The sequence below is a fragment of the Nanhaiella sioensis genome (genome assembly GCF_046557775.1).
Taxonomy (GTDB): domain Bacteria; phylum Bacillota; class Bacilli; order Bacillales; family SM2101; genus Nanhaiella; species Nanhaiella sioensis.
Genome location: NZ_JBKAEG010000001.1, coordinates 865,074 through 922,744, shown reverse-complemented (window position 1 = coordinate 922,744; position 57,671 = coordinate 865,074). Strand labels below are relative to the sequence as shown.

Sequence of the window (57,671 nt, the reverse complement as noted above, 5' to 3'; positions counted from 1 at the left end):
GAGGAGCTTCTGCTGTTATAGCGATTATGCAGTTAGACTTATATTTATCAGTATATATTATTAATTATGTTCCTTCTCAAAAGCTATTTGTTTGGAATAACTTGTCTGTAGCACTGGACAGTAAAGAGATTTTTGCGTGGATGTTAGTGTTAAATGGTGTCCTGTTCGTGTTTTTTGTTTTACCTATAACAAAATTGTTAAAAAGCTGGACTGATAGGAACGTTTTTATTCTTTCAGCAATTTTAGCTGGGGGTGGCTTGTTTTTAGTTGGATTTTCTACAAATATTTGGATGCTATTTTTACTAACAATCATTTTTACTTTCGGAGAAATTGTGAGAGCCCCAGTAATAAATAATTTTGTTAGTGACTATGCTCCAGAGCATGCTAGAGGAAAATATATGGGCGCATCTAGATTACAGTTTACAATCGGTAGATTTTTAGCTCCATTAACTGTATTCCTAGCTGAATGGGTTTCACCTATGGGGATCTTTAGCATAATTCTATTTTTTGCATTTATGAGTGTAATTCTATATATCAAACTATATAAAAGCTATGAGCGTTATATAACAAGAGTGGGAAGAAATACTTAAGAATTTGATCTGATAAAACAGATTACGAGTAAAATTATCAGATTTTTAAAAAAATACCTTGCAATTCCTCTATTCTGTTATATAATACTATTAGTTAAATAAAACTGTATTATAACAATATAGGTGGAAGGGTGTGTAGCTACGGATGACGATACAGACGTCAGGTATTCAAGTTCACGGTACGAGAAATGAACAGTATGATGAAATTTTGACACCTGAAGCATTAATGTTTATTGAAAAGTTAGAGAAACAGTTTGGCGAGAGAAGAAAAGAACTGCTAATAAAAAGAGGTGAACGGCAGCAGAAAATCGATGCTGGGGAAATGCCAGACTTCTTGGAAGAAACATCTGGTGTTCGACAAGGTGATTGGACTATTGCTCCTATACCTAAAGACCTTCAGGATCGAAGAGTCGAGATAACAGGCCCTGTAGAAAGAAAGATGGTTATTAATGCATTAAATTCTGGTGCAAAAGTGTTCATGGCTGATTTTGAGGATGCTAATTCTCCAACTTGGCAAAATTGTATAGAAGGACAAATAAATCTAAGAGATGCAGTGAACAAAACCATTACATTCGAAAATCCAAATGGTAAAAAATATAGGTTGAATGAAGAAATTGCTACGTTGCTCGTCCGTCCCCGTGGTTGGCATTTAGAAGAAAGACATGTCACAGTCGGCGGCAAGAGTATGTCCGCTAGTTTAATAGACTTTGGATTGTATTTTTTCCATAATGCTAAAACACTTTTAGAACGAAATAGCGGACCATATTTATATTTGCCCAAGCTCGAAAGTCATTTAGAAGCGAGATTGTGGAATGATGTATTCGTGTTTGCTCAAGATGAACTAAATATTCCGCAAGGGACAATTAAAGCTACTGTATTAATCGAAACAATATTAGCAGCTTTTGAAATGGATGAAATATTATACGAGTTACGCGATCATTCTGCAGGGTTAAATTGTGGGCGTTGGGACTATATTTTTAGTTATATTAAAAAATTAAGAAATTATGAACATGTGATTTTGCCTGACCGATCTCTCGTTACGATGACAGTTCCTTTTATGAGAGCTTATTCACTGCTTGCGATTAAGACATGTCATAGACGTAGTGCACCTGCAATTGGTGGTATGGCTGCACAAATTCCTGTGAAAAACGATCCAAAAGCAAATGAAGAAGCCTTTAAAAAGGTTCAAGCTGACAAGGAGAGGGAAGTGCTAGACGGTCATGATGGGACCTGGGTTGCACATCCAGCACTAGTTCCTGTTGCAATGGAAATCTTTAATAATGAAATGCCTGAACCGAATCAAATATATAGAAAACGGGAGGATGTTTGCGTCACAGCTACAGAGCTACTCGCAGTACCAGATGGAAAAATTACTGAGAGTGGCGTACGGACTAATATAAATGTAGGAATTCAATATATTGAGTCATGGTTGTCTGGTAGAGGTGCTGCTCCAATTCATAATTTAATGGAAGATGCAGCAACTGCTGAAATATCTCGTGCACAACTTTGGCAATGGATACGTCACCCTCAAGGAATTCTCGAGGATGGAAGAAAAATCACCTCTGAGCTTGTTCAACAGTTGAAAGAAGAAGAGCTTGTAAAAATTAAACAAGAGGTTGGAGAAGAGACATTCTCAAAAGGTAGATATCATGAAGCAAACAAGCTTTTTGAACAATTAATTTCAAATGATGAATTTACTGAGTTTTTAACTTTACCTGGTTATAAAACCTTGTAAGTAGAATGTGGAATAACGGTATGCTGTAAAAGGTTTTGGTATGTCATTTCGTCTTATATAGAAGAAAAATCACTGTTTAAACCTAATTATTAAAGGAAGACACAACAAATCACCATCAAATGGCTTCATATAAAAGAAGATGAGCTTGTAATGTCATTGCTAAAAGGAAAGCTAAAGTACTTAAAATACAAGGAGGAATATGATTATGACTAATAAAAGAATTCAAAAATTAGAAGAAAGCTGGAGTATGGATAAGCGTTGGAATGGGGTTGAAAGACCTTATAGTGCAGAAGGAGTAATTAAGCTTCGAGGTTCGATTGATATTGAATATACATTAGCAAAAAAAGGCTCAGAAAAGTTATGGGATTTAATTCATACAGAGGATTACGTTAATGCACTAGGTGCGTTAACAGGTAATCAAGCTGTTCAACAAGTGAAAGCAGGATTAAAAGCAATTTATTTAAGTGGTTGGCAAGTAGCTGCTGATGCAAATTTAGCAGGACAAATGTATCCTGATCAAAGCTTATATCCAGCCAATAGTGTACCTTCTGTTGTGAAACGAATTAATCAGGCATTGCAACGTGCAGATCAAATTCATCATTTAGAAGAAAATGACCAGATTGATTGGTTTGCGCCAATTGTTGCTGATGCTGAAGCTGGTTTTGGTGGTCAATTAAATGTCTTCGAACTAATGAAAGGAATGATTGAAGCTGGAGCTTCAGGAGTACATTTTGAAGATCAGCTGTCATCTGAAAAGAAATGTGGTCATTTAGGGGGGAAAGTTCTACTTCCAACACAAACTGCTGTACGTAACTTAATCTCTGCTCGTTTAGCCGCTGACGTAATGGGTGTGCCAACACTGTTAATCGCAAGAACAGATGCCGATGCAGCTGATATGATTACTAGTGATATTGATGATTACGATAAAGCGTTTTTAACTGGTGAAAGAACACCTGAAGGCTTCTTCCGTACGAAGCCTGGCATTGAGCAAGCGATTGCTAGAGGTTTAGCATATGCTCCGTATGCAGATTTAATTTGGTGTGAAACATCAACACCTGATCTTGAGCAAGCAAAACAGTTTGCAGATGCAATTCATGAAAAATATCCAAATAAGCTTCTTGCATACAACTGTTCACCTTCGTTTAACTGGAAAGCAAAACTAGATGATGAAACGATTGCAAAATTCCAAAAAGAGTTAGGGAAGATGGGTTATAAGTTCCAATTCGTAACACTTGCAGGCTTCCATGCGTTAAATCATAGTATGTTCGAGTTAGCTCGTGGATACAAAGAACGAGGAATGGCTGCATATTCCGAATTGCAGCAAGCGGAATTTGGAAATGAAAAACATGGTTACACTGCTACAAAGCATCAAAGAGAAGTAGGTACAGGTTATTTTGATGAAGTGTCTCAAGTTGTATCAGGAGGTAAATCATCAACAACAGCTCTAAAAGGTTCAACAGAGGAAGAACAATTTGTTACCAATGCATAACTAACTAGCGTGTCAAGGATTAAATTAAATGGGGGAAATGAAATAAAGAATAAACACTGGCTCACAAAAGGCCAGTGTTTTTCGTTAGCTTTAACTTTGTTGTTATATAAACAAAAAGTCTTATGTGATTATCATCATATTATAGAAGAAAAGATGCCACCAAATTAGCTTTATGCGTGTTTATTAGTAGGAAAAACAAGCTACATAGTAAAAACATATACGGTTGTCACTGTCATAAAGCTCATCCGTCTTTGTTGTTCAGAGCTATGTTTGAATTAGAAAATATTTTAGGCATAAATTAACATGTATGTTAAATGAATTATATGTTTTGCAATGCTTCTATAATATCCGTCTGTCCAGACAAAATTTCGAATGTTTTCCCATAGGTATTCTGAATGTTTAAACATTCTACCAGTACTTTTGCCACGTCTTCTCTAGATATATCACCTGAATAGTCAGCTAGTTTTTTGGATATGCTAATATGTCCTGTTCCTTCATCGTAAGAAAGCCTACCTGGTCGGACAATCGTATATACGAGTGAGCTATTGCTCAAATATTCATCAGCTATCCCTTTTGATTTTAAATATACTTTCATTGAATCAGTAGGGCCAAGGTCGGGTAGATCAGCCCCTACAGAACTTAACATGATAAAACGGTTAACTCCACGCCTTTCCGCTGTTTTTATTAAGTTAATTGCACCTTGTTCATCAACGAGTTTTGTTTTATCTGCTCCAGTTTTTGAGCCTGACCCAGCTGCGAAAATGATGGCATCACAGCCTTCGATAGCATGGCTCATCTCTTTTTCTAAATCAGCTAAAACTGTTGAGCTTGCCCCAAGACTAATAAGGTCTTCACGTTGTGAGTCATCACGAATCATTGCAACAGCGTCATGTTCACCACTCTGACCGAGTAGTTGTAATATTATTCGTCCTGTACCACCATTAGCACCTACAACAAGTACTTTCATTTCATACCTTCTCTCTTAATATTATTAGCTTTAAAAGGCTGTTCTGTTTAGTAGAACAGCTTGATGAGCTTCTAATCACCTGTGATCATTATGAAATAATAGGCTCTTTACATAAGCTTCGTGGTTATTGTTAAAAAATTGATCAGCAAGATGAGGCAAAGCCAGTCTTTTAGCTTTTATAAGGCTCTATTTGTAAACATTGTTGCTATTGTTGAATTTTTACTATAAAAAGCGGTTTTACACTGTCAGTCATCATTGTATAAAAGAAAAGATGCCACGTAAGCTAATTAGAATGAGTTTATTTCTAAGTATGACAAACTATAATCAATGTGAAAACAAGCTTGTCCCTATTAATCAACCTTCTCATCATTAAACATATTTCTCATCATTTCTAAACTTTCCTTCGTGTCATCTAAATATGTAACAAGCTCTTTACTACTCTTTTTTTGAATGTCGACGGATGATGCTATTTGCTGGAAGGTTGCTGACGTTTGTTCAAATGTTGAAGCAAAATCAGCCGTAGATGATTTGATGATAATTGATGTATCGTTTACATTATCCGCAAGTTTTTCAAATTGAATCATTTGGTTGTTTAATTCATTTACTACTTTGTTTAAGGATCGAAAGCTATTTTCTGTCTCCTTCGTTATGTCAACATTTTTACTAAGCTGTTCTGAGCTCTCATTTAGTCTTAGGTTAGCTTCACTTGTCTTTCCATTTACTTCTTGTAAATTATTTGTAATCTCCTCCGTTGACTGTTCAGTTAAATGTGCTAATTGTCGGATTTCATCGGCGACGATTGCAAACCCTTTGCCATAATCTCCTGCTCTTGCAGCTTCAATGGATGCATTTAACGCTAGTAGGTTTGTCTTTGTTGTTATTTCTTTAATTCCTTCAGTCAAAATATTTGTTTCGTTAATCTTTTCGTTCAATTCACGAAATGTAACAGCTAAATCCTTCATGACTACGTCTAATTCTACCGTGTTTTCTAATAAATTGCCCATTTTTCGTTCACCATTAACTGCAAGATCTGATGAAGCACTTGATTTTTCTTTTAATTTAGCTGCATTTGTAGAGATCTGTTCAATATTAGTTGTCGTTTGTTCAATTTGTTCAGCAATTGTTGTAATTGCTTCAGATTGTGTAAAACTACTTGATGATAGTTGTTGTATAGCTGCAGCTACTTCCATATTATTTGTCATTGTTGAGGAGGCATGATTATATTGATTAACCATTTTTTGGTTTATTTTTTCAGCCTCTTTTTCAATCTCGAGTTTTTGAGTCATTTCTTTTTGTGCTGCTTGCTGTATTTGTTGTAAACTATCTTTTACTTGGGAGATATGGTTACGATTTATTTTTTGAACTGTAAATATAATACAAGTTATTAATATGAGTAAAATGGAGATATTTATAATTTCATAAATATTAATATTTAAGTAGTCATCAAGAATAAACATCGTTGGCATCATACCTAACGATAATACAAAACCAAGGAAAAGGGTTCTTCTCCGCCCATGTATCATAGATATCATTAACACATAAAACGGATATGCTAAAGATACAAAAAAAACTTTTTGCGTAATAATAAAATAGAACATAGCAGCTATAACGATTGTGACAACAGGTATATAAAAATGTGCTCCATTCATTCTATTAAGTTGTGTCACAATGCCATAACTAATCAATAGAATACCTCCAACTAACATCGTTACCGTTATGTACAAGGGCTGTTCCATTGAAATATTTGAGACTGTACCTAAGATAATTGAAATGATGACAACTATTAACATTAATTTGTTTTTTTGTTTTAAATCCTTTTGATAAAAATTATGAAGAGAATCCATGAACATACCAACTCCTACACCAAATTTTTGATAGATAGGATAATTATATCAATTTTTCATTATCACTTAACACTTTTCTAAAAATTATATATTTTACAAATAATTATTTCACAATGTATGTAGTAAATTAACCCGTATTTTTAACTAGATTTCGTGGCATCTATTCTCATATAAAATTGGGTCAATTACTTGTTGCATCCTCAATTAGTTTCAATTGCAAAGAGCGTTATATAAACAATGATGTTTCGTATTACCGCATCTGGTTTCTCTCATTTAGTAAACAACAGTTATAAAGTATACGACATGAAACCTAATTAAGTAATAGATATAAGTTAGTTCTATTTATAGAAAAAGTTTGAATTTTTATGATTCAGTTGATACAATAAAAACATCTTGAAAAATGATAAGGAGGTGTAGAGATGTTACATTCTGTTATTAATCGCAATGGTTTTTTAGCATATATTTATATTTGCCGTGCGATTTTTCATGGTGTTGTTTTCAACGGGATACGTATGCCCATTTTTAGAAAACACATCATATTGAACAGAATGTAAGGTCTCTTAACCCTAATAGTGTGTGTTCAGAAGGATGCCAAAGCAGTTGGAGAATGTAGCCTCGAAAAATCTGGCTAATTTTCTAACATATCTGAACACCATCTAATATAAATTTCTCACAGAAATCTGATCGGCTACTATGGGGAGAGTCATGCTCTCCTTTTTTGTGTTTAAATTCTTATGCCAATTTGTGTACGATTGATGATTTCTTGTTAAGTAAATTTATGTTTCATAAAGTCATGGGTAGTTGAATCTTACCTATGGCTTTTTTTGTGTTTTTATATGGCTCTTTTCCTAAACTTTGTTGGTATTGTTCTTAATTAGAAGATAAAGATGTTGGTTTACACAAAAGTCATCGTTTAATAGAAGAAAGATGCCCCGAACGTTAGTAATAATTGTGATTAGATTTTATTACACAAGTAACAATTAATGTGAAAACAGCCCTTTAAATAATAAAGGCCCATTAGCTAGTCTAAAAATTTGTTAAGGAGTGGTTATAAATGATCGTATGTGCAGCAAATGAAATTAGTAAAATGTATGGAGGAAATCAGATATTCGAAAATATTTCCTTTGAAATAAAAACTGGAGAGCGAATTGGAATTGTAGGGCAAAATGGAAGTGGAAAAACAACTATTTTTAAATTGTTGTCAGGTATAGAACAGCCTGATAGTGGAGAAATTCATTTGCAGAAAGGTTGTAAAGTTGGGTACCTTGCACAAATTCCAAGTTTTGAAGCTAGTACAACCGTATTAGATGTTCTCCAACATGCTTTTTCACATGTGAAAAAGCTGGAACAAAAAATGAAAAAATTAGAAAGAGCTATGGCAAATGAGCAAGACCAACAGTCACTTGAGTTGTTATTAGAAGAGTATGGGACAGTCCAACAACAATTTACTAACTTGGGTGGCTATGAAATTGAAGCTGAGATCATGAAGGTAGCTAATGGTTTAGGAATTGAAGCAATGCTTGAACAAAGGTTTAATGAACTTAGTGGTGGTGAAAAGACAAAAGTTGGACTTGGGTTAGTTATTCTACAACAGCCAAGTCTGTTATTACTTGATGAACCGACCAATCATTTAGACATAGACGCTGTGGAATGGCTTGAACAGTATTTAACTCAATATGAAGGCACAGTTTTCGTGATATCTCATGATCGATACTTTTTAGATCAAATTGTTACAAAGATTTATGATTTGGAAGCTGGCGAACTGTCCACGTACCACTGTAATTACTCTGCATTTGTTAAAGAAAAGGAAGAAAGATTACTTGCTGAATTTGCAGCGTATGAGGAGCAACAGAAGAAAATTAAAAAGATGAGAGAAACGATTAAACGGTTGAAAGAATGGGCAAACCGTGCGAATCCACCAAATGAAGGATTGCATAAAAGAGCAAAAAATATGGAGCGTGCAATTGAGAGGATGGAAAAACTAAAACGTCCGATTCTTGAAAGAAAGAAAATGGCACTTTCTTTTAATATGGAGGATAGAAGTGGAAAGGACGTTATCGTCATTGATCAAATATGTAAAAAGTTTGAAGGGAAAAAACTTTTTAGCGATGCCTCAATGTATGTTAGATTTCGAGATAGGGTGGCAATTGTAGGACATAATGGAAGCGGTAAAACAACATTATTAAAAATGATATTAGGTAATGAACACGTAGACGAAGGGGCTGTTAAAGTAGGAAATCAAGTTAAAATAGGTTATCTATCCCAGCAGCTTAAGTATGACAACAAAGAAGAATCGATCCTTCAGCACTTTTGTAATGAAGTACCGATATCACAAGCTGATGCTCGGCACATTCTAGCTAGATTTATGTTTTATGGCCAGGATGTTTTTAAAAAAGTCTCAAGCCTTAGTGGTGGTGAACGAATGCGATTGCGTTTAGCACAACTTATGCAGCAACAACTTAATGTACTCATTTTAGATGAACCAACAAACCACCTTGATATTGACTCTCGTGAGGTACTTGAAGATGCCATTGAAGATTTTGATGGGACGCTGATTTGTGTATCACACGACCGTTATTTGTTAAATAAATGCTTTAAGGTCACTTATTGGATTGAAGACTATGGACTAACAAGATATGAAGGAAGTTACGATGAAGCAAAAGGAAAAAGAAAAGAACTTAGTCTAACTCCAGCTAAAGCCAAAAGTGAGAATCATTATGTCAAAAAAACAATGATATCCGTTAATAAACAAGAAACTGTAACAGTACAGCATATAGAAATAAAAGTTGAAGCATTAGAAGATGAAATTAATAAGATTGAGCAACTAATGGAACAAGAATTTGAACTAACTAATTTATTAGAATTGCAGCAGAAGAGAGAATTATTAAGTACTGAAAGAGACGACCTGTATGAAACTTTAGATGAGATGCTATAAACTACAGCAAAAAAAGCTACGTACTCAGCATTTAAGTACGTAGCTTTTGATCAAGTAAATCGTTATGAGGAAAGCTTTAGTAAGTTGTTATATTCCTGTGAAAGATTCATAAATAACTCATTGTTCCTGCAATCTAAAGCAGCATCAATTTTTTGTAAAAGTAATTCTTTTTTTCTATCATAAATAGCAGAGTCTATTACCATTTGAATGTATACATCAATCATAGTAGCATCGTGTAGCAATTTTTGATCTTTGCCGTGGGATTTCATGATTTCAGTATACGACTTTTTTTCTCTCATTAAAAATCCCTCCTACGTCTTTTTTATATTATATGGATAATTAAGTGAAAAATCAACCAAAAATTTAAAATATTCGGAAAATAGATAAAATTACATGATTGTGAATAAAATTACAATAATGGAACATGTTATTTGTATAGAACTTAGAATGGAGGAATGTATAGTGGATAAACACAACAAAGTGAAGTCGACGATGGAAGATGAGACGGAATTACCTTTGGGAACGACACTTAATCCCTCAGTTATGGTTACAGCAAATTTTGATTCAAATAACCCATTTAAATCAGAAATTCAGTATTCTGGTGATTCAACAAATGAGCATGTTATACAGCAAGAAGCTAATGAATATATTGCTCAAAAAGAAATAGGACAATCAAAAAATAATTCGTAAAATAATATAAGTGATTTTCTATGCCAGAAATCACTTATATTATGAATATTTTGTGAATTCAAATAAATGCACAAATTTGTGTGCTATTATATAAAGGAAATATTTAGGTTTACATTAATAGTTAGGAGTTGATGAAATGAATGATGGATCACATGGTGTCTTGCAAGGTTATGAGGTAAACAGGCACACAATGTCTATCTTGCCACATATTTATGAAGGAAGGCCAGTTTCAAAAGTTATAGAAGAAACTGAGGAGTTTATTGTATTAATGAAGCCGCTTCAAATTGTTGAAAGAAGTTGTTTTTATTACGGTACAAGCTTCAGAGGAAGGCGTGAGGGTACCTATAAGATTATTGGAATATCTTATAAAGCTCCCATCGCTATTGAGCCATCTAACATGATTTACCTCTTCCCTACACTCTCACCAAAAAAATCGTTATGTGCTTGGATTTCACACCCTCACGTTCAGGATCATAAGCCAGTCGCTGGAAATAAAACTGATGTAATCTTTGTAAATAAAACAAACATTGAATTGCCTATTTCTCATAGATCATTTAAAAATCAATTACATCGTACTGCCCAGTTGCAAACAAAATTAACAGACCGCATTGATAACAATAATCGGAAAATGGCATTTTTGTTAACTCCAGAGAAAAAGAATGGGAGAAAATCTAGTCATAGTTACATAATGGAAGATAAAAGTAAGCATGACTAAATGAAAGACTCTTTTTATAAACTTTGTTGCAATTATTGGTGAAAAGATGCTACGAACACTAATTCAATACGTGTTTATTTTTTAGTAGGAACAACAATACTCGTAAACACCGAAATTAAAAGGAGTAACGACTATAATCTCGAATCATATATACAACGGTAATACAAAGTTGTATATATGATTTTTATTTCCACTTGATTTGCTGAGCAACATACGATATCAGTAGTAACACATTTAATTACACCCAATTAAGTGCGTGTTTACAAAGGATAAATATTTCTGAGCTATGTCACAATTATATGTCAATTTGAGGTGACCTTGCTTGTCATAAGCTAATCGACAGTGGATAACGACTTGCAATCATACTATGTCATTTATTGAAATTGATAATGTTCCTACTTACGTATCAATAGGCTTGGCCGAATTAATTTTATTATCTTGCAAGTATACGATCATTAGGTCCTGTACTTTATTTCTTATACGTGGATTAAAGTAATTGTGTCGTTCCTCATACCCTTTATAAATAAATAGAAAATCTGTGAAAGCTTCATCTCGGTTTACTTCACATACTTTTAAATCATTTTTGTACATTTCTTTCTTTATGCGTCGTAAATCTATTTGTATTTGTTTCATTGATTGCTCAATAATAGTTACGTATGGCTTTTTTAGTTTGAAATTACTTTGTTGAATGGTTGCTAAGTCTTTGTTTAAAACAATTAATAACATAGGCAAATAAATTGCCAACTCCATCATTGCTCGTTCTTCATTTGGAATTCTCGTCATACTATTTCTCCTTTCAGAAAGCTTGTTCAAGTATGTATATAACGAGTGAAGAGTTAATGCTTCCTCGTGGTTTCCTTAAGAAATTGCGTAAACTTTCCTGTTAAATAAGCATAATCAACGAAGTTTTAGCACATGGATATAAATAAGAAGAAAAGTGATTATGAAAAATTATAATGAATGTGAAAATGTTTATTACAGGAGAAAAGAACGTATGTTTGGTTTATATCTTATTATAAATTATGAAAAAAAACAAGTATCTAAAATTGTGAAAAGGGTATAATTCACAATAGTTGTAGAAATGACATTTGTTTGATATTATATTTCCCAAAATTAACATTATACGTGTACAATATATGAAATAGTGGGTAAAAAATATGTATCTGACGATGAGGAGTAATAGACATGGACCTAGACACGTTAAGAGAACTTATAACGTTAGAAAATATATTATCTGTATTAGAAGAATATCGCTCATTAGGACCACTACCTGGAATTTTTCTGCCCTTAATTGAAGCATTTTTACCGTTTTTTCCTTTATTTGTTTTTGTGATGGCAAATGCGGCTGCGTTTGGACTTTGGCTCGGTTTTATCTTTTCTTGGATTGGTGCATGTGCGGGTTCAATAGCGGTGTTTTTTCTAGTCCGAAAATTTGGTCAACAGCGCTTCTTTTCTTTTGTTAGCCGTCATCCTAAAGTGAAAAGCTTAATGAATTGGGTTGATAGACACGGGTTCGGTCCATTGTTTTTACTCCTATGCTTTCCATTTACCCCATCGGCAGCTGTTAACATTGTTGCTGGCTTGTCAAACGTACGTGTACCTCAATTTATTCTTGCCGTATTGTGTGGGAAAATGGTGATGATCTTTACAATGAGTTGGGTTGGGTATGATATTGCGGCCTTAGTTCATCAGCCTGTACGATCAATTATCGTTATAATTATTATTTTCATATTATGGGTCGTAGGGAAAAGGCTAGAAGCAAGGTTTAATATTAAACAAACAGCAAATTGATTATTGTTCCACGAAACTGATACTGATAAAATAAAATTAAAAAAAGTTATGAAGGAGTTAATAGACAATGCCTCAACAAGAAAACAATATTAAAAAAGAAGGAATTGAATGGCTTAAGTCTATAGGTATTGGAATTATTATTTTTGCATTTTTTAGAACATTCTTCTTTACGAATTATGTAGTAGAAGGTGAATCGATGATGCCTACCCTTCAGGATGGTAATATGTTAATGGTAAATAAAATAGGCTATCGTTTAGGAGATCTAGACCATTTTGATGTCGTTGTCTTTCATTCAGATGGTGAAGATGATTATGTGAAACGTGTGATCGGTTTACCAGGTGATAAAATTGAATACAAGCAAGACGTTTTATATATTAATGATAAACCTGTTCAAGAGCCATACCTCCTTCCATTTAAAGAAAGACTCGTTGAAGGTAAACTGACAGGAGATTTTACACTACAAGAAATTACCGGTGAAGCTAGTGTTCCAGAAGATTCAGTATTTGTTATAGGGGATAACCGTCGCAAAAGTTGGGATGGGAGGCATTTTGGGTTCATTAAACGAGATCAAATTGTTGGAAAGGTCAATTTACGTTACTGGCCAATGGATGAATTTGATATAACATTTTAGCCTACTATCTTTTCGTAAACTTTGTTTGCATTAGTTCCTAAACTAGAGGGTAAAGATGTCGTTATACTCAACAGTCATCGTTTTATTGAAGAAAAGATGCCACGAACCTTTTGCAAATCTTGTTGCTAAATATACTAGATAATGATTGTCCCTGTTTTTTATTGACATGAAGATATATTTCTCTAAGGAAGAACAAAATGACAGTATATTGAAATACATTAAAAGTAAATACATACTACATAAATGTGAACGTTGATAAGGATTTGGACTTATTGACGTTTTTTGTTATGTTTTTTTTGTAACGCTCTGTTAACCATTTGTTGTTGAAATTACAAGACCCTTTGCCTGTGAAGGTGATTACAGATTAGCATGTTTTATATGAATTGTGTTTATGTGTACAAATAGAGGTCTTTTCGTAAACTTCATTGCTATTGTCACTGAAAATGACAGCAACAATTCTTCAGTTAACATCATCGTTAATTAGGAAAAGATGAAACGAACGCTTAGTTTATATTTACTACCATAGTACGGCAAGCAAAATTAATCTGAAAAACAGTCAAAAAAAGAAAACTATTTTGGAGTTATTGTGCTCTAATATTATAGAGAGGTTTATGGGGAGGAGACACTTTGGATTTTGAACAACTAGTAAAACGTGCACAAAAGTATGATGATGAGGCATTTTATGAATTAATTACTTTGCATAAAATAAGCTTGTATAAAATAGCATACTCGTATTTTAAAAATGAACACGATGCAACAGAAGCAGTGCAAGAAGTGACCTTTCGAGCCTATAAGGAGATCAGAAAGGTGAGGCAACCACAATTTTTTACTACTTGGATTACTCGCATTATGATTAATTATTGTTCGAGAGAGTATAGTCGAAAGAAAAAGACTTCTTTGCAGGAAGTAGATAAAGGTGTAGAAGATAGTGAGTCATCAACGTTAACGAAAATTGACCTTGAACAGCATATTGCATTATTAGACCCACAACTACAAACAATTGTTAAGTTAAAATACTATCATGACTTAACGATCGATCAAATAGCTGACATTCTTCAATGTCCTGAAGGAACTGTGAAAACAAGGCTGTATAAATCTCTAAAACTATTAAAAGTTAGCTTAGCAAAGGAGTGGTTATGATGAATAAAGACTTTGACAAAGAAGAAGCTGCTCTTTACGACATAAAAGATAAATATGATCATTTATCGATCCCAGAAGACCTGGATCAATCAATAAGGAATGGGATGAATAAAGCAACAAAGAGTCGAAGAATAAATCGTAGAATGAGGCTGACTTTCATTAGTGCTTGTATCTTAATTTTATCCTTCGTTACAACAGTGCGGGTATCACCTGCCTTTGCTAATTACATGAGTACGATTCCTGGCTTAGCAAAAATAGTTGAACTCATTCAATTTGACCAAAGCTTGCAAGTAGCGGTAGAAAATGAATTTATTCAACATATTGGTGCTAGTGAAGAACAAAATGGTGTTACGTTCACAATCGATGCTGTTATTGTTGATGAGAGCAAGATGGTGATGTTTTATACACTGGAAAATGTAAAAGACTATCATTATTTGCACCCTTTACCAGATTTATTAACGAGTGAGGGTAAAGAGTATCTTGCAAGTTCTGGCTCTAATAATCTGAAAAATAAACAGAACGAAAATTCGATAAGCGGACGATTTGATTTTTATTTCCATGAAGCTGTACCTACAGAAGGTCTTATACTCCAACTAATTGTTGAAGCGGGGGGTGATTTATCTAATATGAGTGAACTTCCACATGAATATAGTATTCCTTTTCAAGTAAATACAGCGCTTTTCGAAAATATGAAGGAACTATACGAAATAAATAAAACAGAAGGGCAGAAAATAACATTTAAGACACTCGAGGTATATCCAACTCAATTAAAACTACAAGTGACATATGATAAAAACAATACGATGAAAATCTTCGAACTTGAAGATTTACGAATTGTTGATGAAAATGGTGATGAGGTTACTTCAATTTCGCATGGAGTAATAGGCTCGAACATTACCGAATATGGGGAGAGTTTTCATCTGGAAAGTAATTATTTCAAGAAACCGAAGGAGCTATACATCCAATTTACAGCTATAAGAGCGTTGGATAAAAACTTATTAGACCTTCAGGTGGATGTAGAAAACAGAAAAATCGTAAAAGCACCTGATGACCGTATCTATATGGAACCCACCTACAAAAATGAGATGGAACAGCTAGCTATTTCGTTTGATAAAGATGACCTCTATAGTGGTGAATTACGCGTCGATTGGGAATTTATTGATGGAGATGGAAAAAAATATAAGCCTTTATCGAACGGCTACCGTATGGGTGAAACTAAAGAAAGCTTGGTGATCGAAATCCCTAATGAAAACTATAATAACCCGTTAGTGTTTACAATTAGTGATTATCCAACTAGAAAATATACAAAAGATATCCGTATAAAGGTAAAATAATGAACTTGGCTTCCTCATTAAAGTAATATGTGTTTCAGCGAACTTTTGCCCTAGTTTATGTTTGATCAATACTTTTTACTATCTATCGTTATCAATTACAGTTATACTGATGTACTAATAGAGTATATATCACAGCAGTCATATATTATGGGGGAATTAAGATGGAGCCAAAAATATATATTATTCATGAAAACGATGAATGGACAGAACCTTTACACAAAGAACTCGATAAATTAGGACTATCTTATGAAGATTGGTTTCTTAATGAAGGATCACTTAACCTTAACGAGGAACCACCGATTGGGATTTTCTATAACCGAATGAGTGCATCTTCTCATACGAGAGGACACCGTTTTGCTCCTGAATATACAGCAGCTGTATTGTCTTGGTTAGAAAAGCATGGACGAAAAGTGTTTAATACAAGTCGGGCACTTCAGCTTGAAGTAAGTAAAGTTGCCCAATATACCGCGTTGCAAGCATTTGACATCATCACTCCACATACGATTGCTGCAGTAGGCAGGGAACATATTTTACAAGCTGGAAGTACGTTTGCAAAGCCATTTATTACAAAGCACAATCGTGCTGGCAAAGGGTTAGGGGTTCAGCTCTTTGACAATGTTGCCGCACTACAGCAATATGTGAACAGCGATGAGTTTGATGAATCGATCGATGGGATCACACTTTTGCAGGAATACATACAGGCACCAGAACCGTATATTACTCGTTGTGAATTCGTTGGAGGGAAATTTCTTTATGCTGTTCGGGTTGATACGTCTGAAGGCTTTGAGCTATGCCCAGCAGACGCGTGCCAAATAGGAGATGCCTTCTGCCCTACAACAGCCGATCCTACACCAAAGTTTAAAATTCAAGAAAATTTTAACGATCCGATCATTCAAAAATATGAACAATTTCTCGCTAACAATGACATTCATTTTGCAGGAATCGAATTTATTAACGATGCCAAAGGAAATATATACACTTACGATATAAATACTAATACAAACTATAATGCTGATGCAGAAGCAGTCGCAAATGTTTCAGGGATGGGTGCGATTGCTAAGTATCTCGGCAACGAGCTAGCTATGTTATAGAACATCTAAACCTTTTATCTAAATTGTGATTAAGAATCTTCCAATTCGGGAGGGTTCTTTTTTTGTTCCTTGTGATAAGTTTTTAGTGTATCCCTCAACGTAGAAAAGGTACTATGCTGTATACAAAATTATTTCTTAGCAAATAAAACAACATCCTATGTAGAAAGCTTTTTAACTGGCTCGTATAGGTGGTAGTATGTTTAAGATTTTCGATAACTGTTTTATAATGAAAGGAAGGATTAGCTACGGTATACAAGATAGATATTTATTATTTATTTGATAGATCCTTTTCGTAAATATTGATTTTTATTAAAGGCTCTTTTCGTAAAGTTTGCTTCTATTATTACTAGAGATGGACAGTATGATATGTTTTATTGAGGGCTAATAGATTTTACAAGTAGAAAAGAGATGCCTGAATTTTAGTGTGAAAAGCAACAACCAATTCTGGAATAGCCATTTGAGAATATAACACTGAGGAAAGGAGCTCACCGTCATGTTTGAAAAGGCGACCCATGTATTAAAACAATATTTTGGTTATAAAGCGTTTCGGCAAGGGCAAGATGGGATCATAGAAAATGTATTAAACGGGAATGATACGCTTGCTATTATGCCTACAGGTGGAGGAAAATCAATTTGTTATCAAGTGCCAGCGATGATGTTCGATGGTGTGACAATTGTTATTTCACCATTAATCTCCTTAATGAAGGATCAAGTTGATGCTTTAATTAATATTGGAATACCAGCAACATATATAAATAGTACGTTAACAAGACAAGAATTAAATGACAGAATAGCGAAAGCACAAGAAGGGGCTTACAAACTCATTTATATAGCGCCTGAGAGATTAGAGTCACCTGATTTCCAACAATTATTACAAAGGTTACATATTTCACTAGTAGCAATTGATGAAGCGCACTGTATTTCACAATGGGGGCATGATTTTCGCCCAAGCTATCGGCATATTTCTACGTTTCTTCAAGCTTTAGATAAGCTACCAGTGGTCATCGCATTAACAGCGACAGCAACGACAGAAGTAAAAGATGATATATGTAATTTACTACATATTGATTATTCAAATACTTTTGTTACAGGGTTTGCTAGAGAAAATCTTTCTTTTACAGTCGTCAAAGGTGAAAACAAACGTGATTACATAACGAAATATATTAACGCAAATAAAGCTTCTTCAGGAATTATTTATGCTGGTACGAGAAAAGAGGTTGATCAGCTTTATGCCTATTTTGAACGTAGTGGTGTTTCAATAGGAAAGTATCATGCTGGGATGTCAGAGCAAGAACGAAAGGACACGCAAGAGAAATTTATCTACGATGATATTAGTATCATGGTTGCTACAAATGCCTTTGGCATGGGAATAAATAAATCCAATGTACGTTATGTGTTACATTACAATTTACCAAAAAATATGGAAGCATATTACCAAGAAGCCGGTCGTGCTGGTCGTGATGGTGAGGAAAGCGATTGTGTTGTATTATTTTCTCCTCAGGACATACAGTTGCAAAAGTTTTTAATAGAACAAACGTTGTTAAATCCTGAACGGAAAGCTAATGAATATCAAAAGCTGCAACAAATGATCGATTATTGTCATACTGAGCGTTGTTTACAGCTATACATACTCGAATATTTTGGAGAAACAGATGGTCAAACATGTGGAAAATGCGGGAATTGTACTGATGCCAGAGAAACGATTGATATTACAACAGAGGCGCAAATGGTTTTTTCTTGTATTAAACGCATGAATGAGCGGTTTGGTAAAACGATCGTAGCCCAAGTTTTAAAAGGCTCTAGAAACAAACGTGTCGTTGAACAACAATTTCATACGCTACCGACGTATGGTCTTCTGAGTAAATATTCCGAAAAAGAAATTGTTGAAATGATTGACTACTTCGTCGCTGAACAATATTTGGTTGCTACAGAAGGTCAATATCCAGTGCTAATGATCGGGAATAAAGCGTATCAAGTATTAAAAGGAAATGAAAAAGTATATAAAAAACAAAAACACAAAGCAAAACGCTTAACAACACATAATGAGCTGTTTGAGCGTCTGCGTGCACTTCGGAAAGATATTTCAACTGAAGAGCGTGTTCCACCTTATGTCGTTTTCGCGGATAGTGCATTAAGAGAAATGAGTGAGCAAGCACCTCTAAATGAACAAGCTATGCTAAGCATAAAAGGAGTAGGCAAAGTTAAGTTTGAAAGATATGGAGCCCAATTTTTGCAAACAATAAAAGCATATGCAGCTGAACATGATATTGAAGCAACAGAGGATATTCCGACAGAGGTACGAGTGAGTGAATCAGCATTAGGTTCATCTAATGATAACGTTGCAGACAAAGTAACAGAAAACCCTAGTCATATATTGTCCTATCAATTATTTGTTGAAGGGGAAGATATTGAAGATATTGCAAAAAAGCGGTCAATGTCGCCAATAACCATTCAGAATCATATCATTCGAAGTGCAACTGAAGGCAACGTAATTGAATGGGGGCGAATGATTCCAGCTGAGTATGAAGAACAAATAGTCTCCAAAATAACAGAGTTAGGTGCTGAGAAGTTAAAACCATTAAAAGAGGCATTACCAGAAGAGGTAGATTACTTTGCAATCAAAGCTGTAATATGTAAAATGCACCTAACAAATTGAGTCGAATAAATAAAATAATGATTTAATATATTATTAAACTAGACCAGCAAGCTGAGTTTTTTTGCAACGTTACAAATTAATAAGAAGAAAAGATGCCACGAATATTAGTTGTTAAAGGTGTTATTTCTTTAAATACAAACATTATGAAAAAGGCTAATTACATAATAGGCGAACACATGAAAACCACCTCATTTTGCGCTCTGGTCCAATCTATGGAACAAATGCACAAGGCCGATTGGATCATCGAGTAGCATACGTATTAAATGAGATTAGTAATGGAAATCAAATAACAAGAGCGTCAAACATTTATAAAACATTTGTACATGTTGAAGATTTAGCAGTAGCTATCACAAAGCTTATGATGAAGGAATATCGTGGGATTCTTCATGTAGGACCAGAACAAAAAGAAAGTTACTATTCTTTTTTTAAAACCTTGACAAATCAACAAAAAGATATGATGATTCCTTATGAAATATCGGAAGAAGAAGCCACACATAGAGCAATCTCACTAGATACTTCGTTTAATACAACAAAGTGTCAAACTTTATTACCAGGTGTCTTTAGAAAAGTGGATAGCAGATGGTTAAATGAGTGAGCAGAAAAGGGACGATCTATATAATAAGGAACGGAAAAATCACCCAACTAGAATGTTAAATGATGGAATCAACCGTAGTCAAGCTGGCTCTCCTTCAGAACTGGTGAGAGGTGGTTGTTTTCAAATTGTTGTATCGATTGTTATCGCCATCATTAGCTTACTTTTGTTTAATCAATGTTCGACGTAATGAAATTAAAACTTGCTATGAGAGGAGTGTGAACTATGATTAGACACGTGAAGGAAGCAGATTATCAAACCATTATACCTGTAGTGAACGATTGGTGGAATGGTCGCAAAATGGATCATATGTTGCCAAAGCTATTCTTTACGCACTTCCAAAATACTAGTTTTGTTATTGAAGAGCAGAATGAGATTGTTGGATTCTTAATTGGATTTCTTTCTCAATCTCAACAAAATGAAGCCTACATACACTTTGTAGGTGTACATCCTCAATATCGAGAACTGGGACTTGCCAAAAAACTATATGAACAGTTTTTTACTACTGTAAAACACCATGGATGTCAAATTGTTAGGTGCATTACATCACCAGTGAATACAACATCCATAGCATTCCATCAAAAAATGGGTTTTCAAATTGAAGAAACAGATACTTTGACGAAAGGCATCTATGTGAAACGTAATTATGACGGTCAAGGTAATGACAGAGTATTGTTTTATAAGAGTCTATAACAAGATGTAATTAAGCGATTTAAAAGCTTCGTGGCGAAACTCTTTTAAAATACATAGAGTTAAAAAATAGAGTGTTAGACCCCAAGTAGGTCTAACACTCTATCTTATGCAGCGTTGTCTGCATGTAACAATCCTTCTTTTATACCATACTTATAAATCATATATTTATTCAAACCTCTGGCTGAAGAATAGGAAAGTTTTGCATATTTGATTGCTTCTTCTTCATTTCCATGTTTCCTTTCAATTGCTGCGAGAAGTGCATATTTCATCCATTCAATTTTAATTTCATTAGCAAGTTCATTTGCTAAATCTACATGATTATCCTCAACAGAAATCAACCCTTTATAGTAATTTTGATAGTTTAATAGTTTAATATGATCTACATATTTATTAGCAGCTATGATATCTTTATTGTACAGAGCATATATGACATTAATAAGTGCATACATATGAGGCATCTGATATTTTTTTAGTACTCGCTCGGTAGCTTCTTCGATTTCATCATCAATTTGATTTGCATAAACATAATAAAAGTGAAATAAAGCATTTCTTTTTTTATTCAAAATGCTCTTCTCTACTGTCAGTACGTTGTTTGACAAATAGAGGGGATACAAATTAGCGAAAATAGCTAATATAAAAATAATGAAGATAGCCAGATATAGGTATATATTTGGTACTTCTAGCTGAACGAGAGTAACTAACACTACTAATGTCAATAAAAAAGAATAAATTGGTTTCATTTCGCTGATGTTTCCTTCCTATGTGTGATGATTTTTTTACAAAAAGGTTATTTGCCCCAATTAAAAGTAGCATTTACAATCATATAATATTTTTGTCAATTTTTTATAGATATACCCCATTCTTCTGATAACTTTTGTTTGATTCCTTATACTTAAGGGCACAATTGAGAAACTTATAAACAAGTGATTGTAACTTTCAAAAATCTATAATCAGTTTGTTTAAGAAGAGTATGATTGATCTTTTTATCTTTAGTAGTCATATTGTGAAATAATATATTTTAAAGTGAACAAGAAGGTCTTAATGGGTATTGCTATTGATTAACAAATGTAAGACTAAATTTGTTAGTTCAAACAATCATTTTAAATAGTGTCTTTTTACAATCACAAACTTTCCATAACAAAAGTGCAATGGATTGAGTAACGGGTTTTAAACTTCTAAAAAAAGTAAGTATGTGTATTTATTGTTTTCTGAAAGAGATTATTTTTATAGATAATCGACCTAGTCATTAGTAAAAATATAAGGGATAAAAGTTCTAAAAAAGCCTATCGCGTTGATAGGTTTTTTTTATCGTATAGTCTGATGATTAAGTATTGTAAATTTATTGAACGAAATAAAACTTTTAAATTTTTTTCTTACAATAAGGGGGGGGAAAGGAATAGGGTTCCACACGGTTTACTGATGTTCAAGTTTTGAACGTGTCACCTTAGTTCTTGCTAGATTAACGACTTTATTATGGAAGAATAGTAATAGTGATTTTAATAGTAATAATATAAATATATTGATGCTATTATTTAAAAACTGTCGATAAATGACGAAGTATACATGTTTTTAGCGATAAATGTTGCTTTATCCTCTATTTTGAGGTTTTTCACTTAGATAAGTAATATCGTAGCATCTATATAAGTGATACGAGTCATTTATTTAACAGATCCAGATAAAATACCAGCTCAATGTGTTCAAAGCTATAACTTATTACTCGTGATTCTTTTGTGACAGTTGCAAGAGAGATCAACTTAGTCGGATAAAAACCGACTGTGTATTTATAATATTCTACTTACGTAACTTGTAGTATTTTCAAACTATTTTAAAGGAGGTGCATTTCAAATGTGAAATGTTGTTCGTAACTCTTTAAGTGGTTGGGATGAAGTAATTATATCAAATCAAAAGTCCAAATGAGAAAGGAGCATTTTTAAATGGGAAATAATAAATCAAAAAAACGTTTTCTCTCAATTATTACAACATTAGCTCTAACGACTCAAGTAGTACCATTTTCTCATCCAGTAACTTATGCTAAAACTGTTGAGTCCCAATCCGAGACTTCTTCAAGGGAAGAAGTAAATGATGAAAACATCATTACGAATGGTATGGAGGGAACCTATTATTCTGACGCTGAGTTTTCTGATCATTTGTTAATACGCCTAGAAGATTCAAATGCAAAATTTGATATTAATAGACTTAATATACCCAAGCCACTCCTAAGTAAGATGAAAAATATTCACTCGATAAAATGGGAAGGTATAATCGAACCTAGTTTCTCTGAGGAATATACATTTACTACATCTGATAACGATCATATTAAACTATGGATTGATGATGAACTAATTATTAATGGACAAAATATTGAACCACAAGCAATTAACTTAGCGTCAGATCAACAATATAAGATTACTATAGGTTATAGTAATCCAGATGTGGCACTATCTGAACTTGAAATTAAATGGAGCAGCAAGAATCAAGAAGAAGAGATTATTCCAAAAGAACAAATATTACCACCAACTCAAAGTGAAGAAGGTAATGATTCATTAGACCCTGTTGATTTGATAGTTGATGAGCCAACCATCCAAGAAGAGGCAGGAGAGGAATCAACTGATCTAGCAGAAGAGGCAGGGGAGGAATCAACTGATCCAGCAGAAGAAGCAGGGGAGGAATCAACTGATCCAGCAGAAGAGGCGGGAGAGGAATCAACTGATCCAGCAGAAGAGGCAGGAGAGGAATCAACTGATCCAGCAGAAGAGGCGGGAGAGGAATCAACTGATCCAGTAGAAGAACCAGGGGACGAATCATCTGACCCAGGGGAAGAGGCAGGAGAGGAATCAACTGATCCAGCAGAAGAAGCAGGGGAAGAGACAGGAGAGGAAATTGATCCAGTAGAAGACCCAGGGGACGAATCACCTGACCCAGGGGAAGAACCAGTAGATAATCTAACCGATTCGCTAGGAAAAGCTGCAAAAAGCTTTCGTGATTGGCTATTATCGTCTTATCAGAAAATAAAAGGTCTCATTACTTTTAACCCATCAGTTGTAAGTGCGGAAGTGATAGAAAACGATACAGATGACGATGGAGTAACTGATTTATGGGAAATCAATGGTTATACTCATATTCCTGGCTTTGGATTAGTTGAATGGGATGATGCCTATTATGAGATGGGCGTATTAAAATATACTACATCGCCATATGACTGGAGTACAGACCAAGATCCATACAGTGATAAGGAAGAAGTAACTGGTCAAATTGATGCGGCTATTCTAGCTCCAGCAACTCATCCATTAGTTCCAGCTTTTCCAGATATAAAAGCTGATCTTGAACATATTCAGATAACACCTAGAGAGACTATTACACTCTCAGATGGAACATCTAGGTCAACAGGGTGGCAAACCCAAACAGATACGACTGAGAGTAAAAAAATCAGTACTGGAGCTAAGTTTGGTACTGAAGTCACACAAGAATTTGAAGTATCAGCATCACTTACCGACCTTGGGGTAAAGCAATCAACGTCTCTTAAACTATATACGGAATTAAATACGAATATTGAGACTACAGATGTTACATCAAATTCGAGCGGTAGAAATGGCACGAATACAGCGAATTGGAGTCAAGCGACTACGAGTGAAAAAGATAAAGCTGCTACAAGTATTTGGAATGTAAAATATAGAAATGTAGGTACTGCGCCAGCATATGACATCGTTCCAAGTCTATCTTTAACAGTTGGTAATTTGGATATTCTGTCATTGAAAACAGCTAACGCTAGTACGATTGGAACGATTGTCCCTAATGGAACATACCCTAGCAGTGGATCTATTGCTTTACAGTACCAAGAGGTAGGGTCGGTAGATAACACACCTATTTATCTTACGATAGATCAACTTAAAATGATTGAAATGGGATTGCCTATTTCTCTTTCTACAGACCAAATAGAGGCAAAGGTGAAACGCATTGAAAATGGATTGCCATCTACAGAGTACAATTGGAGTCTATATGAAGGAGCTATTGATGCTGTTTCGGCAAATATTACTTTTATCAGTAGTACGACTGGAGAGCATAACTATAAAATATATGCGAATGACCCAAATAACTCAAATTCTCAATTTAAACCTGATACGTCGTTAGAGGAAGCACTTGTGTTAGTTCTCGATGCAGAAATTGTGAATGAGAAATTAAGAATTTTTGGAGAAGAAGTTGATGATTCATGGCGTGTTTATTTTTCATCTGATTCATCTGCTGATTACGATGCATTCCAACAAGGTGAAAGCATTTTTGATACGAAATTACGACCTGGTATGAATATTGTTATTGAAAAACCTGATCCGAACGGTACACCGTATGTACAATATGCTCTTTATGCTGATGAAGGAAAGCAGGTTGTTGCAAATGTTCTTGAAAACGGATCATCAATTGAGAGTGTCAAAGCGACAGTTAAAACGATTAATAATGGCGTACAGGAACTCATATTAACAGATGAGGATGAAAACGGTGACTTTGATGGTGTTTGGGAATCTGATAGTTCAGCAGGGCTAATAGATTTAACACATGCAGATGCAAAAATAACTGTTACTGCAGCAAATGGAAATGAAACAGAATCGTATATTTTAAGACCGTATGATTTATCATTGTATGGCTTAGGTTATGTCCCATTACAAGAAACCCAAGATGTTTCAAATATTAATACTCTGTCGTCACAATATCCGACTGCTGAAGCATTCGTCCTTGAAGTGAAAGATACAGAAACGACTTCAAATAAACATAATGTACAAATTGGTGCCCAAGAAACTTATTTAGGTGTCAACGATGACCCAATTGAATATAGAGGGGCAGCTACAACATACCAGTTATATGAGGACGCGGATTATGAAGGGGACCGTATATACGATTTAACTAGTTCAATGTCAGATTTGCGAAGCGGTTTTCATTATATGAGTAATGATAGTGGAAGTAATAAGGTGAGTGGTGTTAAGTTAAGACAGGACGAATCTGGATCAGGGCTTGTTCTATATAACTACTACGGATATGAAAATGGCAATGTTGATAATGTTTTACCAGTAGTGAATGGATATCGAGATCTTTCAAGCACTAATATGGATAATAAAGCATCGTCAGTCCGCATTGTCGGACAGTCAGGAAAGCCGTTCGTTCGACTATATGATCAGAAAGATTTTTCTAACGGTGGAAATGATTATGCTGGTGATTTTATAGATATTTACGGGCAAAAAGATATTTCTGGTTATTTTAATAATAAAGCTTCTTCATTTAAAGTTTTTGCAGGCGAAGATACGAGCTATCAACTTGATACGTACTTTTATAATGATGGTGACTTTTCTGAGTCTGGTGGCTGGTATCATTCGTGGGATACGATTGGACGAGGAAAAAATCTTACAAAATATGATACTAATAATAATGTCTCTTCTATCAAACTAGGGTGTGAGCAGAATTGTCCAACAGTTAAATTTTACAATAATAAAAACTACGATGATCTACACGGTAATAACACATTGACACCTATATTTGACTTACGTCCTTTTGGTATGGGATCTTCATTATCTTCAATAAAGTTTGAAAACAATGAAGATAAGCTTGCCAAAGTAATCATCTATAAAGAAACTGATTTTGAAGGCTCTTACGCAATTATTGATGAGTCGATTCCTGATTTAAGTAGTTTTCAAGATATTATTTACAAAGGTAGAAGCGCAACAGGTTCTCGTGGATTTAATAATACGATTGACTCAGCTCGTTTCTACTATGGGCCAGTATACCGTTTTTATGAGGGAACAAACTATACTGGTGATTATGCTGACTATGTCATAGGGGAGGATGATATTGGTAGTAATTGGTCTAATCAGTTTAGTTCTGTAAAAGTATTAAACCCGCTGCCTGAAATAGGATTAATCGCGTATGATAATACGAACTATGCTGGAGATTTTCTACCTGTTACTAAGGATATCCCTGATTTAAGTAGAGTTGATTTTAATGATAAAATTTCTTCGGTTAAATTAATTACACGTATTCCAGATGAGAGACCGACTCACAATACTACGGTTGTTGTACCTGCATCTGATTTGACATTAAGCACAACAAATGATTATTTTGGAGAAGGTACTTCAATAAAAGTAGTTGGGTATTTTGATCGCTTATCAAGCTCGTCTAAGTTCACGCCATATAATCATGAGCGAACATATACAACGACAGGGACCCAATCATATAGCACGGGTATAAACCATGCAAAAGGTTATCTGGTACAAGTAGATGCAAACAGGGTGACGTCTAATAAAGTCAGAGTTAAAATAAACGGCTCATCTAATTCAGAGCTTGGTACTTCGGCAACACATGCATTAGGATTTGAGCCAGGTGCTGAGAATAATCCGAAGCATAGCAATATCGTATTTGTTCCAGCAGATGAAAATGACCCTGCTAATATAACAGTTGACATTTCTTTAGGTAGTTGGAAAGATACTGACGATAATACTGAATTCTCAATTAAAGTACTTGGGTATTTTGCAGATGATAATGACTCTAATAACGATTGGTTCTATGAGCAGTATACAACACCAATTTCTGTAGCGTCTCCAACAGTAACAGATGAGCAATCTACGCAAGTTATCCTACAAGGAAATGATTTTAAAGAGCAACCAAAAGCATTTCTAGTTAATGTTACAGCAAAAAATATAGGTGCTAGTGTATTAAAATTCTCAATTAATAACGATTATGTACAATTAGGGACTGCTGCAACAAAATTTGCGAAAGGCGTGGATCCTGAGTCGGTTCATCATAGCGGATTAATGTATGTAACGGCTGATGAGCTAAATCCATATTTACTGACCATGACTCCAGACTACGGTACATGGACAGTACTTGATAGTAATGCCGAATATGATATTGACATAGTAGGCTACTTTTACTAGAAATCTACCCTCAATGAGTTTGTTACTCATTGAGGGTTTTACATACGTTTATAAATAAAATAAGTTACACTCTTAAATGATGTATGATGAATATTTGTGCGAACAAAAAAGTAGTTTAGGTAGTAGAAGTTTTAAAGTAATGATGATTGATTCCCGATTATTTCATAAGCTAATAACATTTAGCAGTGTTGATAGTTTGAAAACAATCCTTCTTAACCTCCTTTATATTTGGACAATACATGATTTAAGCACGTTTAACAATCATGCGTGTAGTTGTTTATTACTACTTCTATCCATATAAAATGAGATTTTTCTCCTTAGACATAGATTTGGTAATGGTCTAAGCTCTCCTCGTTCATATCATATAATCCACCTGTTTTTTGAAGATTTTTTACATGTTTTATAGTCAAATTGCTCTTACATATTTTCATCTACAAGTAGTCAAGTATAGTAGCCTATTAACGATGTGTGATGAAAAGGACGATTGTGCTGAGATAAATGACAGTTTCCAAGAGGGACCTTTTTACATAGTTTAGTTATATAAAGATTATATAACTACGATGAAGAAAGGGGGGAGCAATATTGTTTATCTATCCTTGTGAAGGACGTGTGTCGTCAGCATATCGTACAAGCCAGAGGCCAGACCATTATGGTGTAGATTTTGCCCAATCTGGAATGGTTTCAATTGTTGCAGCTGCTGAAGGTACTGTTAGTCGATCATATATATCAACGAGCTATGGTGAAGTTATCTTTTTAGTTCATCATATCGAAGGACAAATCTGGGAAACTGTTTACGCACATATGCGTAGTGGATCTCGAAAAGTCAAGCAAGGTGATTACGTGAAGCAAGGAGAACATGTAGGTTATATGGGTAATACTGGTCAATCTACAGGTCAACACTTACACTTCGAGTTGCATAAAGGAAGGTGGAATCTTAATAAGACAAATGCCGTCAATCCATTAGCGTATTTAAGTGAAAAAATAGAAGAGGAGGAAAGCTCAATGAAACTACAAAAATGGCAATACGAGGAACTCGCAAAAACGTATGAGATTTCCTATAAAAAGGGGATTTTGACGAGTAATAAATGGCATCAAAAAGCGAGGAAACAAGATATAACTATCGATGAAATTGCTTTTCTAAATGCAGTAATTATGGGACGTATGATAAAATAGTTAAATAATCCCACTATTGTATAAAGAACTCCATTATTTAATAGAATTTAAGAAAAGGCTGCTTTCGAATTAACTGTTACTTTTCGTACTATGAGCTAAACTCGTAGCTTACGAGGTATGTTTTGTCCTTTGTTCATTATCATATTAATTGTAGTTTCGTACGACAAAATAAATGAAGACCAACTAGCGAAGGTAGTACCTTTTCTTCACAAAAAAATCACAGAAATATATAACCCTCATCTTGTCATCTGTTTGTAAGAAATAGCAACAAATTGTTCGATAAGAAGTCATTAAGGAAGCAGGTGAAAAAGGAGCATTTTCAGAAGGTCACATGTATCAATAATATACTGTAAGGGGTGGAAGTATGGTGATTGAAATTAAAAAGATGATAGATGTCGATTTTAGAGATTTTGCAAAAATTTCAGTTAATGCGTATCCGGGGTTTTATGATTCTTCTGTAAACAAAATAAAGCAATTAGAAGAAAAATTTATAGAGTTGCAGAGTATTGACTCTTCAAAAGTATTTTATGGTGCATTTAAAGATCAAAAAGTTGTAGGTGGCATGAGATTATATGATTACAAGCTGACGCTATTTTCGTCTCAAATAAACGCAGGTGGAATTGGCTCAGTTGCAGTTGATCTATTACATAAAAAAGAAAAAATAGGTAAGGACTTAATATCCTTTTCATTACAACACTTTAGAAAAAAAGGCTTTCCACTTGCAGTTCTATATCCGTTCCGTCCAGATTTTTATAAAAAAATGGGTTTTGGATATGGTACAAAAACGAATCAATATCGAATTCAACCCCATAGCTTTCCGAAAGGAAGGTCGAAGAAGCATCTCCAATATGTTGATGCCTCTGAAACTACCGAGTTACTAGACTGCTATAATAGAGTCGCGAAAATGACTCACGGCATGATACAGAAAAATTACAATGACGCAGCTAGTATATTTAAAAAAGAAGGAAATAGCATTATTGGGTATAAAGAAGAAGAATCAATTAGAGGTTATCTTGTTTTTACATTTAACAAAGTAAATAAGAACAACTTTCTACTAAATAATTTAATTATTGAAGAAATTATATATGAAAACACAGAAGTTCTTCAAGAGCTCTTAACCTTTCTAAATAGCCAAATGGATCAAGTCAATGAAGTCATTGTTCATACTCAAGATGAATATTTCCATTACTTACTAAAAGACGTTCGGAACGGTACGAATCATATCATGCCCCATGTGTATCATGAAAGCAATGTCCAAGGTGTAGGCATAATGTATAGAGTAATTAATACGAAGGCTATATTCCAACAGTTAAGTAGCCATAATTTTAATAATGCGAATTGTAAATTGAAGATAACGATTAATGACGACTTCCTTAAAGAAAATGAAGGTAGTGTTATCTTATATTTTGAAGACGGCAAAGTAAAAGTGATGGAAGAAAGTGAGTATGACGTAGAAATATCATTACATGTTTCAGAATTTACATCAATGCTTGTTGGTTCTATTCCTTTTAAGCAACTACTTAGCTATGGATTAGTGAGCATATCTGATTCAACTTATGTAGAAACGGTTAATAGAATTTTTGCTACAGATCAAAAACCAATGTGTACAACAAAATTTTAGCTAATATTCATTATATATTGTTACAGGCTAGCCAGTATGAGGTCAGCCTGTTTTTTGTAGGGAAATACTTTCATTGACGTATGTGAAAAAAAGAACGTATAATGTATTCGAAAGCGTTTTCGTTATACATAAACTTTAATAATGACACTGAAAGTAGATTTAAAATATGATACTAAAAGGGCAGGTGAAAGACTGCTATAACAATAAAAGCATTCAATATTTCATGTGAATTAAGTGTCAGGAAATAAATGAGCTACTCATCCATTTAATATCAATGGCATTTGTCTTAGCACTTATCCATGAATCGAAAAGCTTGTTTTGTGTAGCAGGATAAGATGAATTATAAAGCAAATGAAAACAGATACCATACGATGATTTATCGCAGGTGTGGCAAGACCGGTTTGAAGTTACCTGCTGTTTCGCTAGGGTTATGGCATAATTTTGGTGGAGTTGATGATTATGATAATGCTAAAGCGATGGTTACACGAGCATTTGATTTAGGAGTTACTCACTTTGATCTTGCTAACAACTACGGTCCCCCAGCAGGGAGTGCTGAAGAAACACTAGGTAAAATTTTGCAGACGGAATTAAAGGATTATAGAGATGAATTAATTATTTCAACTAAGGCAGGTTACGGTATGTGGCCAGGCCCTTATGGTGATTTTGGATCAAGAAAATATTTAATTGCTAGCCTGGATCAAAGCTTAAAAAGACTAGGGGTAGACTACGTAGATGTCTTTTATTCACATCGTCCAGATCCTGAAACTTCTATTGAAGAGACTATGATGGCCCTTGATTCAATTGTTCGACAAGGAAAAGCATTGTATGTAGGGTTATCCAATTATGATGCCCTCCAAACATCTCAAGCACTTGAGGTACTGAAGGACTTAAAAACACCAATTGTTCTTCATCAACCAGCATATTCAATGTTGAATCGTTGGGTTGAACATGGGTTGTTAGATGTTAATGAAAGAGCTGGTATTGGAACGATCATCTTCCAACCATTGGCACAGGGTGTCTTAACTGACAGGTATTTGCAAGGTATTCCTAGTGATTCTCGTGCTGCTAGTGAAAGTGTATTTTTAAATGAACAAGATATTAATGATAAAAGAGTTAATATGGTGGTCCAACTTAATAATATTGCCAAAAATCGTGGGCAAAGTTTAGCGCAACTTGCAATTTCTTGGGCTTTACGTGATGAGCGAGTGACTTCCGCACTGATTGGTGCCAGTCGGGTAGCCCAAATCGAAGATAATGTTAAAGCTCTTAACCATCTTTCATTTAGTGAAGAAGAATTAACTGAAATTGAAGCTATTTTACAACTAAATAGTTAAGCTTGGATAGTAAACAAAGCAGTTTGGATAGTAAACAAAGCAGTTTGGATAGTAAACAAAGCAGTTTGGATAGTAAACAAAGCAGTTTGGATAGTAAACAAAGCAGTTTGGATAGTAAACAAAGCAGTTTGGATAGTAAACAAAGCAGTTAGGATAGTAAACAAAGTAGTTTGGATAGTAAATGAAGCAGTTTGGATAGTAAATGAAGCAGTTTGGATAGTAAATGAAGCAGTTTGGATAGTAACCGAAGTAGTTTGGGCAGTAACCGAAGTAGTTTAGATAGTAAATGAAGCAGTTTGGATAGTAAATGAAGTAGTTTGGATAGTAAATGGAGCAGTTTGGATAGTAACCGAAGTAGTTTGGATAGTAAATGAAGTAGTTTGGATAGTAACCGAAGTAGTTTGGATAGTAAATGAAGTAGTTTGGATAGTAACCGAAGTAGCTTGGATAGTAAATGAAGTAGTTTGGATAGTAATCGAAGTAGTTTGGATAGTAATCGAAGCAGTTTGGATAGTAAATGAAGCAGTTTGGATAGTAAACGAAGTAGTTTGGATAGTAAAACATGTGATTCAGACAGTATAACCTGAATTTTGGACAGAAGAGCACTAAAAAAAGGGTTCTACCCATCAATTTGTGGGTTAGAACCCTTTCATGTATGTTTTGGAAAAATACCTAATGATTATCTGTACATTACCCATTTTCCAATGTCAACAAAACCAAGCTTTTTATAAATCCTACCTGCGCCTGGGTTATCGTAAAAAAGACAAAGTGTTTTTCCTTCTTTTAATAAGTCTTTACATAACATTTTCATCACTTCAGTGGCATAGCCTCTATTTCTATAGTCTTGATGAGTACAAACACCAACGATCATTGCTGATATCGAATTTTCTGCCGTAGTTGATGCAGAGGCAATAATTTGTCCATTCTTTTTCATAACATATGTGCGACCTGTACCAGATTTCATTGTTTTTATAAACATTTCTTTTGCATTTGATGGTGTTACAAATTCCTCAATATCACTTCTTAATGCAATAATCCCATCGACATCTTCAATTGTTGCTAGAGATATTTCTGATTGAAAATGTAGTTCTCCTAATTGATCATCTGTTACACATTCACAAAAGAACATGTTTTGTTTTTTTCCTAGCTTTAAGCCCTCAATATTTTCAAACTGACATGCGATTTCAGACTTACCGGAAAGAGATTGTACATTATCATGTTTCTTAATAATTTGAACAAAACCTTCTACATCAAACCCATGTTTGGCATAAGGAATATAGTATTGGTAATAACGAAGTAAAACAGCGATTAGCTGATTGTTTTCATCGAATTCTCCCCAAATATCTTGGAAGTCTTGTTCGTATCCGAATGCTTCAATATCACCGATAAGAAATAAGTTAAATGAAGCTTCTTCTTCTAGGAAAGAAAATACTTGTTTATGGTCATTAGACTTCAATTTACGAATCATTGTTCTTCTCCTCAATAATAAAAATTTGGTAATTAACGAATAATAATTATGAATATACTAGCACGGTTTTTATGACCAAACAATGACCACCATAAGAAAATGATGTTTAATTTGCCTTGACATATGATTGACACAAAGACAGCTTATAGTAAACATGTGACAAATAAATTGTCCAACAATTGAAGGAGGAGAGTTAATAATGAAGAAAATTGGTTTGTTAGCCTTAGCTGGAGCAATAACATTGGGAGGAGTGAGTGCTACTAGTGCTTTTGCAAAATATGATAGTAACGTAAAATACTTTAATAAAGATCATTTTCAAGAAAAATGGAATGAGCTTAGTGATGAAGAAAAAATGGCAAAGCTAACAGAGCGAGCAGAGCAGCTAGGAATTGACGTAGAAGGCAAAACATTAGAAGAAATCCAAGACTTGTTGAAGGAACAACGTGAACAAAAGCTACTGGAACGAGCAGAAGAATTAGGTATTGATACAGAAGGCAAAACTGTGGATGAAGTAATAGAGTTAGTGAAGGAACAAGCTCCACACCATAAAGGAAAAAGAATAAATAAAGAAAAGTTCCAAGAAAAATGGAATGAGCTTAGTGATGAAGAAAAAATGGCAAAGCTAACAGAGCGAGCAGAGCAGCTCGGAATTAACGTAGAAGGCAAAACATTAGAAGAAATCCAAGACTTGTTGAAGGAACAACGTGAACAAAAGCTGCTGGAACGAGCAGAAGAATTAGGTATTGATACAGAAGGCAAAACTGTGGACGAAGTAATAGAGTTAGTGAAGGAACAAGCTCCACACCATAAAGGAAAAAGAATAAATAAAGAAAAGTTCCAAGAAAAATGGAATGAGCTTAGTGATGAAGAAAAAATGACAAAGCTAACAGAGCGAGCAGAGCAGCTAGGAATTGACGTAGAAGGCAAAACATTAGAAGAAATCCAAGACTTGTTGAAGGAACAACGTGAGCAAAAGCTGTTCGAACGAGCAGAAGAATTAGGTATTGATACAGAAGGAAAAACTGTGGATGAAGTAATAGAATTAATGAAGGAACAAGCTCCATCCCATAAAGGGAAAAGAATGAACAAAGAAAAGTTTCAAGAAAAATGGAATGAGCTTAGTGATGAAGAAAAAGAGGCAAAGTTATTAGAAAAAGCTGAGCAGCTAGGAATTGACGTAGAAGGAAAATCACTAGAAGAAATTCAAGAGTTACTAAAAGATCAACGCCAGCAAAGACTAATTCAACGAGCAGAAGAATTAGGAATTGATACAGAAGGTAAAACAGTTGAGGAAATCAAAGAATTACTGAAGGAAGCACGTCAAAGCTCTGGAAATTAAGTGATGAAGAAACCGCCATTGTGTTTTAATGGCGGTTTTTAATGTTGCTCAAATTAACTTAACAGACATCCACTCTAATGAGCCAAAGTCTAATAGCGTGAGGAGTTCAGTCCATTATTAATTGATAAAATAATACATCTTGCCAGCTGTCAAACTTGTAACCAACTTCTTTAAAGGAGCCAATAAATTCAAAACCGAATTTTTCATGAAGTTTAATGCTACTATCATTTCCTTTTGTGATACCAGAAATGATAACATGAAAACCTATTTGTTTAGCTCTTAGTAAAATTTCATTTACTAACTTTGTAGCCACTCCATGTCCTCGCGTATTTTCATCTACATATACTGATAATTCAACAGTTTTAGCGTAAGCTGCTTTTTCTCTAAATGCTGATAGGCAACAATAACCTACAACCTTATTTTCAATCGTAGCTACAATTAGAGGATAATCACTTCCATATTTAGAAAACCATTGTTGTCTTTGTTCGAGCGTCTCCTCTGTTAAATCAAAAGTTGCAGTTGTATTTACAATTGCTTGATTGTAAATGTTTAATATACTCAAAAGATCGTCTTGGTGTGCATCTCTAATAATAACCATCGTCTACTCCTTATTATAAAATTACAAGAGTGTGTATATAGTACGTGATATATTGCTATATTATGATGATTACAGGATTTTTTCAAGATGATAATGAGTGTGCAAAATTAAACAACAAAATTTTATTAGGAAAATAATTCGAAATAATCAAATTTCATTGTAAATGAATGAGTATTCATTTACAATGAAATTACCAGTATTTATATTGGTATTTTAATAAAGGGGTGGAATATATGGCTGTAAAAGAAGAGTTGAAAAATCTTTCTGACAAAATTAATGAAAATCCTGAACACATTGAAGGACTTGATTATGTTTATCAATTTCAAGTATCTGGGGAAGATGAAGGGGCATATCAAGTAGCATTTTCAAATGGAGAGCTAGCATACAATGAAGGTGAAGCTGAAGATCCATCTTGTACAATTCAGTTATCTGGTGAAAATCTAGTAAAGCTGATACACGGTAAATTGAATGCAACATCAGCTTTCATGATGGGACAACTAAAAATCAAGGGAGATTTATCTCTTGCGTTAAAACTACAGTCAATTCTACAAAAATATCAATAATAACAAGAGTAACGCCTTCATTTACTTTGTGATGAGGTGTTACTCTTTTTTTTTATTGAGTTACTTGTTCCCATAAGTAGTGACTGATTATATAAATCAGATGTTTTACTAAAAAGTAAGATTATCAGTAAATTACGTGCAGTTTACTTAATTTGCTTAAATAAGGTATTGATTTCTACATCCACTTGGAAAAGATTAAAAAAATTAAAAATGACTATTATTATTTAAACAGAGAAGCTAGATATCAACCTTCAACTAAAAGTTCTATCTACAATGTTAGAAATCTAATTCTGTTTTCTTTAATTCTCTTATGTTCAGTTTATGCGACATGATGATTGTGCGATTACTGATTATAGGAGAATACAAATTTGTTTAACAATTTTCAAAGCATGTGTCAAAAGGAAATGTACTATATGATTATTTACAATAATTTATGTATAGTAAATAACCTTACTCATATCCAAGAGTAAGGTTATTAATGATTTAGTTAATTATACCCATCTTATATCTGTTGCTCCCGGTTGTCCTATCGCTTTATAACTCGTACTTCTAATCTAATCTTTATTAACTTCATATTTTATTTATCTACTTGCGACATATCTATTATCACCTTTTAGAGTATTCAAGAATCTAATTGACATTACATTAAATTTATCTGGTTGATCAACGTTCACAACATGACCACTATCCTCGATAATTTCAAGCTGCGCATGATTGCTCTTCTTCACTACTTCCTCAACTGGAAGTAAGAACATATAATCTTCTTGCCCCATGACATACAAGGTAGGAATATCCAACTCATTTTCTTCAAACTGCACCAACAATGGAACGACATCCTTCGTTAACTTAAACCACTTGACAAATTCTTTTTGACATAGCTTCTTTGCTTGATTAACAAAAAGCAACCGAGATTCCTTATGTCTTTTTTTAGGCATTAAACACCAAGCAAATAATTTATATAACCACATATACGGAACAACTTTTTTCCCTACATTCCCCAAGAACATTAAGGTTTTTACGCGGGTGTTTAACCGTATAACAGCACCACCCAAAATCATAGTTTTAACTCTATTGGGCTCAATTTCTGCAATATTTCTAATTAATATCGTTCCTAATGATATTCCCACAAAATGTGCATTTTTAATGTTTAAGTCATTTAATACCTCAATAATATCTAAACTTACATCGGAAAAAGAGTAATTTCTCTTCAAAATCCCTCTATCTTTTGACTTTCCGTGTCCCCTTAAATCTATCAGTAGTACATTAAAGTGCTCTTTAAATGCTTTTAACTGTTTATACCATACTGTTGAACTTCCTCCCGCACCATGAATAAAAACAACCCAATCATGAGCATCGCTTAATTTAAACCTCTTAGAATAAAGCATTAACCAACAACACCTTTCACAAAACACAGTTTAATGGAAATAAAAAACCACAAGCTACAGTACACCCCAATGTACTGTTTGTTTTGTGGTTCCTCCACTCTCTTACGAAATTTGAGTATTCGAGTCATTACGAATTTAACAAAGCAATCCTTATACTTTTTCCATTGTTAAAAAGGAATAATGGATTCCCTGGTTTTCATCATAATGTTTTTCTTCTTCGGTAACTATGAACCCTTTAGGGACTTCAAAAAATGTATTGCCTTCTATAATTACATCCACTTTAGTTAAATAAATTTTATCAACATAAGGGCTAAATAATTTATATACTTCACCACCGCCGATAACCATATTTTCTTTATCAACGGGTAAATACTTTATGATCTCATCAATAGAATGATAGACATGACATCCTTCTTGTTGATAATTTCTCTCTCTTGTTAAAATATAATTCTCCCTGTTTGGAAGAGGTTTCCCAATCGAATCAAATGTTTTCCTACCCATAATCACGTTTTTGCCTGTAGTTTTGCTCTTAAAATATTTTAAGTCATTTGATAGATTCCAAGGGAGTTTGTTATCTACACCAATTACTCCGTTTTTACTTACAGCGACAATAAATGAAAAACTCACTTATGAACACCCTTTCTAAATTCCAAGAATCCAATCGCCTACTTGTCAAATTACTATTATTCTAGCAAAGGATAGACTATTTGACGAATTGAAAAAAATTACAAAATTATTCAGCTTCTACCTAGATCTCCCTTTAGAGAAAAGAGAAACTTTAGCTTAGTTTGTTAACTGAAGCGGGTTGGAATTACAAATCATTCAAATCTAAAAGCACATCGAAATCATTATTTTGTTTTCCAACCACTCACTATCATCTTCATTTTCTAAAAATCTTCCTGTTTATCTTCAATTAATTCGTATCTGTTATTTAACCAAACGATATATCCAGCAACCATTTCTAGTAATGTAGAAATCACCAATCCATAATAAGTAATTATATAGAAACCGGAGTTATTTTTATCAACATAACATTGGGCAGCAGAAGGATGATAACCTAATATTGATCCTAACCTTTCATTTATGGTTCATATTTGATTTAACGTTAGTGCTAACCAACAGAAAAGACACTACATGTACATGCGTTAATTTTTTTGTAGCTAAACACTGTTCAACGCAAAAATAGCCGTACTCAATAATATCTTAAGTAGATATTATTGGGTACGGCTCTATATAAGCTACTGTAGATGACTGTCTATTCACACCCATCTATACTACAATTCATCCCAGTTGAAGGAGTTTTAGCAGTTTCTAATTGTTTATTAATAGCACGTTCAATTGAGTCTGATGATTGCACACCTGATAGCTGTTGATTTCCTATTTGGATTGTTGGTACTGCACGAATATTCGCTTCTGTATAAGCGTGTTGAAGTTGCTTTTGATGAACTTGCTCATATTTTCTTGAAACGAGTGATTCTTTGAATTCATTTGCATCAAGACCAACATTTTCAGCAATTGAAGTTAATATCTCAACATCACCTATATCTTGTTCAAGTTGCCAAAAAGCACGGAAGACTGCGTCAGCATACTCATTTCCTTTACCTCTCTCTTTTGCAAACTGCAACCCTTCATGTGTTAAATGAGTTCGAGGGTGTGGAGACATTTCGGGTAAGACCATTTCTACACCAATACGCTCAGAAAGAGGCTTTACTGAATGTTGCCATCCTGTTTGAATATAATTGCTTTCTGGTCTAAGTGGTTCGCTATTTCCTGGACGGAGTTCATAGGGCATCCATTCGATTTCAACATCTTTTCCACTAGTTGCTTCTAGAAGTGGTTTCTTTGCTAAGAAACAAAACGGACAAACAAAATCTGAATATACTTTCATCTTTACAGTCATTTTTTCACCTTCATTTATAATTTTTTACATATAATGTCTTAGTAAGTATACAATGAAGGCTTTAAATATGCTAACGATATACATGTTAGCTATTGTTGAGAGTTTTCTTCAATATTAGAATATCCATATACGGGGTAGTGATCAGAAAATTCATTGTACTTATTTATAATTGCTGTCCATGTTGGTGATTTAACATTAAGCACTTCATTTGTCCAAAAATCAGGTTGTTTATGATTTTTTTCTAAGAATATATAATCTAAATACCTTGGATCTCCATCAGGAAATTTATAGGCAACAATTTCATTTGTTTCCGGATCAAATGTTGAGCTATGTCCAGTAAATTGTGAAGGTTCGTTGACATTTAAAGTATCAATCAAAGACTGATACTCATCAACATTATACCTGTTTACATTAAAATCACCGCCAATAAACAATACCTCATCTAAGGGAACGTCCTTGTCTGTTATAAATTCTGCTATTTCTTGGAATTGTGTTTTTCGAATTCTATTTGCCTCATCAGTGCCACAGCCGGTATCATCAGCTTGGGCATGAGTACCTATAATATGATAATAATCATCTTCCTTTTCAACCTTTACATAAACAAATCCTTTGTTTGCGAAATAATCTACACCACAGCCCTCTTCAAATACATATTGAATTTGCTCAAGAATTGGCCATTTAGAAATAATTGCAACACCCCCATCTTCTGGAACTATATTTGAGTAATGACCTAGCGTTTCATCCCAGCCATCTTTACTTCTTCCTAAAACAGGCGTTTGAAACGGGTACTCTTCCGCTATGTTATTAAGTAATATTTCCGAAGAGTTATTATCATATAGCTCATTAAATATGATTGCATCCTGATCTTTTATGTAGTCTGCCTCACTAATAAAAGTCGCTCGATCTTTTTGCCCCCAGCTGGAAGCATAAGTAGGCATAAGAAAAACATTATGTTGTAACAATTTAAAATCATTTGGATAATGATTTGAAGCGAATGATTGATGAAAATTGATCGTTATTCCAACTAAAAAAGCGCAAAATAAAAGAGTGATATACTTTTTCAATTGTCAAACCTCCAGTTTTTTAATTATGCTGTTATTGAATAGATAGTTGATTTGCGTATTATTAAATAAACACGAACACAACTAAGTTTCGCCGTGTAATTTCTTTTATAAATCGATGACTGTTGAGTAAAGGACATCTTTATCTTCTGGTTTAGGAACGATAATAACAAAGTTTAATAAATAGCCTCTTGGATACATAAACTCATTGGAATAGTTAGATGACAGGTTTATGAAATTTGTACTATTATATATGTGGCTAACAGGTAGTAGGGAAATAGCCAAAAATAAAGAGACGGTATAACATAACTGTTATCCGTCTAAAATTTTAGAAAATAAACTTTGAGTTCAAATAATATTTACTACGATGGTTTATTTACTTTTGACTCTTTTAATGAACTAAACCAACCATCTAGTGACCATTGCTTACTTCCATTAATCGCTAAATATAATGCCATAGCTAGTAATGCAAGATCTAATTCATAGCCAGCCATAGTACCATTGCCCGTAAAACCAACATCGAGTTTTACTTTAAATATTGCTACAATCATAATAATGCATAGGAGACTGCCTGCAATTCTTGTTCCTAAGCCTAATATGAGTGCAGCACCTCCGATTACTTCAACTAAAGCTACAACATAAGCAAAGAAACCAGCGATACCCATACCGTCAAACCAAGTTGAAACCTGATCAATTCCTGTTTGAAACTTGTCGAGTCCATGAATAAAAAAAGTAACACCTAAAACGATCCGTAAAATGATTGCACCTAACTCATGTTTGTTTGTCACGGTAATCCTCCATTCCTAAATTTTATAGTCAAATAAGAAGAGATAAGCCTACGCTACATTATATTTTGTTGATAATTGATTATGACAGTGGGACATGCTTAAAAGTCATTTTCATCAAATAGAATAAAGCTACTGAAAAAACGATAATAGATTGTTATTCAAGTTTTGGAATAGCTACAAAGTAACAAAAAGTAAGCGAAAAAAATTCGTGAAATTTTGTTTCGTAAAGTTAAGATGAATAATAGTGGAAAAAGCCTAAATTAGTAGCGAAAAGCCTTTACAAAATAAAAAAAACTGTTAACCTTAAACTATGGAAACGCTTAATTTAATTATGAATATTATATAATTTACGAAACTATTCGGAGGTGAAGGGTAACTGGAAAAATAAATAAATGTTAAACCTGGCCTAATTTCAAATATGCTGCTTTTTCTTATTGACTGTTCTCGTATAGACTGTTGTTTTCATACGAAAAAATAAACACATATACAATTAGATTTCGTGGCATCTCTCTTCTATAAAACGATGACTGATGAGTAAAACGATATCTTTTTACTTTCCATTTCGGGAACTATAGCAACAAATTTTACGAAAAGAGCCTTCTTTATTAGACTAGACTTTTTATTAACATTTTTACGTTTTCTTCAAGATTTTATTTATGTCAGTACTACTGACAATCTTATTAGAAAAGGGAACTGGCTATGAAAGTAACTATTAAAGATATTGCAAAAATGGCGGGTGTCTCACCGGCAACAGTATCGAAAATTATTAATAATTATAAGGATGTAGGTGAAGAGACAAGACAAAAAGTGCTCGATATTATGGAACAGACGGGATATCGTCCATCTTATTCCGCTAGATCTCTTGCTATGCAAACGTCTAACATTATCGGTGTCATTTATGCAGGTAATGTTAATGCTGATTTTAATCATCCATTTTTTATTGAGGTCATGAACTCCTTTAAAAAGTCTATTGGATCATTAGGATATGATTTACTATTTTTTTCTAATGAAAAATTTAATGGCGGTAACGAAAACTATCTAGAAAGATGTCGTCACTACCAAGTAGATGGTTGCATTGTGATTAGTGGAGAAGAAATCCAATCCTCCATATTTGATTTAGTTAAAAGTGAGATACCGTGTATTGGTGTTGATTTGCAATTAGATGGCAAACGTTCTTCTTATATTATGAGCAACAATGTGAAAGTAGGAAAAAAGGTAGTAGAGCACTTTTATTTATCGGGGTACAGAGATATAGGTTTCATAGGTGGAATGAAAAATTCACCTGTCACAGCTTATCGTTTGGAAGGATTTAAGAAAAAAATGGCTGACTTTGGGTTAGTTGAAAATGAAGACTGGGTTACCTACGGAGATTATTTTGAGGAAAGTGGCTACCAATGTATGCTGAAGATATTACAAGCGAAAACAATACCTAGAGCAATGTTTGCGGCCTCTGATTTGATGGCATTTGGAGCACTAAGAGCTGTTAAAGAAAGAGGATTGCGCGTGCCAGAAGATATTGCGATTGTTGGGTGCGATGATATCGATGCATGTAAATACACTGAACCTCCATTAACATCTATTAAGCAAGACAAGAGTAAAATAGGTAAATTAGCTGCCTATATGCTAGTAGATTTAATAGAAGATCATGTCCAATCAACTAACTTAATGGTCGAACCAGAACTTGTCATTCGAAAATCTTGTGGCTCTCATTTGGCAGAACATTAATTGATGTTCTGCTTTTCCTTGGTCAGTTTCATGTGAATTCACAGTAATATAAGCTCTATTTAGCCACTTAAAAAAGCTATATGAACGAGAGAAGGACTTTTATGAAAAAAATATCATTCATTGCAATTATTATGTTTATCATTATAAGTTTCGTTTATATAAAAGATTTATTGAGCGGTGGAGGGGAGTTAAGGATCTTGGACAATGGATATGCTAAAGGCATGAATATAAATAACTTAGAGATAGCTGTTGAAGCTGGCTCTACACATGGCTCAACGAAAGTGATTGCTAATGCTGAGAAAGGTAACCATTTGGTTGTACTCATTTCACAGGACAAAGCTTTAGAACGAAGTGAAGGGGATTTCGTTCCGACCGGGAAAATGGCCATCAATCCATATCAATCGGGTGACGATATTTCAGGTGTGGATGCCAGCATTAATAAATACATAGCTGTATATGAAGCAAATAACAGGAATCAAGTTGTGAAAGCCGCATTAGTTCAGCTAAATAAGCACCAAATCACTCCTGAAAAGTGGGATTTAGTATGGGCTGATGAGTTTGATGGGGAAGACATAGATATCAGTAAATGGAACTATATTGAAGCTGGAAATGGCTTTGGTAATAACGAACTTCAGTTTTATACTTCAAGACAAAAAAATGCACGTTTGGATGGGAAGGGCAGCTTAATTATTGAAGCACATATGGAAAACTATGAACAAAGGGAGTATACTTCCGCCAAATTAACAACCGAAGGTAAAGGTGAGTGGACATATGGCAAATTTGAAATTCGTGCTAAATTGCCAGAAGGACAAGGGATTTGGCCTGCCATTTGGATGATGCCAAGCGATTATGAAATGTATGGGAAATGGCCTTCATCCGGAGAAATTGATATTATGGAGCTTTTGGGCCATAAACCAGGAACTGTGCACGGAACAATCCATTACGGTGTACCTTGGACGCATACAGGAGGCTTTTTTACATTGCCAAATGAGGAGAAATTTTCAGATGATTTCCATGTTTTCTCCATTGTATGGGAACCAGGTGAAATACGTTGGTATGTTGATGGCATTTTATACTTAAAACAACAAAAGTGGTTTTCAAAACTATCAGATGCAAATGACAAATTTAACTATCCGGCACCGTTTAATCGTGATTTTTATATACAGCTTAATTTAGCTGTTGGTGGGAATTGGCCAGGTAGTCCAGATGAAACAACTTTGTTTCCTCAACAATTCCTAATTGATTACGTACGAGTGTATCAATTGGATGGAGAGTATAGACAAGTTGATGAAAGTTTACAAAGTGGTTACTGAGTTTAATTAAACTGTTGAGCCTACAAATGTACTTTTGGAGATCTCTAAACCGTTTTCGACTTTTTTCTTTATTTTAATATATAAATAGAGTTCTTTTTTAGATAGTAGGTCATTTTACTATAATTTTTTTAAAAAAATCACTTTACAAGTAGGCATTTTTGAGTAATAATGAAATTGTAACGAAACCGCTTTCAGTGATGAAAGCAGAAAACATAGTATTTTATACACAAATTATATTTGAGGGGGAGAAACATGAGTAAGAAAGTGTTTTCGAAATTTGCAATGTTTACATTAGCTATTGCACTTATTTTTAGTGTTGCTGCTTGTTCTGGTAATGATGGCGCTTCAAATGGCTCTAGTGAAGGTACAAGTAATGAAACAGCTTCTAATGATAGCAACCAAGAAGAGCAAAAAGATAAAGTTACATTAAAAATGTTAGGTTGGACAAATAAAGCGGTAAATGATTATATTACAGAACTTAACGAAGCATTCATGGAGGAATACCCTGAGGTAGAGGTTGAATACACAGTCACTGCATCAGACGACGTGTATAAGCAATTAATGCAATCTAGATTAGCTGCTGAAGATGTTGACCTATTCCCTAACTTATCTGGTTTTATCTTATCACCACAAGAGTGGTCGCCGGGAGCTGAAAAGCCAAACTGGCAACAATGGATTGAAGCTGGACAAATCGCTGATTTAACTGGTGAATCTTTCTTAGATAACTATAACGCTTCTGACATCGAAAATGGTGGAATGTTTGACGGTAAAGTGTATGGTGTGCCAGTTGGTACAACTGCATTTACAGGCTTATACTATAACAAAGACATTTTTGCAGATCATGGTTTAGAAGTTCCGACAACTTGGGATGAGTTCATAAACGTGTTAGACACATTACAAGATAATAAAGTTACTCCACTTGCTTTTGCAGGTAAAGATACGTGGCCATTAGCAATCACTGTTCAAGGCTTACAAGCTTCAATTTTAGGTGATCAACTAGAGTTTATCAGAGGCTTATGGACTGGTGAAAGCAAATTTACTGATGAAAAACCTCTAGAAGTATTAACAAAAGCTCAACAAATGATGGGATACGCAATCAATGGATTTATGGGAATTGATTATGCAACATTACCTTCATTATTTACATCAGGTCAAGTAGCAATGATGGGTGATGGTGCATGGAAAGCACCAGAATTAACAAAAGACTTTCCTGATTTGAATTTTGGATACTTCCCAATCCCTGGTAGTGACAACGCTGAGGATAATAAAAGCTTAGCTGGTAAGTATGATATGACATATTTAGTAGCAGAAAATGCTCCAAATAAAGAATATGCAATTAAATGGTTAGAGTTCTTCTCTCAACCAGAAAATTACACAGAGTTTGTTAATGCATCAGGAATGCTGCCAGTTCAACCAAATGTAGTAGCTGACAGTGAATTCGTAAATGAGATCTCTCCATATTTACAAGAGTTCAAGCTTGGTTATGAGCAATTATTCATCAATAGACCAAACGCTGGTGAGCACATTGCGAATGCAGGTGTTCATGCTGAATATATTGCACCAGGTGGACCGATCGAAACAGCTCAAGAATTAGCGGAAATTCAACAACAAGAATGGGAAGACGCTGAAGGCAACTAAGCCTTTCTATTAAAAATATTACTGCTAATTAAGGGCCTGAAATCAGGCCCTTAATTTATCCCAAAAACTACTAGCTTTTGAAGCTCGTGAGGTGAGACTTATGTATCCTTTTGGAAAAGGGAGATCTAGACTGTATCCATATCTCTTTTTGTTACTCCCTTTAAGTTTATATGTTGCATTTTTATTTGGTCCCTCAGTTTTCACAGTAATCTTTTCATTTACTGATGTTACTAGTGTACCTGGGCAGGGGTTTTCTTTTGTAGGTTTAGATAATTATAAAGAAATATTTTTCTCTTCGAATACCCCAGAAAGATATGCAGCAATTCAGAGAACTATATATTTCGCAATTGTTGTAACAGTTATTCAAAACTCTGTTGGTTTACTTATGGCCTTAGTATTAAATCAAAAATTAAAAGGTGATAAGTTTTTTAGATCAGTATTTTTTATTCCTGTATTGTTAGGGGTAACAGTTGTTGGTCTAATTTGGCAGCTAATGTTTAACCCTATTAATGGACCTGTTCAAAAAATATACGGTTTATTTGGTTATTCGGACACATTCTTTGGAAATTTTGAACATGCTTTTGAGTATATTATGTTTGTACAAATATGGATGTATATGGGTTATTCAATGCTCATTTTCCTTGCTGGTTTACAGACTGTACCAAAAGATTTATACGAAGCAGCCTACATTGATGGTGCAAATAGTTGGCAGTCATTTAAAAATATTACTTTCCCGATGATTGCTCCTGCTTTTACAGTAAATATTTTGCTATCAATTATTGGAGCACTTCAAACTTATGACATCATTATCGTCTTAACACGAGGGAACTTTAATACGAGTACGATAGGATTCGATGTTTACAGCGAAACATTTAGAAGTAATACGATTGATTTAGGATTACCAGCAGCTTTATCGATGATCCAATTTTTAATCGTTCTCATTTTTGTCGTTGTGTCACAGCATTATTTACGAAAGAGAGAGGTGGGATAAGACATGAAAACATCCAAATCAATAAAATTTTTAAGCTATTTCTCCGTGTTTATCATGCTAGTACTATATCTTGTGCCACTTCTCTTAGTTGTAAATACAGCTTTTAAGACAAATGCAGAGTTTATTATTAGTCCAAACTCAATTGCAGAAAACTTTAATTTTAAAAACTTTTTAGATGCATGGGAACAAGGAGCTTTCTCGACATACGTATGGAATACCTTACTGTATACTGGTGTCTCAACTGTTATCGTTATCATCTTTTCGATATTTGCTGCATTCCCAATTGCTAGAGGTTATGTAAAATGGAGTGGATTGCTTTATATCTTTTTTACAATGTCGATGTTTCTACCAAACCCAATTGTTCCTCAATTTAGAATGATGGTTGAGACAGGGCTATATAATACTCAACTTGGTTACATCTTAATTCGTTCAACAGGATTTGGTGTCGTTTTCATTCTGTTTGTTGGTTATATTAAATCGATTAGTAAGGAATTAGATGAAGCAGCAAGTATTGATGGCTGTGGCTACGGTCGATATATGTTCTCCGTCATCATGCCATTAATGAAGCCGATTATTGCTACAGGAATCGTATTAACTGCCATTGGAACATGGAATGATTTGCTAGGACCAATCCTCTACTTATCAGATAGTAAACTTTGGTCGATTTCAGCAGGTTTATTAAATTTCCAAGGACAATATGGTAATAACTGGCCATTGCTATCATGTGGTATTTTAATTGTGGCAGCCCCACTATTAATCTTATATATCTTCCTTCAAAAATATATTATTGAAGGTACGATGTCTGGAGCTGTAAAATCATAACGTGAGGTAGGAGCGCATCCTACCTTTTTGTTTAGTAAAGGCTATATTCCTATTGATTTGTAGTTTTTCATATTAGAATTCAAATTTGGTAACAATAGCTAGAAAGTTAAAGTAAAGAGCCTTAATAAAAGCAGTTTTTAATATCGTTTGTCATCCTACGTAAATGAAAATAATGATTGTGTTGTCCGCGCTAGTTCTTCGACTTAAGTGAGCAACGATACTCTAGCCTTCCAATAGTGTTACAACTCTAATTAACACATAACCATAATAGGTAAGTTTGTTTTGATAAGGGGATAATTATTGTTACGCATCTATTTTAGGATGTTACGAAAAAAATTCGTGAATTTAGTCATGTTAAAAAAGCTGAAATATCAGTATTTTTTTGTGAAAAATGCCTTTACATTATTATAAAAACCGTCGATAATTATACTATAAACCGAAAGCGGTTTCGTTACCTTGGTAAAGGGTTAAGATAATTGTAACGGATACTGTAATTATAATAAATTATGTTGAGACTCTTTTTCGAATACTGAAAACTGCATAAGATGGTGAATAGACAATAAGATGACCTTTTGATAAACATTAAAGATTTGTATTTCTATGTCAACAATAGGTCGTTTAATGAAAGAGGAGATGAATATTATGTTAGCACAAAAATCATTCCCTAAAGGCTTTGTGTGGGGTACGGCTACTTCTTCATATCAAATTGAGGGAGCCATTGAAAAAGACGGACGTTCAGAATCGATTTGGGATACCTTTTGTAGAGTACCTGGCAAAGTTGTAAATGGAGATAACGGTGATATCGCATGTGATCATTACCATAAAATTGAAGAAGATGTAAAATTACTCGCAGATTTAGGCATCAAACATTACCGATTTTCAGTTGCATGGCCTAGAATATTCCCGCAAAAATCGGTTGTAAATCAAGCTGGTTTAGATTTTTATAAACGCTTATTAGCAGAGTTGAAAAAATACGATATTAAACCTGCATTAACTATTTACCATTGGGATTTGCCTCAATGGATTCAAGATGAGGGTGGCTGGGTTAATAGAAACATAGTTGATTATTATATGGAGTATGCTACTACTCTATTCAATGAGTTTGGTAATGAAGTACCAATGTGGTTCACGCATAATGAACCTTGGTGTGCAGCATTTTTAGGATATGGTGAAGGTGTCCATGCACCTGGACATCAAAATTGGAGAGAAGCGATTATTGCTTCGCACCATATCTTTTTATCACATGGCTTAGCAGTACAGAAATATAAAGAAATGAACCTACCTGGCGAAATAGGGATTGTACTAAATCTTCAGCCTGCTTACCCTGCAACTAATTCTGAAGAGGATATTGCAGCAACAAAAAGACAAGACGGCTATAGTAATCGCTGGTTCTTGGATCCAATTTTTTATGGTAAGTACCCTACTGATATGCTTGAATGGTTTAAAAATGAAGTTGGTGAATATGACTTTATTAAAGAAAATGACTTAGCTACAATAAATAACCCAGGTGACTTTCTTGCGGTCAATTTTTATAGTCGATCAGTTGTTACAGCTGGAGAAGAAAACCAACTATTAAAGCTAAATCACATCCCACAAGAGGGTGAGCATACAGATATGGGATGGGAAGTACACCCTGAATCATTATATGTATTACTTAAACGTCTGCAATCTGAATATACTGAGCTACCAATCTACATCGCTGAAAATGGTGCTGCAATGAAAGATGAGTTAGTGGCAGGAGTAGTTGATGATAAAGACCGTATTGCCTATGTTCAATCACATCTTGAAGCATGCCACCGCTTCATTGAAGAAGGTGGGAATTTAAAGGGATACTATTTATGGTCATTTATGGACAATTTTGAGTGGGCATTTGGTTATGAAAAACGCTTTGGTATGGTATATGTTGATTATAAAACACAACAGCGTATTCCGAAGGAAAGTGCTAAATGGTTTACAAATGTTATGAAAGAAAATGCCATCGTACAACCAGTATTAAAATAACTTAACGTCATATTAATGATAAAAAGCAGGAACGTATTGGATTTAACAATATGTTTCTGCTTTTTTAGTTGGCTATATTTTTTAAAAAGTCATTTCCATTCAAACCAAGTGGGTAAAAGGTGCTTCTTTGATAGACATTTCAGGAGTATTTAGTTAATTTTATAATATTCCTGCTCACTTACATAGTTGATATTGTGACAAAGACATACGCGATCGCAACCATAAAAATAGTCCCAATCAAACCTGCAATAAAAGCTTTAATCCCATACAAGCGGAATGACTGTGTATCAATCATAAGACCGAGGGCAGCCATTGCTGTTCCTATAAGAATATACGCAATCATTACTAGAAAATCACTTATATGAACAGGAATACTAATAAACGTATTTAACATACTCATAGATAAAAAGCCTATGATAAACCAAGGAAATGGTAGCTTGTTTCCTGCCGAATTATTATTATTCATACGATACATGTGACCTATGATAATTGCAATAGGAACCAATAACAGTACACGAGTAAGCTTAATGATGACCGCGATATCCGTGGCGGATTTACCACGAACATCTGCGGCAGCAACTACATGTGCTAACTCATGAAGTGATAAACCGGACAATATTCCATATTGAATATCTGATAAAGGCAACTTAGCTGAAAAAAGTACAAATATAAGTGTAAATAAAGTTCCTAATAATGCAATTATAGCAATACTAATGGTAATTTGGTCATTTTTTGCTCTCATCTGTGGAGCAATTGCAACAATTGCGGCTGCCCCGCAAATCCCAGTCCCACATGCAGTTAATAATCCAATGTTGTTATTTACATTCATTCTTTTACTAAGTATTACTATTACAATAATCGTTATAATAACAATGATTATTATGCCACTTAGAACGTTTGCCCCAATCTCAATAATTGATTTTATGTTAAGACGAATTCCAAGAATAATAATACCTAAGCGAAGTAGTTTTTTGCTAGAAAATTCAATTCCAGCTGAATAATCTTGTTCAACGCCTAAAACTAAGCGCCACATGATCCCTAAAATTAGTGCTATGACTAATGCACCAACCATTTCTAAATATGGTAGAGTCGATAGGAATTTAGCAACGGTTGCAAGTAAAAATGTTAAAAATACTCCAATAATAAATGCTCGATTATTTTCCTTTATACGCGATTTTCTGTGAATTTGTGGCTGATTTTCTTGCAGTAATGTCAAAATGACCACCTCATTTCTTAACCCCATCTTACGTTGATAATAAGAAAAGGGGAAATGAGATATTATTATGATAATCATAGGAAATTCTAATAACAGCCTAGTCTTCTTCTACAAGTGTGTACATCGATTTAACTTCATATGATAAAAGCTGAAGTTACATAATTTATTTTAACTGCTTATTTTTACAAAATCTTGTATAGTTGTAATAAGTTAAACGCTGTTACAATTTTCTAGCATGTTAAGTTAGCAGTTCAAAAGGAAAGTGAGGGTAAGAGATGAATATTGATGCGTTAAAAATTTTTATTACAGTAGCAAAGTACAAAAACTTTTCTCGAGCTGCTGAACATTTAAACTTTTCACAACCGACTATTAGTTTACATATACGCAATTTAGAAGAAGAATTTAACGAACAGCTTCTTTATCGTTCTCCAAAATATGTTGAATTAACAAAGGCTGGTAAAGTGTTGTATAGAAACGCAAACAAAATTTTAACATTGTATAGCAATACGAAAGATGAAATTAACCATTTAAGTAATATTGTAAGTGGGAGCATAAAGATTGGAGCAAGTTATACAATTGGTGAATATTTATTACCAAAGTATTTAGCGCAGTTTACATCTGCGCACCCAGAGGTTGATATTGAAGTTGTGATTAAAAATACAGAAGAAATAACAGAATTAATAAGACAAGCTCGTTTGGATATTGGACTGATAGAAGGTAAGATCGAAAACAATGATCTTGTTGTAAAGCCCTTTTTAGAGGATGAAATGGTTCTTGTTACATCTCCTTCATCACCAATCGCTTCAAAAGATAATATTTTACCAGCTCAGCTTAATAATCAAACTTGGATATTGCGAGAGATTGGCTCTGGAACTCGAGCATATAGTGATTATTTAATCAAGGAATGGAATTTATCTATTATGCGCTCTTACATATTTAATTCAAGTCAAGGGATTAAGGAAGCGGTTCTGAATAATCTTGGCATTGCCATTCTGTCACATATTATAGTGGAAAAAGAATTAGAACGTGGTGAACTCGTAGCGATTTCAATAAATAAAGCACATTTCACAAGAACGCTATCATTTATTCATCAAACCAATCATTCATTTTCTATGGCTGAACAAGTTTTTGTGAATGAAATGCTAGAAAAATAAGAGTATGATCATTGTTCTTATAAAAGATATATCGGATTATCTAGTAGAAATGATGATATACCTTTATTTTTGTATACCGTGTATTTATAATGTTTAACAAATACTAAACATTTAGTATTAAATGTTTAGTTAGATGAAGGAGTGATTAAATGACACGAACAATGGTACTTGGGCTTCTTAAATCTAATGGACCAATGTCAGGTTACGAAATTCAACGAATGATGGAATCATCGAATACAGAAATGTGGGCAAACGTGAAACCTGCTTCCATTTACCATGCATTGAAAAAACTACAAAAAGAAGCAAAGGTTGAATTAGAGACAGTTGAACAAACAGGCTTAAGAACGAAGTCTATTTTTAGAATTACAACGAAAGGAGAAGCTGAATTAAATCGTTTACTCATTGAGTCATTGGCAACATCTTCGGTAGTATTTCCGACAGCTTTATATACATCGTTAACGTTTATAGACAATATATCAAATGATGAAATATTATTATCATTAGAAAAACAGAAAAACGAAGTCATTTATATTTATGAAACGATGAAGTCAGGCTATGCAGAGAAAGAAAAAATGTTTGGGTCTGTACCACATCAAGTGAAAATAATATTTGACAATATGTATAGCCAATGTGAATTGCAACTGAAATGTATTAATGACATGATCGAGTTTGCGAGGGGAGGAGAAAAGAGTGATAAAGAACAAGCAAAAAACATCAAATAAAACAGTGCTATTCATCGTGTCAATTGCGATATTTACAGATATGTTAATGTATGGTTTAGTTGTACCATTTCTGCCGATTTATGCTACTGATCTAGGAGCATCTCAATCCTTCGTAGGTATATTGTTTGCTAGTTATGCTATTGCTTTATTTATAGCTACCCCAATTTCTGGAGCCTTGGCAGATCGAATTGGAAGGAAAATAATGATTACGATAGGGCTACTAGGCTTAGGGGTAACTACAATAGTATTTGCTATGTCTACATCATTGTGGCTCCTTGTTATTGCACGTGCTTTGCAAGGAGTTGCAGCCTCAATTCCTTGGTCTGCAGGGCTTGCGTTTGTTGCGGATGTTTTCCCAAGTGAAGAACGGGGGAAAGCGATGGGAATAGCCATATCAGGCCAATCAGCTGGTGTATTATTTGGCCCTCTATTTGGAGGCTGGCTTTTTGAATTAGGTGGATATAAGTTGCCTTTTTTTGTGGCAGGTGGGATTAGCTTTTTGACTGCACTTCTTAGATTTTTTTGTCTTCGGAGTATAACAGAGACAAAATCTGAGCGGTTCGTCTCATCTTTTGGCATACTTCGTCAAAGACAAATTCTTATCATCGCAGGAATCGCAGCAATAGGTGCAGCAGTTTTTGCGAGTATTGAGCCAACTTTACCGATACACATAACAAATAACTTACATGCCTCGCCAGGAATGATTGGATTACTCTTCGTTATCCCACCACTAGCTTATGGAATTATAGCACCTATTATTGGGATTGTGTCTACTAAAATAGGACATGTGAAATCGGTCATGTTAGGTATTGTACTAGTTGCAGTTGTATTACCGTTAAATGCTCTGCCTCAATCCATCGGGTATCAAGCTGTCACACTTGCCTTGTTAGGTGTTAGCCTTGGAATCGTACTCACACCAGCTCTTCCTAAATTGGCTGATATATCAGAACAAGCCGGTGTTACTTCACAAGGTATCATATTCGCAGTCTTCAATACTGCATATTCGTTTGGTATGATTGTTGGTCCATTAATAGCAAGCTTATTGACTGCATCTTTTGGACTTACGATCGCCTATGCAATGTTAAGTATTCTCTTCATTATATACTTAATTCCTTTATACAAACTTTCAAATACTCATTCTAAAGAGGTTAATACACATGAATAAGAGGGAGAACGGATGAGTTATTCAAAGGTATTAAGCGAGTTTAATATAATAGAAGGTCACGAAAATGAACATCATATTATTATTCAGGTAACCAAAAAGAACCTTCCTTCACATTGTCCGTATTGTCTGTCCTTGGCTAACTTATATAAATATGGAACTAGAAAACAAATGATTGTCGATATCCCTATTCGTTCAAAACAAGTAATTTTAGAGATTAACAGGAAAAGATATAAGTGTAAAGAATGCTTTACAAGCTTTTGGGAACCTTTAGAAAGTGTTGATCAAAAAAGACTGATGACGACAAGGCTTGTGAGATTTATAGAATGGGAGACTATGAAGAATAAATTTATAGACGTCGCTAGAGCAATAGGGGTGAATGAGAAAACGGTGAGGAACGTCCATAAAGATTATGTCAAAAACAAAGAGACTCATTAGCAAAAAGGATGAAAGGTGATCCCGGAGATTATATAGTATCTGTCAAAGCCAATTATTATTTTAAGAAGGCTTTTTTTTTATGAGACTACTATATACATCAAAAATAATATTATGAAATTGACCTCAATATAAATGAACGCTTTGTTTATACATATTTTTTTCGTAGTACAATGCGAAAACAAAACAGCTAATAAATAGGTTATAAATACTTCTTCCACCGTGAACATAACTACGAGGTTTAAGAATAAATAGAGCCATTAATAATGCTTTACAGCGCTTGAAATGCTAATGGAAAGGTATAACTACTTAATTATCGTAGATTATACCTTCTTAGTTTAATAGCAAGTATTGATATAGGTAACTAACTTAAATGTACTAAGTTAGTTACCTTCTATAACATCTGAAAAATTTCTATAAGCAATCCAGGTGATCAAGTAGCTTAATAAACTACCGCTGAAAAAAATGATGAACCCTGGAAAGGCACTTGAAATGAAGTATATGCCAATTACTCCAAGTGCCATCATAATCGTTCTAATCGGATGTAGGATGCCTATAGAAAATGCACGTTGAATATATTGGAATATATTTAATTCATAATGAGCATATATTGGAAATAGATTTAGAATCGTAATGATAAACAATGCAGTAAGTAACAATGTACTTCCAAGTAAGATTATACCTAAAGCACTATTAAGCGACTTCACGTATACAAAATCTACGTATAACCCAAATCCTAAGATAATTAGTAAAAAACCTAACATATTTGCCTTCAAGAAATCACTTCGAAAATAACTCCAAAAAGTCTTGAAAATAGGGATGTCTATATCGCCTTGAATCCACTTTCTGGAAATAGAGAACATCGCGGTTGTCGCAGGGAATACACCCAAAAAAACTAAACCAACTAATGAAAATAAAATCCAATAAAGATTAAGTAGTAAGAACCGTGTAATCCACTCGGTTATCGTATAGATCCTGTCCATGTATGTAACCCTCTTTCTTCAAGGCTGTTTTCGCTTTGATGGTTGTTAAAATACGTATACTACTTTTCTTCCACAAAGTGATGAGAAAAAGCAATCACCAAATAATCGAGAAGAGCCTTCTTTAAAAATCAGTCTAAATCCAATAATTTTTGTACATATTCTTTAGTATAGAATTTCAACCTTTAATCAGTCAATAAACAGAAATTTCAGCATAAAAAAAGAGTTCTCTTACGATAGTCAATAATTAATTGAGAATTCTCTTATAGTAATAAAATAAAGAAAATACTTGTAATAGAGACGTAATTGTAATAACAAATAAAAACTCAGAATAGTATAAAAGTAGCAATTGTAGTTACCTAGAGTAGGAAGGTGAAACTATTAAATGTCAACGTTATTGGAAGTGAAAAATTTAAAGACATACTTCTTTCGTAAAAAGAAAGCTATTCCAGCAGTTGATGGGGTTGATATAAAAATTAATAAAGGAGAAACAGTAGCCTTAGTTGGCGAATCTGGTTCAGGTAAGAGTATAACATCGCTATCGATTATGAGATTAGTTCCGAGTCCTGGAGGAAAAATAGTGGATGGTCAAATTCTTTATGACGGAAAAGATCTGGTGGAAATACCAGAAAAAGAGATGTTGAAAGTGCGAGGGAATGACATTTCAATGATTTTCCAAGAGCCGATGACATCATTAAATCCTGTGTTGAAAATTGGTGAACAAATAACGGAAGTTTTAATCTACCATCAAAAAATGTCAAAGGCTGAAGCAAGAATTAAGGCAATCGAATTATTAGATATGGTTGGTTTTTCTCGAGCAGCTGAAATCATAGATGAATACCCTCATAGATTATCAGGAGGGATGAGACAAAGAGTAATGATTGCAATGGCTATGAGCTGTAATCCTAAGTTATTAATAGCGGACGAACCTACAACTGCATTAGATGTTACTATTCAAGCGCAAATATTAGATTTAATGAGAAATTTAAGCAAAAAATTTAACACTTCAATTCTATTAATTACACATGATTTAGGTGTTGTTTCAGATATAGCAGATAGAGTTGTAGTGATGTATTGCGGCCAAGTTGTTGAGGAAGCAAATGTAGACGAATTATTTGATAATCCACTTCACCCATATACTGAAGGTCTAATTAATTCTGTACCTTCCATAGATGGGGAAATAACACGCTTACAATCAATTGAAGGGACTGTTCCCTCCCCAGAGCACTTACCGAAAGGCTGTCGTTTTGCACCACGTTGTTCAAAGGCATTTGACCAATGCTTTAACGAGATACCCTTATTAACGAAAAAAGGTTCCAGATCTGTACGCTGTTTTTTACATGAAGAAGAGGAGGAAGGAGTATGAGTGTAACATCAGTTGAAAAAAGCGAAGCGGTTCAAAACGAACAAACATCACCAATACTTCAGTTACACAACTTAAAAAAACACTTTCCTATAAAGAGTGGCATTTTACAAAGAACAGCAGGTCACTTAAAAGCAGTTGATGGGATAAGTTTTTCCATTAACAAGGGAGAAACAATAGGCATAGTAGGCGAATCTGGTTGTGGAAAGTCTACAATTGGTCGTACAGTAATTAGACTGTATGAACCTACAGATGGAAAAATCATATTTAAAGGTCAAGATATTTCACATATGCGTGAAAATGAATTAAGGCAAAGTGTTCGGAAAGATATCCAAATGATTTTCCAAGACCCATATGCTTCATTAAATCCAAGAAAAACACTTCGTTCAATATTAAGAGAACCTTTGAAAATCCACAACTTGTATAGTGGAAAAGAACGTGATGAATATATTGGTCAATTATTAGAAAAGGTGGGTTTAAATTCTTCCTATATAAATCGTTATCCGCATGAATTTTCAGGTGGACAGCGTCAACGTATTGGGATTGCTAGAGCCATTGCATTACATCCAGATTTAATAATCGCTGATGAAGCTGTTTCGGCATTAGATGTATCTGTACAAGCCCAAATCATCAACTTATTAGAGGATTTGCAAGAAGAATTTGGCTTAACTTATATCTTTATTTCACATGATCTAAGTGTTGTTAGACATATAAGCGATAGAGTTGGAGTAATGTACTTAGGGAACTTAATGGAGCTAGCACCCAAAAACAACTTATATTCAGAACCACTTCATCCATATACACAAGCCTTACTATCTGCTGTACCCGTAACAAAGAATAAGGGAACTGTTCCAAAGGAAAGAATCGTTCTACAAGGGGATTTGCCAAGCCCGGCTAATCCACCGGCAGGTTGTGTATTTCATACGAGGTGTCCTGCAGCAAAAGATGAATGCAGCAAGATTGTACCTCAAATAAATGAAGTGAAAAAAGATCATTTAGTTGCATGCCACTTATATAAATAAGTTTAGGGACACAAATTCTTAGAAGGGGGGAGATAAGATTTAATAAATAATTCAAGTAATGACTTTAATTAATCTTAGGGGGGAGTAAAA

At 34.1% G+C, this 57,671-nt stretch carries 47 protein-coding genes and 1 pseudogene (1 of these 48 only partly in view); 34 read left to right on the top strand and 14 right to left on the bottom strand.

The genetic code is table 11. The features are described from left to right. From V1503_RS04305 to aceA, 3 genes are all read left to right on the top strand, one after another. A protein-coding gene (locus tag V1503_RS04305) for an MDR family MFS transporter (RefSeq protein ID WP_410625086.1) crosses the window boundary here: on the top strand, positions 1–590 show its 3' end. Its footprint begins 670 nt before the window's first position; the window shows 590 of its 1,260 coding nt (coding positions 671–1,260); its start codon lies beyond the left edge, outside the window; its stop codon occupies positions 588–590. A 145-nt stretch (positions 591–735) separates the two neighbouring features. Then, positions 736–2,325, top strand: coding sequence for a malate synthase A (gene aceB, locus V1503_RS04300; protein ID WP_410625084.1), 1,590 nt, complete (start codon positions 736–738; stop codon positions 2,323–2,325). Between the two features lie 205 nt (positions 2,326–2,530). After that, positions 2,531–3,814, top strand: a complete 1,284-nt coding sequence (gene aceA, locus V1503_RS04295; protein ID WP_410625082.1) for an isocitrate lyase — start codon at positions 2,531–2,533, stop codon at positions 3,812–3,814. A 319-nt stretch (positions 3,815–4,133) separates the two neighbouring features. Here the strand turns inward: aceA and V1503_RS04290 are convergent, their stop codons facing one another. Next, positions 4,134–4,781 (bottom strand): SDR family oxidoreductase, encoded by a 648-nt coding sequence (locus V1503_RS04290; RefSeq protein WP_320258142.1) that lies wholly within the window; start codon positions 4,779–4,781, stop codon positions 4,134–4,136. A 350-nt stretch (positions 4,782–5,131) separates the two neighbouring features. Next, positions 5,132–6,625, bottom strand: coding sequence for a methyl-accepting chemotaxis protein (locus V1503_RS25155; RefSeq protein ID WP_496113358.1), 1,494 nt, complete (start codon positions 6,623–6,625; stop codon positions 5,132–5,134). Between the two features lie 419 nt (positions 6,626–7,044). Here V1503_RS25155 and V1503_RS04280 point away from each other — a divergent pair, with 419 nt between their 5' ends. Together V1503_RS04280 and abc-f are read left to right on the top strand one after the other, a co-directional pair. Then, entirely contained in the window at positions 7,045–7,179 is a 135-nt protein-coding gene (locus V1503_RS04280; protein WP_284730449.1) for an RAxF-45 family protein, read from the top strand. Between the two features lie 500 nt (positions 7,180–7,679). After that, complete coding sequence (abc-f, locus tag V1503_RS04275) at positions 7,680–9,560, top strand: ribosomal protection-like ABC-F family protein (protein WP_410625079.1); 1,881 nt, start codon at positions 7,680–7,682, stop codon at positions 9,558–9,560. Positions 9,561–9,622: 62 nt separating this feature from the next. Here the strand turns inward: abc-f and V1503_RS04270 are convergent, their stop codons facing one another. Further along, positions 9,623–9,859: an IDEAL domain-containing protein gene (locus V1503_RS04270; protein ID WP_214482438.1), complete on the bottom strand. Its 237-nt coding sequence runs from the start codon at positions 9,857–9,859 to the stop codon at positions 9,623–9,625. 163 nt (positions 9,860–10,022) lie between these two features. Between V1503_RS04270 and V1503_RS04265 the strand changes: the two genes are divergently transcribed. Both V1503_RS04265 and V1503_RS04260 read left to right on the top strand, forming a co-directional pair. Continuing rightward, positions 10,023–10,250 carry a hypothetical protein gene (locus V1503_RS04265; protein WP_320258145.1) on the top strand — a complete coding sequence of 76 codons (228 nt, stop codon included), beginning with the start codon at positions 10,023–10,025 and terminating at the stop codon, positions 10,248–10,250. Positions 10,251–10,386: 136 nt separating this feature from the next. After that, positions 10,387–10,965 (top strand): competence protein ComK, encoded by a 579-nt coding sequence (locus V1503_RS04260; protein ID WP_410625077.1) that lies wholly within the window; start codon positions 10,387–10,389, stop codon positions 10,963–10,965. Positions 10,966–11,364: 399 nt separating this feature from the next. Here the strand turns inward: V1503_RS04260 and V1503_RS04255 are convergent, their stop codons facing one another. Next, a complete protein-coding gene (locus V1503_RS04255) occupies positions 11,365–11,748 on the bottom strand; it encodes a YhjD family protein (protein WP_214482441.1) in 384 nt (127 codons plus the stop codon). Positions 11,749–12,150: 402 nt separating this feature from the next. Between V1503_RS04255 and V1503_RS04250 the strand changes: the two genes are divergently transcribed. From V1503_RS04250 to V1503_RS04210, 9 genes are all read left to right on the top strand, one after another. Then, positions 12,151–12,756, top strand: coding sequence for a TVP38/TMEM64 family protein (locus tag V1503_RS04250; protein ID WP_214482442.1), 606 nt, complete (start codon positions 12,151–12,153; stop codon positions 12,754–12,756). A 67-nt stretch (positions 12,757–12,823) separates the two neighbouring features. Next, positions 12,824–13,387: a signal peptidase I gene (gene lepB, locus V1503_RS04245; RefSeq protein ID WP_320258146.1), complete on the top strand. Its 564-nt coding sequence runs from the start codon at positions 12,824–12,826 to the stop codon at positions 13,385–13,387. 627 nt (positions 13,388–14,014) lie between these two features. Further along, positions 14,015–14,527, top strand: a complete 513-nt coding sequence (locus V1503_RS04240; RefSeq protein WP_214482444.1) for a sigma-70 family RNA polymerase sigma factor — start codon at positions 14,015–14,017, stop codon at positions 14,525–14,527. Further along, positions 14,527–15,861: a DUF4179 domain-containing protein gene (locus V1503_RS04235; RefSeq protein WP_410625073.1), complete on the top strand. Its 1,335-nt coding sequence runs from the start codon at positions 14,527–14,529 to the stop codon at positions 15,859–15,861. Before V1503_RS04240 ends, V1503_RS04235 begins: the two co-directional genes overlap by 1 nt. Positions 15,862–16,022: 161 nt before the next feature. After that, positions 16,023–16,952 (top strand): ATP-grasp domain-containing protein, encoded by a 930-nt coding sequence (locus V1503_RS04230; protein WP_410625071.1) that lies wholly within the window; start codon positions 16,023–16,025, stop codon positions 16,950–16,952. 493 nt (positions 16,953–17,445) lie between these two features. Beyond that, on the top strand, positions 17,446–19,608 hold the full coding sequence (gene recQ, locus V1503_RS04225; RefSeq protein WP_410625070.1) for a DNA helicase RecQ: 2,163 nt from the start codon (positions 17,446–17,448) through the stop codon (positions 19,606–19,608). 193 nt (positions 19,609–19,801) lie between these two features. Continuing rightward, on the top strand, positions 19,802–20,203 hold the full coding sequence (locus V1503_RS04220) for a hypothetical protein (protein ID WP_410625068.1): 402 nt from the start codon (positions 19,802–19,804) through the stop codon (positions 20,201–20,203). Continuing rightward, complete coding sequence (locus V1503_RS04215) at positions 20,196–20,390, top strand: DUF6366 family protein (protein ID WP_410625067.1); 195 nt, start codon at positions 20,196–20,198, stop codon at positions 20,388–20,390. Before V1503_RS04220 ends, V1503_RS04215 begins: the two co-directional genes overlap by 8 nt. A 35-nt stretch (positions 20,391–20,425) precedes the next feature. Next, positions 20,426–20,893 carry a GNAT family N-acetyltransferase gene (locus tag V1503_RS04210; RefSeq protein ID WP_410625065.1) on the top strand — a complete coding sequence of 156 codons (468 nt, stop codon included), beginning with the start codon at positions 20,426–20,428 and terminating at the stop codon, positions 20,891–20,893. Positions 20,894–20,997: 104 nt separating this feature from the next. On the opposite strand, the gene V1503_RS04205 is transcribed toward V1503_RS04210, so the two are convergent. Next, positions 20,998–21,633 (bottom strand): hypothetical protein, encoded by a 636-nt coding sequence (locus V1503_RS04205; protein ID WP_410625063.1) that lies wholly within the window; start codon positions 21,631–21,633, stop codon positions 20,998–21,000. Between the two features lie 1,194 nt (positions 21,634–22,827). On the opposite strand from V1503_RS04205, the gene V1503_RS04200 reads away from it, so the two are divergent. The 4 genes and pseudogenes from V1503_RS04200 (at position 22,828) to mgrA (ending at position 31,935) form a co-directional block, all read left to right on the top strand. Continuing rightward, complete coding sequence (locus tag V1503_RS04200; RefSeq protein ID WP_410625061.1) at positions 22,828–27,807, top strand: binary toxin-like calcium binding domain-containing protein; 4,980 nt, start codon at positions 22,828–22,830, stop codon at positions 27,805–27,807. A 579-nt stretch (positions 27,808–28,386) separates the two neighbouring features. After that, positions 28,387–28,785, top strand: a pseudogene (locus V1503_RS04195) (M23 family metallopeptidase); the annotation flags it as partial. Between the two features lie 559 nt (positions 28,786–29,344). Then, positions 29,345–30,601: a GNAT family N-acetyltransferase gene (locus V1503_RS04190; RefSeq protein ID WP_410625059.1), complete on the top strand. Its 1,257-nt coding sequence runs from the start codon at positions 29,345–29,347 to the stop codon at positions 30,599–30,601. Between the two features lie 335 nt (positions 30,602–30,936). Further along, complete coding sequence (gene mgrA / locus V1503_RS04185; protein WP_410625057.1) at positions 30,937–31,935, top strand: L-glyceraldehyde 3-phosphate reductase; 999 nt, start codon at positions 30,937–30,939, stop codon at positions 31,933–31,935. 679 nt (positions 31,936–32,614) lie between these two features. Here mgrA and V1503_RS04180 read toward each other — a convergent pair. Continuing rightward, a complete protein-coding gene (locus tag V1503_RS04180) occupies positions 32,615–33,403 on the bottom strand; it encodes a GNAT family N-acetyltransferase (RefSeq protein WP_410625055.1) in 789 nt (262 codons plus the stop codon). A 199-nt stretch (positions 33,404–33,602) separates the two neighbouring features. On the opposite strand from V1503_RS04180, the gene V1503_RS04175 reads away from it, so the two are divergent. Then, on the top strand, positions 33,603–34,742 hold the full coding sequence (locus V1503_RS04175; RefSeq protein WP_410625054.1) for a coiled-coil domain-containing protein: 1,140 nt from the start codon (positions 33,603–33,605) through the stop codon (positions 34,740–34,742). A 106-nt stretch (positions 34,743–34,848) separates the two neighbouring features. Here the strand turns inward: V1503_RS04175 and V1503_RS04170 are convergent, their stop codons facing one another. Then, positions 34,849–35,340 (bottom strand): GNAT family N-acetyltransferase, encoded by a 492-nt coding sequence (locus tag V1503_RS04170; RefSeq protein ID WP_320258161.1) that lies wholly within the window; start codon positions 35,338–35,340, stop codon positions 34,849–34,851. A gap of 233 nt (positions 35,341–35,573) precedes the next feature. On the opposite strand from V1503_RS04170, the gene V1503_RS04165 reads away from it, so the two are divergent. Continuing rightward, the gene (locus tag V1503_RS04165; RefSeq protein WP_214482460.1) at positions 35,574–35,903 is read left to right on the top strand and encodes an SCP2 sterol-binding domain-containing protein; all 330 of its coding nucleotides are present in this window, start codon (positions 35,574–35,576) and stop codon (positions 35,901–35,903) included. A 581-nt stretch (positions 35,904–36,484) separates the two neighbouring features. Here the strand turns inward: V1503_RS04165 and V1503_RS04160 are convergent. The 5 genes from V1503_RS04160 to V1503_RS04140 all read right to left on the bottom strand — a co-directional run bounded on the left by V1503_RS04160 (position 36,485) and on the right by V1503_RS04140 (position 41,037). Beyond that, entirely contained in the window at positions 36,485–37,288 is an 804-nt protein-coding gene (locus tag V1503_RS04160) for an alpha/beta fold hydrolase (RefSeq protein WP_410625051.1), read from the bottom strand. 150 nt (positions 37,289–37,438) lie between these two features. Then, positions 37,439–37,915 (bottom strand): dihydrofolate reductase, encoded by a 477-nt coding sequence (locus tag V1503_RS04155; RefSeq protein ID WP_410625049.1) that lies wholly within the window; start codon positions 37,913–37,915, stop codon positions 37,439–37,441. A gap of 628 nt (positions 37,916–38,543) precedes the next feature. Beyond that, on the bottom strand, positions 38,544–39,188 hold the full coding sequence (locus V1503_RS04150) for a DsbA family oxidoreductase (protein ID WP_410625047.1): 645 nt from the start codon (positions 39,186–39,188) through the stop codon (positions 38,544–38,546). An 89-nt stretch (positions 39,189–39,277) separates the two neighbouring features. Beyond that, the gene (gene sph, locus V1503_RS04145) at positions 39,278–40,252 is read right to left on the bottom strand and encodes a sphingomyelin phosphodiesterase (RefSeq protein ID WP_410625045.1); all 975 of its coding nucleotides are present in this window, start codon (positions 40,250–40,252) and stop codon (positions 39,278–39,280) included. Between the two features lie 359 nt (positions 40,253–40,611). Continuing rightward, positions 40,612–41,037, bottom strand: coding sequence for a DoxX family protein (locus tag V1503_RS04140; RefSeq protein WP_410625043.1), 426 nt, complete (start codon positions 41,035–41,037; stop codon positions 40,612–40,614). A 699-nt stretch (positions 41,038–41,736) separates the two neighbouring features. Between V1503_RS04140 and V1503_RS04135 the strand changes: the two genes are divergently transcribed. The 6 genes from V1503_RS04135 to V1503_RS04110 all read left to right on the top strand — a co-directional run bounded on the left by V1503_RS04135 (position 41,737) and on the right by V1503_RS04110 (position 49,527). Continuing rightward, the gene (locus V1503_RS04135) at positions 41,737–42,762 is read left to right on the top strand and encodes a LacI family DNA-binding transcriptional regulator (RefSeq protein WP_410625041.1); all 1,026 of its coding nucleotides are present in this window, start codon (positions 41,737–41,739) and stop codon (positions 42,760–42,762) included. 101 nt (positions 42,763–42,863) lie between these two features. Further along, entirely contained in the window at positions 42,864–44,075 is a 1,212-nt protein-coding gene (locus tag V1503_RS04130; protein ID WP_410625039.1) for a family 16 glycosylhydrolase, read from the top strand. A gap of 252 nt (positions 44,076–44,327) precedes the next feature. Then, positions 44,328–45,713 carry an ABC transporter substrate-binding protein gene (locus V1503_RS04125; protein ID WP_410625037.1) on the top strand — a complete coding sequence of 462 codons (1,386 nt, stop codon included), beginning with the start codon at positions 44,328–44,330 and terminating at the stop codon, positions 45,711–45,713. A gap of 100 nt (positions 45,714–45,813) precedes the next feature. After that, positions 45,814–46,704: a carbohydrate ABC transporter permease gene (locus tag V1503_RS04120; protein WP_214482469.1), complete on the top strand. Its 891-nt coding sequence runs from the start codon at positions 45,814–45,816 to the stop codon at positions 46,702–46,704. Between the two features lie 3 nt (positions 46,705–46,707). Beyond that, complete coding sequence (locus V1503_RS04115; RefSeq protein ID WP_320258168.1) at positions 46,708–47,526, top strand: carbohydrate ABC transporter permease; 819 nt, start codon at positions 46,708–46,710, stop codon at positions 47,524–47,526. 642 nt (positions 47,527–48,168) lie between these two features. Then, positions 48,169–49,527: a GH1 family beta-glucosidase gene (locus tag V1503_RS04110; RefSeq protein ID WP_410625035.1), complete on the top strand. Its 1,359-nt coding sequence runs from the start codon at positions 48,169–48,171 to the stop codon at positions 49,525–49,527. 178 nt (positions 49,528–49,705) lie between these two features. On the opposite strand, the gene V1503_RS04105 is transcribed toward V1503_RS04110, so the two are convergent. Next, positions 49,706–50,743 (bottom strand): YeiH family protein, encoded by a 1,038-nt coding sequence (locus V1503_RS04105; RefSeq protein WP_410625033.1) that lies wholly within the window; start codon positions 50,741–50,743, stop codon positions 49,706–49,708. Positions 50,744–51,018: 275 nt separating this feature from the next. Between V1503_RS04105 and V1503_RS04100 the strand changes: the two genes are divergently transcribed. The 4 genes from V1503_RS04100 (at position 51,019) to V1503_RS04085 (ending at position 54,219) form a co-directional block, all read left to right on the top strand. Next, entirely contained in the window at positions 51,019–51,897 is an 879-nt protein-coding gene (locus tag V1503_RS04100) for a LysR family transcriptional regulator (RefSeq protein ID WP_410625032.1), read from the top strand. A 149-nt stretch (positions 51,898–52,046) separates the two neighbouring features. Next, positions 52,047–52,619 carry a PadR family transcriptional regulator gene (locus V1503_RS04095; RefSeq protein ID WP_410625030.1) on the top strand — a complete coding sequence of 191 codons (573 nt, stop codon included), beginning with the start codon at positions 52,047–52,049 and terminating at the stop codon, positions 52,617–52,619. Beyond that, a complete protein-coding gene (locus tag V1503_RS04090) occupies positions 52,588–53,784 on the top strand; it encodes an MFS transporter (RefSeq protein ID WP_410625028.1) in 1,197 nt (398 codons plus the stop codon). The genes V1503_RS04095 and V1503_RS04090 overlap by 32 nt, the downstream gene beginning before the upstream one ends. Positions 53,785–53,796: 12 nt before the next feature. After that, positions 53,797–54,219, top strand: a complete 423-nt coding sequence (locus V1503_RS04085; RefSeq protein WP_214482475.1) for a transposase family protein — start codon at positions 53,797–53,799, stop codon at positions 54,217–54,219. Positions 54,220–54,599: 380 nt separating this feature from the next. On the opposite strand, the gene V1503_RS04080 is transcribed toward V1503_RS04085, so the two are convergent. Further along, on the bottom strand, positions 54,600–55,199 hold the full coding sequence (locus V1503_RS04080) for a YesL family protein (protein ID WP_410625025.1): 600 nt from the start codon (positions 55,197–55,199) through the stop codon (positions 54,600–54,602). A gap of 382 nt (positions 55,200–55,581) precedes the next feature. On the opposite strand from V1503_RS04080, the gene V1503_RS04075 reads away from it, so the two are divergent. Further along, positions 55,582–56,562, top strand: a complete 981-nt coding sequence (locus V1503_RS04075) for an ABC transporter ATP-binding protein (RefSeq protein ID WP_410625023.1) — start codon at positions 55,582–55,584, stop codon at positions 56,560–56,562. Further along, positions 56,559–57,581 carry an ABC transporter ATP-binding protein gene (locus tag V1503_RS04070; RefSeq protein WP_410625021.1) on the top strand — a complete coding sequence of 341 codons (1,023 nt, stop codon included), beginning with the start codon at positions 56,559–56,561 and terminating at the stop codon, positions 57,579–57,581. Before V1503_RS04075 ends, V1503_RS04070 begins: the two co-directional genes overlap by 4 nt. The last annotated feature ends 90 nt before the right edge of the window (positions 57,582–57,671 follow it).

Excerpts from the sequence above, each read along its gene's own strand:
- V1503_RS04125 (WP_410625037.1), top strand. The coding sequence starts at position 44,328 with ATGAGTAAGAAAGTGTTTTCGAAATTTGCAATGTTTACATTAGCTATT.
- V1503_RS04070 (WP_410625021.1), top strand. The coding sequence starts at position 56,559 with ATGAGTGTAACATCAGTTGAAAAAAGCGAAGCGGTTCAAAACGAACAA.
- V1503_RS04210 (WP_410625065.1), top strand. The coding sequence starts at position 20,426 with ATGATTAGACACGTGAAGGAAGCAGATTATCAAACCATTATACCTGTA.
- V1503_RS04160 (WP_410625051.1), bottom strand. The coding sequence starts at position 37,288 with ATGCTTTATTCTAAGAGGTTTAAATTAAGCGATGCTCATGATTGGGTT.
- V1503_RS25155 (WP_496113358.1), bottom strand. The coding sequence starts at position 6,625 with ATGGATTCTCTTCATAATTTTTATCAAAAGGATTTAAAACAAAAAAAC.
- V1503_RS04075 (WP_410625023.1), top strand. The coding sequence starts at position 55,582 with ATGTCAACGTTATTGGAAGTGAAAAATTTAAAGACATACTTCTTTCGT.
- V1503_RS04180 (WP_410625055.1), bottom strand. The coding sequence starts at position 33,403 with ATGATTCGTAAATTGAAGTCTAATGACCATAAACAAGTATTTTCTTTC.
- aceA (WP_410625082.1), top strand. The coding sequence starts at position 2,531 with ATGACTAATAAAAGAATTCAAAAATTAGAAGAAAGCTGGAGTATGGAT.
- V1503_RS04115 (WP_320258168.1), top strand. The coding sequence starts at position 46,708 with ATGAAAACATCCAAATCAATAAAATTTTTAAGCTATTTCTCCGTGTTT.
- lepB (WP_320258146.1), top strand. The coding sequence starts at position 12,824 with ATGCCTCAACAAGAAAACAATATTAAAAAAGAAGGAATTGAATGGCTT.
- V1503_RS04110 (WP_410625035.1), top strand. The coding sequence starts at position 48,169 with ATGTTAGCACAAAAATCATTCCCTAAAGGCTTTGTGTGGGGTACGGCT.
- V1503_RS04085 (WP_214482475.1), top strand. The coding sequence starts at position 53,797 with ATGAGTTATTCAAAGGTATTAAGCGAGTTTAATATAATAGAAGGTCAC.
- V1503_RS04290 (WP_320258142.1), bottom strand. The coding sequence starts at position 4,781 with ATGAAAGTACTTGTTGTAGGTGCTAATGGTGGTACAGGACGAATAATA.
- V1503_RS04255 (WP_214482441.1), bottom strand. The coding sequence starts at position 11,748 with ATGACGAGAATTCCAAATGAAGAACGAGCAATGATGGAGTTGGCAATT.
- V1503_RS04260 (WP_410625077.1), top strand. The coding sequence starts at position 10,387 with ATGAATGATGGATCACATGGTGTCTTGCAAGGTTATGAGGTAAACAGG.
- V1503_RS04095 (WP_410625030.1), top strand. The coding sequence starts at position 52,047 with ATGACACGAACAATGGTACTTGGGCTTCTTAAATCTAATGGACCAATG.
- V1503_RS04130 (WP_410625039.1), top strand. The coding sequence starts at position 42,864 with ATGAAAAAAATATCATTCATTGCAATTATTATGTTTATCATTATAAGT.
- V1503_RS04165 (WP_214482460.1), top strand. The coding sequence starts at position 35,574 with ATGGCTGTAAAAGAAGAGTTGAAAAATCTTTCTGACAAAATTAATGAA.
- V1503_RS04170 (WP_320258161.1), bottom strand. The coding sequence starts at position 35,340 with ATGGTTATTATTAGAGATGCACACCAAGACGATCTTTTGAGTATATTA.
- V1503_RS04280 (WP_284730449.1), top strand. The coding sequence starts at position 7,045 with ATGTTACATTCTGTTATTAATCGCAATGGTTTTTTAGCATATATTTAT.
- V1503_RS04100 (WP_410625032.1), top strand. The coding sequence starts at position 51,019 with ATGAATATTGATGCGTTAAAAATTTTTATTACAGTAGCAAAGTACAAA.
- recQ (WP_410625070.1), top strand. The coding sequence starts at position 17,446 with ATGTTTGAAAAGGCGACCCATGTATTAAAACAATATTTTGGTTATAAA.
- V1503_RS04215 (WP_410625067.1), top strand. The coding sequence starts at position 20,196 with ATGAGTGAGCAGAAAAGGGACGATCTATATAATAAGGAACGGAAAAAT.
- aceB (WP_410625084.1), top strand. The coding sequence starts at position 736 with ATGACGATACAGACGTCAGGTATTCAAGTTCACGGTACGAGAAATGAA.
- V1503_RS04150 (WP_410625047.1), bottom strand. The coding sequence starts at position 39,188 with ATGACTGTAAAGATGAAAGTATATTCAGATTTTGTTTGTCCGTTTTGT.
- V1503_RS04205 (WP_410625063.1), bottom strand. The coding sequence starts at position 21,633 with ATGAAACCAATTTATTCTTTTTTATTGACATTAGTAGTGTTAGTTACT.
- V1503_RS04120 (WP_214482469.1), top strand. The coding sequence starts at position 45,814 with ATGTATCCTTTTGGAAAAGGGAGATCTAGACTGTATCCATATCTCTTT.
- V1503_RS04200 (WP_410625061.1), top strand. The coding sequence starts at position 22,828 with ATGGGAAATAATAAATCAAAAAAACGTTTTCTCTCAATTATTACAACA.
- V1503_RS04250 (WP_214482442.1), top strand. The coding sequence starts at position 12,151 with ATGGACCTAGACACGTTAAGAGAACTTATAACGTTAGAAAATATATTA.
- V1503_RS04235 (WP_410625073.1), top strand. The coding sequence starts at position 14,527 with ATGAATAAAGACTTTGACAAAGAAGAAGCTGCTCTTTACGACATAAAA.
- V1503_RS04230 (WP_410625071.1), top strand. The coding sequence starts at position 16,023 with ATGGAGCCAAAAATATATATTATTCATGAAAACGATGAATGGACAGAA.
- V1503_RS04175 (WP_410625054.1), top strand. The coding sequence starts at position 33,603 with ATGAAGAAAATTGGTTTGTTAGCCTTAGCTGGAGCAATAACATTGGGA.
- V1503_RS04080 (WP_410625025.1), bottom strand. The coding sequence starts at position 55,199 with ATGGACAGGATCTATACGATAACCGAGTGGATTACACGGTTCTTACTA.
- mgrA (WP_410625057.1), top strand. The coding sequence starts at position 30,937 with ATGAATTATAAAGCAAATGAAAACAGATACCATACGATGATTTATCGC.
- abc-f (WP_410625079.1), top strand. The coding sequence starts at position 7,680 with ATGATCGTATGTGCAGCAAATGAAATTAGTAAAATGTATGGAGGAAAT.
- V1503_RS04190 (WP_410625059.1), top strand. The coding sequence starts at position 29,345 with ATGGTGATTGAAATTAAAAAGATGATAGATGTCGATTTTAGAGATTTT.
- V1503_RS04135 (WP_410625041.1), top strand. The coding sequence starts at position 41,737 with ATGAAAGTAACTATTAAAGATATTGCAAAAATGGCGGGTGTCTCACCG.
- V1503_RS04270 (WP_214482438.1), bottom strand. The coding sequence starts at position 9,859 with ATGAGAGAAAAAAAGTCGTATACTGAAATCATGAAATCCCACGGCAAA.